At 62.9% G+C, this 56,931-nt stretch carries 51 protein-coding genes (1 of these 51 only partly in view); 35 read left to right on the plus strand and 16 right to left on the minus strand.

Annotated elements, in window-relative coordinates:
• Positions 1–96: transposase domain-containing protein (locus ACN8M7_RS24610; protein WP_143485438.1), on the plus strand; the 96-nt coding region annotated here is incomplete at its 5' end.
• Between the two features lie 178 nt (positions 97–274).
• On the opposite strand, the gene ACN8M7_RS24615 is transcribed toward ACN8M7_RS24610, so the two are convergent.
• The 5 genes from ACN8M7_RS24615 to ACN8M7_RS24635 form a co-directional block, all read right to left on the minus strand.
• Positions 275–2,821, minus strand: a complete 2,547-nt coding sequence (locus ACN8M7_RS24615; RefSeq protein ID WP_490262491.1) for an NERD domain-containing protein/DEAD/DEAH box helicase — start codon at positions 2,819–2,821, stop codon at positions 275–277.
• Positions 2,822–3,025: 204 nt separating this feature from the next.
• Positions 3,026–3,322, minus strand: coding sequence for a LasR-specific antiactivator QslA (locus tag ACN8M7_RS24620; RefSeq protein ID WP_021263682.1), 297 nt, complete (start codon positions 3,320–3,322; stop codon positions 3,026–3,028).
• Entirely contained in the window at positions 3,319–3,588 is a 270-nt protein-coding gene (locus ACN8M7_RS24625; RefSeq protein WP_490262492.1) for a hypothetical protein, read from the minus strand. Before ACN8M7_RS24625 ends, ACN8M7_RS24620 begins: the two co-directional genes overlap by 4 nt.
• Before the next feature lie 691 nt (positions 3,589–4,279).
• On the minus strand, positions 4,280–4,795 hold the full coding sequence (locus ACN8M7_RS24630) for a hypothetical protein (RefSeq protein WP_490262493.1): 516 nt from the start codon (positions 4,793–4,795) through the stop codon (positions 4,280–4,282).
• 2 nt (positions 4,796–4,797) lie between these two features.
• Positions 4,798–5,268: a hypothetical protein gene (locus ACN8M7_RS24635; RefSeq protein ID WP_490262494.1), complete on the minus strand. Its 471-nt coding sequence runs from the start codon at positions 5,266–5,268 to the stop codon at positions 4,798–4,800.
• Positions 5,269–5,449: 181 nt separating this feature from the next.
• Here ACN8M7_RS24635 and ACN8M7_RS24640 point away from each other — a divergent pair, with 181 nt between their 5' ends.
• Genes ACN8M7_RS24640 through ACN8M7_RS24650 form a run of 3 tightly spaced genes read left to right on the plus strand, consistent with a single transcriptional unit; the run spans position 5,450 to position 7,846 of the window.
• The gene (locus ACN8M7_RS24640; protein ID WP_490262495.1) at positions 5,450–6,823 is read left to right on the plus strand and encodes a multicopper oxidase family protein; all 1,374 of its coding nucleotides are present in this window, start codon (positions 5,450–5,452) and stop codon (positions 6,821–6,823) included.
• 57 nt (positions 6,824–6,880) lie between these two features.
• Complete coding sequence (gene tadA / locus ACN8M7_RS24645) at positions 6,881–7,357, plus strand: tRNA adenosine(34) deaminase TadA (protein WP_206418465.1); 477 nt, start codon at positions 6,881–6,883, stop codon at positions 7,355–7,357.
• 21 nt (positions 7,358–7,378) lie between these two features.
• Positions 7,379–7,846, plus strand: coding sequence for a hypothetical protein (locus ACN8M7_RS24650; protein ID WP_490262496.1), 468 nt, complete (start codon positions 7,379–7,381; stop codon positions 7,844–7,846).
• 4 nt (positions 7,847–7,850) lie between these two features.
• Here ACN8M7_RS24650 and mltF read toward each other — a convergent pair whose 3' ends face one another.
• Complete coding sequence (gene mltF / locus ACN8M7_RS24655; RefSeq protein ID WP_061241165.1) at positions 7,851–9,317, minus strand: membrane-bound lytic murein transglycosylase MltF; 1,467 nt, start codon at positions 9,315–9,317, stop codon at positions 7,851–7,853.
• Positions 9,318–9,484: 167 nt separating this feature from the next.
• Here mltF and purL point away from each other — a divergent pair, with 167 nt between their 5' ends.
• The 3 genes from purL to ACN8M7_RS24670 all read left to right on the plus strand — a co-directional run bounded on the left by purL (position 9,485) and on the right by ACN8M7_RS24670 (position 14,262).
• A complete protein-coding gene (gene purL / locus ACN8M7_RS24660; RefSeq protein ID WP_490262497.1) occupies positions 9,485–13,381 on the plus strand; it encodes a phosphoribosylformylglycinamidine synthase in 3,897 nt (1,298 codons plus the stop codon).
• 230 nt (positions 13,382–13,611) lie between these two features.
• Positions 13,612–13,788 carry a CDGSH iron-sulfur domain-containing protein gene (locus tag ACN8M7_RS24665; protein WP_490262530.1) on the plus strand — a complete coding sequence of 59 codons (177 nt, stop codon included), beginning with the start codon at positions 13,612–13,614 and terminating at the stop codon, positions 13,786–13,788.
• A 156-nt stretch (positions 13,789–13,944) separates the two neighbouring features.
• A complete protein-coding gene (locus ACN8M7_RS24670) occupies positions 13,945–14,262 on the plus strand; it encodes a YqfO family protein (RefSeq protein WP_061241167.1) in 318 nt (105 codons plus the stop codon).
• Positions 14,263–14,307: 45 nt separating this feature from the next.
• On the opposite strand, the gene ACN8M7_RS24675 is transcribed toward ACN8M7_RS24670, so the two are convergent.
• Complete coding sequence (locus tag ACN8M7_RS24675) at positions 14,308–14,811, minus strand: L,D-transpeptidase family protein (protein ID WP_061241168.1); 504 nt, start codon at positions 14,809–14,811, stop codon at positions 14,308–14,310.
• Between the two features lie 17 nt (positions 14,812–14,828).
• Positions 14,829–15,383: an NUDIX hydrolase gene (locus ACN8M7_RS24680; protein WP_061241169.1), complete on the minus strand. Its 555-nt coding sequence runs from the start codon at positions 15,381–15,383 to the stop codon at positions 14,829–14,831.
• A 321-nt stretch (positions 15,384–15,704) separates the two neighbouring features.
• Between ACN8M7_RS24680 and ACN8M7_RS24685 the strand changes: the two genes are divergently transcribed.
• From ACN8M7_RS24685 to ACN8M7_RS24705, 5 genes are read left to right on the plus strand one after another with little or no spacing between them, the layout of a single operon-like run.
• On the plus strand, positions 15,705–16,310 hold the full coding sequence (locus ACN8M7_RS24685) for a CoA pyrophosphatase (RefSeq protein WP_061241170.1): 606 nt from the start codon (positions 15,705–15,707) through the stop codon (positions 16,308–16,310).
• A 21-nt stretch (positions 16,311–16,331) separates the two neighbouring features.
• The gene (locus tag ACN8M7_RS24690; protein WP_490262498.1) at positions 16,332–16,859 is read left to right on the plus strand and encodes a gamma carbonic anhydrase family protein; all 528 of its coding nucleotides are present in this window, start codon (positions 16,332–16,334) and stop codon (positions 16,857–16,859) included.
• Complete coding sequence (locus ACN8M7_RS24695) at positions 16,852–17,049, plus strand: DUF1289 domain-containing protein (RefSeq protein WP_061241172.1); 198 nt, start codon at positions 16,852–16,854, stop codon at positions 17,047–17,049. Before ACN8M7_RS24690 ends, ACN8M7_RS24695 begins: the two co-directional genes overlap by 8 nt.
• A 21-nt stretch (positions 17,050–17,070) precedes the next feature.
• Positions 17,071–18,252 (plus strand): formate-dependent phosphoribosylglycinamide formyltransferase, encoded by a 1,182-nt coding sequence (purT, locus tag ACN8M7_RS24700; RefSeq protein ID WP_061241173.1) that lies wholly within the window; start codon positions 17,071–17,073, stop codon positions 18,250–18,252.
• Positions 18,249–18,983, plus strand: a complete 735-nt coding sequence (locus tag ACN8M7_RS24705) for an SGNH/GDSL hydrolase family protein (protein WP_490262499.1) — start codon at positions 18,249–18,251, stop codon at positions 18,981–18,983. Before purT ends, ACN8M7_RS24705 begins: the two co-directional genes overlap by 4 nt.
• Here ACN8M7_RS24705 and ACN8M7_RS24710 read toward each other — a convergent pair.
• Both ACN8M7_RS24710 and ACN8M7_RS24715 read right to left on the minus strand, forming a co-directional pair.
• Positions 18,955–20,241 (minus strand): HlyC/CorC family transporter, encoded by a 1,287-nt coding sequence (locus ACN8M7_RS24710; RefSeq protein WP_061241175.1) that lies wholly within the window; start codon positions 20,239–20,241, stop codon positions 18,955–18,957. The genes ACN8M7_RS24705 and ACN8M7_RS24710 overlap by 29 nt on opposite strands.
• Positions 20,242–20,251: 10 nt before the next feature.
• Entirely contained in the window at positions 20,252–21,052 is an 801-nt protein-coding gene (locus ACN8M7_RS24715; protein ID WP_061241176.1) for a cytochrome C assembly family protein, read from the minus strand.
• A gap of 157 nt (positions 21,053–21,209) precedes the next feature.
• On the opposite strand from ACN8M7_RS24715, the gene ffh reads away from it, so the two are divergent.
• The 6 genes from ffh (at position 21,210) to ACN8M7_RS24745 (ending at position 25,197) form a co-directional block, all read left to right on the plus strand.
• Positions 21,210–22,589: a signal recognition particle protein gene (ffh, locus tag ACN8M7_RS24720; protein WP_490262500.1), complete on the plus strand. Its 1,380-nt coding sequence runs from the start codon at positions 21,210–21,212 to the stop codon at positions 22,587–22,589.
• A 141-nt stretch (positions 22,590–22,730) separates the two neighbouring features.
• A complete protein-coding gene (gene rpsP / locus ACN8M7_RS24725; protein WP_021220791.1) occupies positions 22,731–22,982 on the plus strand; it encodes a 30S ribosomal protein S16 in 252 nt (83 codons plus the stop codon).
• Between the two features lie 9 nt (positions 22,983–22,991).
• Positions 22,992–23,528 (plus strand): ribosome maturation factor RimM, encoded by a 537-nt coding sequence (gene rimM / locus ACN8M7_RS24730; RefSeq protein WP_061241178.1) that lies wholly within the window; start codon positions 22,992–22,994, stop codon positions 23,526–23,528.
• 5 nt (positions 23,529–23,533) lie between these two features.
• The gene (gene trmD, locus ACN8M7_RS24735; RefSeq protein WP_490262501.1) at positions 23,534–24,277 is read left to right on the plus strand and encodes a tRNA (guanosine(37)-N1)-methyltransferase TrmD; all 744 of its coding nucleotides are present in this window, start codon (positions 23,534–23,536) and stop codon (positions 24,275–24,277) included.
• Positions 24,278–24,319: 42 nt separating this feature from the next.
• Positions 24,320–24,670 (plus strand): 50S ribosomal protein L19, encoded by a 351-nt coding sequence (gene rplS / locus ACN8M7_RS24740; protein WP_003246155.1) that lies wholly within the window; start codon positions 24,320–24,322, stop codon positions 24,668–24,670.
• Between the two features lie 113 nt (positions 24,671–24,783).
• Positions 24,784–25,197: an acyl-CoA thioesterase gene (locus ACN8M7_RS24745; protein ID WP_061241180.1), complete on the plus strand. Its 414-nt coding sequence runs from the start codon at positions 24,784–24,786 to the stop codon at positions 25,195–25,197.
• A gap of 13 nt (positions 25,198–25,210) precedes the next feature.
• Here the strand turns inward: ACN8M7_RS24745 and ACN8M7_RS24750 are convergent, their stop codons facing one another.
• The gene (locus tag ACN8M7_RS24750; protein WP_061241181.1) at positions 25,211–25,891 is read right to left on the minus strand and encodes a cyclic di-GMP-binding domain-containing protein, MshE-related; all 681 of its coding nucleotides are present in this window, start codon (positions 25,889–25,891) and stop codon (positions 25,211–25,213) included.
• A gap of 93 nt (positions 25,892–25,984) precedes the next feature.
• A complete protein-coding gene (locus tag ACN8M7_RS24755) occupies positions 25,985–27,826 on the minus strand; it encodes a cation:proton antiporter (protein ID WP_061241182.1) in 1,842 nt (613 codons plus the stop codon).
• Between the two features lie 255 nt (positions 27,827–28,081).
• On the opposite strand from ACN8M7_RS24755, the gene xerD reads away from it, so the two are divergent.
• The 4 genes from xerD (at position 28,082) to thrC (ending at position 32,673) form a co-directional block, all read left to right on the plus strand.
• A complete protein-coding gene (gene xerD, locus ACN8M7_RS24760; protein ID WP_490262502.1) occupies positions 28,082–28,978 on the plus strand; it encodes a site-specific tyrosine recombinase XerD in 897 nt (298 codons plus the stop codon).
• 92 nt (positions 28,979–29,070) lie between these two features.
• Entirely contained in the window at positions 29,071–29,799 is a 729-nt protein-coding gene (locus ACN8M7_RS24765; RefSeq protein WP_490262503.1) for a thioredoxin fold domain-containing protein, read from the plus strand.
• Positions 29,800–29,901: 102 nt separating this feature from the next.
• Entirely contained in the window at positions 29,902–31,206 is a 1,305-nt protein-coding gene (locus ACN8M7_RS24770) for a homoserine dehydrogenase (protein ID WP_061241185.1), read from the plus strand.
• A gap of 57 nt (positions 31,207–31,263) precedes the next feature.
• The gene (gene thrC / locus ACN8M7_RS24775; protein WP_490262504.1) at positions 31,264–32,673 is read left to right on the plus strand and encodes a threonine synthase; all 1,410 of its coding nucleotides are present in this window, start codon (positions 31,264–31,266) and stop codon (positions 32,671–32,673) included.
• Positions 32,674–32,730: 57 nt separating this feature from the next.
• On the opposite strand, the gene ACN8M7_RS24780 is transcribed toward thrC, so the two are convergent.
• Positions 32,731–32,982 (minus strand): hypothetical protein, encoded by a 252-nt coding sequence (locus ACN8M7_RS24780; protein ID WP_490262505.1) that lies wholly within the window; start codon positions 32,980–32,982, stop codon positions 32,731–32,733.
• Positions 32,983–33,271: 289 nt separating this feature from the next.
• Between ACN8M7_RS24780 and bacA the strand changes: the two genes are divergently transcribed.
• The 8 genes from bacA (at position 33,272) to ACN8M7_RS24820 (ending at position 46,843) form a co-directional block, all read left to right on the plus strand.
• Entirely contained in the window at positions 33,272–33,886 is a 615-nt protein-coding gene (bacA, locus tag ACN8M7_RS24785) for a biofilm formation regulator BacA (RefSeq protein ID WP_490262506.1), read from the plus strand.
• Between the two features lie 11 nt (positions 33,887–33,897).
• Complete coding sequence (locus tag ACN8M7_RS24790; protein WP_061241189.1) at positions 33,898–34,593, plus strand: PspA/IM30 family protein; 696 nt, start codon at positions 33,898–33,900, stop codon at positions 34,591–34,593.
• A 60-nt stretch (positions 34,594–34,653) separates the two neighbouring features.
• Positions 34,654–35,295: a hypothetical protein gene (locus ACN8M7_RS24795; RefSeq protein ID WP_490262507.1), complete on the plus strand. Its 642-nt coding sequence runs from the start codon at positions 34,654–34,656 to the stop codon at positions 35,293–35,295.
• Positions 35,296–35,385: 90 nt separating this feature from the next.
• Positions 35,386–37,431 (plus strand): hypothetical protein, encoded by a 2,046-nt coding sequence (locus tag ACN8M7_RS24800; RefSeq protein ID WP_490262508.1) that lies wholly within the window; start codon positions 35,386–35,388, stop codon positions 37,429–37,431.
• Positions 37,432–37,647: 216 nt separating this feature from the next.
• Complete coding sequence (locus ACN8M7_RS24805; RefSeq protein WP_490262509.1) at positions 37,648–42,885, plus strand: DNA repair ATPase; 5,238 nt, start codon at positions 37,648–37,650, stop codon at positions 42,883–42,885.
• On the plus strand, positions 42,882–43,430 hold the full coding sequence (locus tag ACN8M7_RS24810) for a rhomboid family intramembrane serine protease (protein WP_490262510.1): 549 nt from the start codon (positions 42,882–42,884) through the stop codon (positions 43,428–43,430). The genes ACN8M7_RS24805 and ACN8M7_RS24810 overlap by 4 nt, the downstream gene beginning before the upstream one ends.
• 12 nt (positions 43,431–43,442) lie before the next feature.
• Complete coding sequence (locus ACN8M7_RS24815) at positions 43,443–44,132, plus strand: phospholipase D-like domain-containing protein (RefSeq protein ID WP_490262511.1); 690 nt, start codon at positions 43,443–43,445, stop codon at positions 44,130–44,132.
• Entirely contained in the window at positions 44,132–46,843 is a 2,712-nt protein-coding gene (locus tag ACN8M7_RS24820; RefSeq protein ID WP_490262512.1) for a DEAD/DEAH box helicase, read from the plus strand. The genes ACN8M7_RS24815 and ACN8M7_RS24820 overlap by 1 nt, the downstream gene beginning before the upstream one ends.
• A 7-nt stretch (positions 46,844–46,850) precedes the next feature.
• Here the strand turns inward: ACN8M7_RS24820 and ACN8M7_RS24825 are convergent, their stop codons facing one another.
• Positions 46,851–48,581 carry a hypothetical protein gene (locus ACN8M7_RS24825; protein WP_490262513.1) on the minus strand — a complete coding sequence of 577 codons (1,731 nt, stop codon included), beginning with the start codon at positions 48,579–48,581 and terminating at the stop codon, positions 46,851–46,853.
• 244 nt (positions 48,582–48,825) lie between these two features.
• On the opposite strand from ACN8M7_RS24825, the gene gtfA reads away from it, so the two are divergent.
• The 3 genes from gtfA (at position 48,826) to recJ (ending at position 52,806) form a co-directional block, all read left to right on the plus strand.
• A complete protein-coding gene (gtfA, locus tag ACN8M7_RS24830; RefSeq protein ID WP_061241197.1) occupies positions 48,826–50,265 on the plus strand; it encodes a sucrose phosphorylase in 1,440 nt (479 codons plus the stop codon).
• Positions 50,266–50,329: 64 nt separating this feature from the next.
• Positions 50,330–50,869, plus strand: a complete 540-nt coding sequence (locus ACN8M7_RS24835) for a YaeQ family protein (RefSeq protein WP_061241198.1) — start codon at positions 50,330–50,332, stop codon at positions 50,867–50,869.
• A 227-nt stretch (positions 50,870–51,096) separates the two neighbouring features.
• The gene (recJ, locus tag ACN8M7_RS24840) at positions 51,097–52,806 is read left to right on the plus strand and encodes a single-stranded-DNA-specific exonuclease RecJ (protein WP_490262514.1); all 1,710 of its coding nucleotides are present in this window, start codon (positions 51,097–51,099) and stop codon (positions 52,804–52,806) included.
• Here recJ and dapA read toward each other — a convergent pair.
• Positions 52,803–53,672, minus strand: coding sequence for a 4-hydroxy-tetrahydrodipicolinate synthase (gene dapA, locus ACN8M7_RS24845; RefSeq protein WP_061241200.1), 870 nt, complete (start codon positions 53,670–53,672; stop codon positions 52,803–52,805). The two genes, recJ and dapA, sit on opposite strands and share 4 nt — an antisense overlap.
• A 382-nt stretch (positions 53,673–54,054) precedes the next feature.
• On the opposite strand from dapA, the gene ACN8M7_RS24850 reads away from it, so the two are divergent.
• Complete coding sequence (locus tag ACN8M7_RS24850; protein WP_490262515.1) at positions 54,055–54,795, plus strand: tellurite resistance TerB family protein; 741 nt, start codon at positions 54,055–54,057, stop codon at positions 54,793–54,795.
• A 15-nt stretch (positions 54,796–54,810) separates the two neighbouring features.
• Here the strand turns inward: ACN8M7_RS24850 and ACN8M7_RS24855 are convergent, their stop codons facing one another.
• Positions 54,811–56,583 carry a SulP family inorganic anion transporter gene (locus ACN8M7_RS24855; protein ID WP_490262516.1) on the minus strand — a complete coding sequence of 591 codons (1,773 nt, stop codon included), beginning with the start codon at positions 56,581–56,583 and terminating at the stop codon, positions 54,811–54,813.
• 178 nt (positions 56,584–56,761) lie between these two features.
• Here ACN8M7_RS24855 and ACN8M7_RS24860 point away from each other — a divergent pair, with 178 nt between their 5' ends.
• Positions 56,762–56,931 carry the start of a GMC family oxidoreductase gene (locus tag ACN8M7_RS24860; protein WP_490262517.1) on the plus strand. It continues 1,483 nt past the right edge of the window, so 170 of the gene's 1,653 nt are visible here — the first part of the coding sequence; it begins with the start codon at positions 56,762–56,764; its stop codon lies off the right edge, out of view.

A 56,931-nucleotide genomic window follows, 5' to 3' on the forward strand; every position in this document is an offset into this window, starting at 1 on the left:
CCGTATGCCTATCTCAAGGACGTGCTGACACGACTGCCGACGCAGCGGGCGAGTGAGATCGGCCAACTACTGCCGCATCAGTGGGTACCTGCCTGAATCACGCAAGGTGAGTTCGGCGGACGCTTACTACCGGGCTGAATCCGGCGCATCCGTGTTTCCTACAACCTTCTTATAGCCTGTCGCGACCGGCAATAACCGGCCAAAAGCAGCCTGTCGTAACCAGCCTGAACCAGCCGTTCTCTTGTAGTTCTGAGTTGACTGCTCAGGCTGGACTCTAAAGCTGAGCGCTACTCAAATCAGGGGAGAGATCGGGTGAGCCGAGTGAAGGGGGCGCATGGTCGTCCTCCACTGGGGAGTAAAAGCCCTTGCTGATCTTCGTCATATAGCCTTTCGAATAGAACGTGCCCATGGCACTGGCGAAAAATTTCCTCCACTCGGCTGAAGATATGGATTTGAGTTCATTGAAGCGATCATAGAGTTCATCCGCGAGGGCATTGGCCTCCATGACTGCTTCGGCTTTGGCAGTGGCGATTCTTACCTGTACGAAAATATACGCGATCAAATAGAATCTGCGCCCCTCTGGTAGTTGAACCCTGAGTACATTCGAGCGCATCTTGGTTCGCTCTGCACGAAACAGCGAGGCGGCTGCGGCAATATTGATGGGCAGATCGGGTTGCAGTTCACGAATGCGATTTTTCGCCAATCTATCTGACACTACTGCATCCATAAGCCGGATTTCATCTATGATCGACTGGTCCGGATAGGGCGTTCTAATTTCCTTGGTGTCACATAGCGCACAACTGCGCTTGCTATCGAAAGAGTGGGGTGTGAGGTCGGTGCACTCTTTGCACGCATAGAAAACTAGCGTCTTTGAAGAATACGAATATAGGGAGTCTGTAGAGTCTAGCGATGACGAATTAATCTTAGCCAGGTTCAAATACCTTTTTGAGTCTTTCACCCAATGAAAAATGGGCTGAGGCAGCTTGTGCGCCAGATAAGCGATCCACATTTCTGCTAGTGACTGTTTGTCGTCGGTTTCTATGAGCCAGGCTTTCCAAGATTCGGCCCACGAAATGTTAAGGGTGGCGAGACTCAGCGACACTCTGTCAGTAGTGCGCGCGATTCTGTTATGAATACGCAGTTTTTCCTGTTCATTCTCCAGGATTTTAAAGTTCTCAGGAACGCTTTTCAGCCGGGTTCTAAAGACCTCATCGCTGGACCAGTTGTCGTTGAGAGCGTCGTAAATGGCTATGCATTTTGACGTTGCCCGAGAGTAGGCGCTAAACAACTCAGCGGTATCAAGCAGCTCCGCGCCAAGGATCAAGACAATAGGCGCTTCCAAGCCACGAAATTTCGTGATCGATTCCCAACGTGGTTTCTCTCTTTGCAAATACTCAATGTACTGTCCTGAAAGGAACCTAGGAATCAAAATTACAATATCCTCAGGTCGCACCCCGCTATCAATCAGTTTTTGCCTGATCTGAGATATTTTCAGGCATGGATCTGCGGTAATTATCTCGACGGCAGTGTCGTGCTCCAATACCCGTGGGGTCGAATGCTGGAGGTTGGGTGGCACCGCCTCTTCGAGTATGCTCGTTACCGCCTTTGGCATCCGCATGATGATGGTGAGTGGAAACGGATCTACACCAAGCAGCTCGCTGAGGCCTTTCAACGGGATGTTGTCATGTTCGTACGGGAAGACCTGCGTCTCGTCGCAGAAAAAAGCCTTGGGCTTGTCCTGGAACCATTTTGTGAGGGTTTCGCACCAAGATGGGAGGAGGGCCTGAGACTCGTCGACAAGCAGGGCGCTGTAATCGGCCATACGCCTTTGCTCAATAGCGTCGTTCAGATCGAGCACGCATTGCTGCCTATACCATTCGTCTTCTTTGCCTGGTTCACTGGTTCGGCCCAAAGCGTTGCGCGCCTGGCCACATAGACCGTGCCAGGTCACTACATCGCAGCCTTTTGAATCAACAAGCTGGGTGCGGACATACTCCGTGAGCTTGTTGTTGAACGAAACCACCAGCACCTTTTGTTTCTGGGAGGCCAGTCGCCGCGCGGTTTCGATCACGATTAGCGTTTTACCGGTTCCGGGCCAGCCGGTCACGAGCGACGTTTGGCTCTTCAGCACCCTGGTGACAACTGTGCTCTGCTCCCCGGTTAGCTGGAGCCACTGCTTGTTGTCGAAGATGATGCGGCTGGCCCAGCCCCGCCTGCCGTCGATTTCTGGCGTGAGGTATTCAATGACGCGAGCGGCACGAGACTCCCCCAAATCCGAGTTACCCAGAGCGGCTTTCCAGTAGTCCATCAAGTCGATGACCCGCTGCGTAACGTTCGGCATCTCGCGATAGTCGATGTAGAGCGGTTGTTGGGGACCAGATGTCGTGTCGTACATGCCAGGCGCGATTGCCTTTCCTGCGAAATCGGAGTCCGGGAAAATAAATCCGTAGCCGATCAGGAGGTGCAGTGTCGGATCCGACCCCAACCATCTGGCGATCCCATGCACGTTGCTGCGAGTCTGACCGATGGGGTCTATGGAGTAATGATTCTTGAGATGCACAAACTCGTTGTTTTTGACGCCGTATTTGCCGCTCTTCACTTCCAGCACGAGCAGCCCTTTCTCCGGATGGATGATCAAGAAGTCAATCTCCCCGGTTGGTTTTGCCCGAGGGTCGACTTTCCTCACAGCGGAGGAAAGCCATGGAAGGCTATGGATGACAACGTAGTCGTCCGGTAACTCCGCTTTGAGGATGCTGTAAAGATCTCGCTCACCCTTGCTCTCGGTGCCACGGGGTCCATTGTCCGGGATCATCCTTGCCATCGATACAGCACCTTCTACAGATTAAGCTCAAAACCGCAGATGTACCTGAATGGGCGAAAAGGGGATAGATCTATTTACCGCTCCTCTGCCCGCATCTGGCCGTTCTCGGCCTGTTCCAGGACGCCCGTGTATGGGGCGTACCCAAAATTTGATGGTATGTTGCGGTTAGCGCGAGCCGGCAGGGCCGGCTCGCGAACATCCGCTTTACAGCTCCAAGGAAAGGGGGTTAGCCGACTGGCCGCAGCACCTGGGTGAGCATATGCGCTGGTGGACGCGGCTGAGGAAGCCCACTTCGAAGGCTCTCCGTTCTATCGCGCATGGCAGTAAGTCGCGCTCGGCGATCATCACTGCCCAGAGCCAGCCGCTACGGGCGTGGTCGAGCCAAGTCTGGGCCAGCTTCACGCCCTGATTGAATGCTTCCCTGCAGTCAGCAGCCCAGATGATTTCGACACCAGGGTGGCCATCATGAGGTGGCAGGCAAGTCATCACACCCTTGCTCATCTGGCACCTCCTCGCACTTCGGAGAGCGCGCGGCGATAGAGCACGACCATCTCATCGAGCAGATCCAAGGCTGAATATGCAGCGATCCGTACGCGCAGATCTGCCGGCTGCAGCCCGTCAGGTTCAGCCAGTTGATCGAGCAGATTGCCGAGCATGACACCGCGTAGTTCAGCCGCAGCTTCAGCGGGTAGGGGAGAGCGTTCGGATTCATGCAGCGGGCTTCGCTGCAGGGGGAAAGGTACAACGCAGGATTCGAACTCAGCCATGGCACACCTCCAGGTCAGAGGTGTGCAGCAGTACTAGAAGCCCAAGGCGGAGCTCTCGGGTAAAAAGGGGGTAGCGCATTTTCCTTATGCTCCTCGGTTTGATTAAGGAGCTGCCACCCACCGTTCTGACGCAGTATGGTGGCAGACCGTACGGGGGTCAGAAACCGGTAACCGAGGGAACCGGCCAGGCAAAAGCCTGCCCCGCACGGCCTGCCATAGAAAGCGATAGCAAACACTGGAGTATTTGCCGCTTCGCCATGACACAACCGCGCCCTCGATTAATCGGGTTCTGACGCCCGGTCGTGGGATTTACCACGACGGGCGCACTCTAGCCCGAGGGTTTCAGGATGGCAACCTACTGTGGCGTAGGTGAGACCGAAGACGGGTAACACCTCGGTCCCTGATTCGGCGACGGCATGTTCGGGCTCGTCTCGGGGGCGGGGGGCGGATAATATGTAGGCTGATTGATGATGGTGTCGTCAGAGCCGTCGCCCTGTGAACCGATCTATCTCCCGCGTCAGCAAAAGCTCTGCGCGATTGACGGTAGAAGTGACGGTAGGGCCCCATTGCAATCACAACGAATCCCTTTAGCCAAGCGGGCTCGGGCGGCTTGTTGATAATCGAGTGGGAGTGATCCCGCCCGTTGCATGAATAAACCGGCTCAGGCCGGTTTTTTCATGCCTGCACGTTTTCAGTGTTGCAGCACAGGCAGCGTGACGGTGAGGGCGAATAGGCTCAGGCTCAGGACGCTGATCACCAGCAGGCGTCTGTCCTTGCGAATCTGGCTGGTGAGTATTGCTTTGCGCTGGCGCCAGTCGCAGGCGATGGTGATCCATCGTTTCTCCAGCAGTTGGCGCCAATCGTCCTCGCTCAGCCAGCAGGCGACATGATGTGCCGGCAGGTCCAGCGCGGGGAACAACTCCTCGCAGGTCAACGGCCCCAAGGATATTTGAAAGCGCTGCCCATGACGCTCGCAATCCAGCTCAAGGTGGACTTGCGGTCGGCTATCCATGGCGTGAGTGTCTTCTGGGTCGGGGGTGAAGACTTCGTAGGACGTGATTTGCGCGGTGCCTGGACGTAGCAACGATCTGCGGATTTTTTCCCAGAGCAGCCGCGTGAGTTTGTAAAAGGCCCAGGCGGAGAAGGCGAGCAGTGACAAGCTGATCAGCCATAGCAGGCCTCCGAGCAGGATGAAGACCACGATCATGCTCAGAATCCTCTCAGCAGGGTCGGCGCGGCTTCCCAGATCATGTAGCCCATGATCATCAGCATGATCGCGGCGAAGGGCGATGCGGCGCTTGGGGCTTCGGGGGTGGCGTCTGCCGGAGTTGCCTTGGGAACGTAGAGCAGAAAGGTTCCTGCCTGCTTGTTGAGCTCTACATGTTCTTCGTTGAGTACGAGATGTTCCACTTCGTAGGTGCGCTGTTCGTACTCGTAGCGCAGGCGATAGACGTACTTGAGGCTGACCATTGTGGTTTTGCCTGCACTGATGCGGGCTTTGACAAGCTTCTGATCGATGATCGCCGCTTTAACGATGTCATGCGGGCGGCTTAGCCGGTAGCAGTCGGACCAGATCATTTCGCCGAATGCGGCCATGAGCCCGATCCACATCAGCAGGAGCAGGGGCGTGATCGCTGCGATCATGATCCCCAAGGGGGCGTCGAATAAAAGGCTGTCCATGTCCGGGTGAGCGCGTCCTGTTGATTGCCTGGGGATTCTATCGTGGTGAGCACCGCCTTTTCTCGGCGTTATCTCGCAGTGGCGGCCGCGGCAATTTGTCTTTCCAGGGCACTCGTCGGGCTATGCATGAAAATGAGAAGATACCGCAATTGAGTATGCCTGCAGATTGCCGAGGATGAAGATGTCGTTTACCCGTAGACAAGTGCTCGCCGGTCTGGCCAGTCTCGGAGTTGTCGGTCTGGGCGCCGGTGGCGTGCGTTACTGGCTGGGGCGCCCGGAGAATGTGGCGACCCATGATTACGAGCTGATCGCCGCGCCGGTGGATGTTGAGCTGGTGCCGGGGCATATGACGCCGGCCTGGGGTTATGGCGGGCAGGCGCCTGGTGTCGAGCTGCGCTGCCGTCAGGGCGAGCGGTTGCGGGTGCGCTTCATCAACAAGCTGGAGCAGCAGAGCACCATCCATTGGCATGGCATCAGGCTGCCGCTGGAAATGGACGGCGTGCCCTATGTGTCCCAGGCGCCGGTGTTGCCGGGCGAGTATTTCGACTACGACTTCATTTGCCACGACGCCGGCACCTTCTGGTATCACCCGCATACCACCAGCGCCGAGCAACTGGGGCGCGGCCTGGTCGGGCCGCTGATCGTCGAGGAACGCGAGCCGACAGGGTTCCTTCATGAGCGTACGCTGAGCCTGAAGACCTGGCATATCGATGAGCAGGGCGCCTTCACGCCGTTCATGGTGCCGCGCCAGGCGGCGCGCGAAGGTACCCGCGGGCGCCTGACCACCATCAATGGCGAACCCAATCCGACTATCGAACTGCCGGAAGGACAGGTGGTACGCCTGCGCCTGGTCAACCTCGACAACACCGTCACCTATCGTCTCAATCTGCCGGGCGGCGAGGCGCGTATCTATGCGCTGGACGGGAATCCGGTGCAGCCGCGGCCACTGGGCAAGGAATACTGGCTTGGCCCGGGCATGCGCATCGATCTGGCGCTCAAGGTACCGGCTGCCGGTGAGGAGCTGTCGTTGCGCAATGGGCCGTTGCGCCTGGCGACGCTCAAAGGTGCCGTCAGTACGCAGGTGGCCGGTGACTGGCCGCCGGCGCTTCCAGCCAACCCCATTGCCGAGCCGGACCTGTCACGCGCCGAGACGCTGCGCTTCAACTTCGAATGGGCAGCGGCGCTGGCTTCGCCGGCCGATGAAGCGGCTGGGCGCTACAAGTACTGGCAGATCAACGGTCAGGCGTGGGACATCAACGACAAGACCTGTGCCGACCGGCCGATTGCCACGTTGAAGAAGGATGGCCACTACATCTTCGTGCTGCGCAACATGGCGCAGTACCAGCACCCGATCCACCTGCATGGCATGACCTTCAAGGTGCTGGGCTCGGACCGGCGCAAGATCACTCCGTATTTCACCGATACCTATTTGCTGGGCAAGAACGAGACGGCGCGCATCGCCTTCGTGGCCGATAACCCCGGTGTGTGGATGTTCCACTGCCACGTCATCGACCATATGGAAACGGGGCTGATGGCGGCCATCGAAGTGGTGTAGGGTAGGCGCCGTTTTTCAGGCCGCCCAAGGTGGCGGGTTGCCCTACGGATTGATGCAATGAAACGACCGCAGATCATCGACCGCTCGCGTGACGAGCATTTCATGCGCCTGGCGCTGGCGCAGGCGTGCCTGGGTGCCGAGCAGGGTGAAGTGCCGGTTGGCGCCGTGCTGGTGCAGGACGGTGAGGTGGTCGGGCAGGGCTTCAATTGCCCGATTCTGCGGCATGACCCCAGTGCCCATGCCGAGATGGTGGCGATCCGTGCAGCGGCGGAAAGTGTGCAGAACTATCGGCTGCCCGGCAGCACCCTGTACGTCACGCTGGAGCCCTGCAGCATGTGCGCCGGGCTGATCGTGCATGCACGCATCGCCCGCGTGGTGTTCGCAGCCAGCGAGCCGCGCGCGGGGGTGGCGATCAGCCAGGGGCAGTTCTTCGATCAGGGCTTTCTCAATCACCGCGTGCGGGTTGAAGGTGGCTTGCTGGCCGAGGAGAGCGGGGCGCTGCTGAAAGATTTCTTCAAGGCTCGGCGAGGCTGAGCGTCGTCACTGGGAATGAGCATGAACAAACGGATCTTGAGTCTGCTGGCGGTTCTGGCTGCGCCAGCGTTCGCGGAGCAGCCTGAGGTGTATCTGGTCGCCAGTGTGCAGCTGGGCGGTTCCAATCTGGCGCAGAGCATTTTCCTGCACGAGCCGCAGATCACCACGCTGGAGGCGTGCCAGGAGGCTGTGCGGGTCGGTCAGCGTGATCGCGACTGGCAGCACTATCACCACATCTTCATGCGCGATCGCTTCCAGGGCTTTACCGGTCATCTGGACTACCGCTGCGTGTTCGCCACCCAGCGTTTCAGCGCCTGGAACGACCGCACCCGCTACAGCCATCCCTACCTGATCAGCATTGATGCACAGGCCAATCTGCAGGTCGAGCGGATGCCGAGTCAGGCCCAGTGCGCGACTCGACTCAAGGGCCTGGCGCAGGCACGGCAGGCGATCAGTCGCTGTGCGGTGGGCAATCAGAGTTTGCTCTGACAGCTCAGAGCGGCGGGGTTTCTTCTTCGGGCTTGCGCTTGTCGATGCCGGGCAGGTGGATACCGTTCTCGGCGACCTGCGAGCCCTCCAGCTGGGGCTGGGTTACCCAGGTGAGGATGTCGTAGTAGCGGCGGATGTTGCGTACGAAGTGCACCGGCTCACCACCACGGGCGTAGCCGTACCGGGTCTTGCTGTACCACTGCTTCTGCGCCAGGCGCGGCAGGATCTTCTGTACATCGGCCCATTTGTTCGGGTCCAGGCCTTCGGCTTCGGTCAGCTTGCGGGCATCTTCCAGGTGGCCGCCGCCGACGTTGTAGGCGGCCAGGGCGAACCAGGTGCGATCCGGCTCGGCGATACCTTCCGGCAGTTGCTGGTGCACCTGGATGAAATAGCGGGCGCCGCCGTCTATGCTCTGCTTCGGGTCCAGACGATTGGACACGCCGACCGACTGGGCGGTGCGCTGGGTCAGCATCATCAGGCCGCGTACGCCGGTCTTGGAGGTGGCGTTGGGCTGCCACAGCGATTCCTGGTAGCCCATGGCCGCCAGCAGGCGCCAGTCGATCTGGTGAGTGTGGGCGGCCTGGCGGAACATCTTTTCGTAGCGCGGCAGGCGCTTTTGCAGGTGCTGGGCGAAGGTGTAGGCGCCCACGTAGCCGAGCACGTCGACATGGCCGTAGTAGCGCTCCTTCAGGCGCTGCAGGGTGCCGTTGGCCTCGGCGCGCTTGAGGAAGGCATCGATTTCCAGCAGCAGGCTGTCATCCTCACCGGAGGCCACTGCCCAGCGCATGCTGTTGGTGTTGCCGAGGTCGAAGGCCACGCGCACGTTGGGGAAGTACACCTGGTTCATTGCCAGTTCGTTGGAGTCCACCAGGGTCAGGTCGATCTGCCCCTCGTCGACCATGCGCAGCAGGTCGACCACCTCGACCGCGTCGGAAACCTCGAACTCCAACTCGGGCAGCTCCAGCTTGAGAGCCGCCAGCTGTTCGGCGTGGCTGCTGCCGGCCAGCACCAGAATGCGTTTGCCGATCAGGTCTTCGGGTTTGGTCGGGCGGCTCTCGCCCTGGCGATAGATGACCTGCGGCGTGACTTCCAGATAAGGGATGGAGAAGCGCGCCTGACGCTGGCGCTGCGGTGTGTCCACCAGGCCTGCGGCAGCCATGACCGGACCGTTGGCGCGGCCAAGGCTGGCGAACAGGCTGTCGAGGTTGTCGGCGGTTTCGATCTTCAGTTCCAGGCCGAGATCGGCGGCAAAGCGCTTGGCCAGTTCATATTCGAAACCGGTGGCGCCGTTGCGGTCCTGGAAGTAGGTGGCGGGGCTGTTACGAGTGACCACGCGCAGCTCACCCTCCGCCTTTGCCTGCTCAAGTACGCTGGGCTTGGGTTCTTCGCCACAGCCAGCAAGCATCAGGAGGGTTCCAATCGCCAACAGCCCTTTGGCGCAACGCATGCGTATCGCAGGTCGTGCAAACATCGGCGCAGTATACGCAAAGCGCAGGCGGCGCCATATCTCGACAGCGCTTCGCTTCTCTGCTAGTGCGCGTTCGTCCTTAAAGGGCCTGGCTACAGGTGCCGCCGGCTGTCGCTTTAGGGTAGAATGCCCGGCCTCCAGCACACCCCTTCCCAGAGGCTGTTCCGACGATGTTGATTCTGCGCGGCGCTCCCGCCCTTTCCGCTTTCCGCCATGGCAAATTGCTCGAGCAACTGACCAGCAAGGTGCCGGCCGTGACCGGGCTGTACGCCGAGTTCGCGCACTTCGCCGACGTCACTGGCGTGCTCAACGCCGATGAGGAACACGTGCTGGCCCGGCTGCTCAAGTACGGCCCGAGCGTGCCGGTGCAGGAGCCCAGCGGCAAACTGTTCCTGACCATTCCGCGTTTCGGCACCATCTCGCCCTGGTCGAGCAAGGCCAGCGACATTGCCCGCAACTGCGGCCTGGCCAAGATCCAGCGTCTGGAGCGTGGTATCGCCTATTACGTCAGTGGCGAGCTGAGCGAAGCTGATAACGTCGCTGTCGCCGCTCTGTTGCACGACCGCATGACCCAGCTTGTTCTGAATGCGCTGGAGGACGCCGCCGCGCTGTTCAGTCACGCCGAGCCCAAGCCGCTGACCGCCGTGGACGTCCTTGGCGGTGGCCGCGCCGCGCTGGAGCAGGCCAACCAGGATCTGGGCCTGGCCCTGGCCGAAGACGAAATCGACTACCTGGTGAAGAGCTTCAATGACCTGGGGCGCAATCCGCACGACATCGAACTGATGATGTTCGCCCAGGCCAACTCCGAGCACTGCCGCCACAAGATCTTCAATGCCAGCTGGGACATCGACGGCCAGAGCCAGGACAAGTCGCTGTTCGGCATGATCAAGAACACCTACCAGATGCACAACGAAGGCGTGTTGTCCGCTTACAAGGACAACGCCTCGGTCATCGTCGGCCATACCGCCGGTCGCTTCTTCCCCAATCCTGAGACCCGCCAGTACGGTGCGGTGCAGGAGCCTGTACATATTCTGATGAAGGTGGAGACGCACAACCACCCGACCGCCATCGCCCCGTTCCCGGGCGCTTCCACCGGTTCCGGTGGCGAGATCCGCGACGAAGGTGCGACCGGTCGTGGTGCCAAGCCGAAGGCCGGCCTGACCGGTTTCTCGGTCTCCAACCTGAACATCCCCGATTTCCTCCAGCCCTGGGAAAAGCCCTACGGCAAACCCGAGCGCATCGTCAGCGCGCTGGACATCATGATCGAAGGCCCGCTGGGCGGCGCCGCGTTCAACAACGAATTCGGTCGTCCGGCGCTCAACGGCTACTTCCGTACCTTCGAGCAGGCGGTCAGCAGCCCGCGTGGTGAGGAAGTACGCGGCTATCACAAGCCGATCATGCTGGCCGGCGGCCTGGGCAACATCCGCGAAAACCACGTGCAGAAGGGTGAGATTTCCGTCGGCGCCAAGCTGATCGTGCTCGGTGGCCCGGCCATGCTCATCGGCCTGGGTGGCGGCGCTGCTTCGTCGATGGCCACCGGTGCCAGCTCGGCCGACCTGGACTTCGCCTCGGTACAGCGCGAGAACCCGGAAATGGAACGCCGCTGCCAGGAGGTCATCGACCGCTGCTGGCAGCTGGGCGAAGACAACCCGATCAAGTTCATCCACGACGTCGGCGCCGGCGGTATCTCCAACGCCTTGCCGGAGTTGATCAACGACGGTGGTCGTGGTGGTCGTTTCGAGCTGCGCAACGTGCCCAACGACGAGCCGGGCATGGCCCCGCACGAAATCTGGTGCAACGAGTCGCAGGAACGTTACGTCATGTCCGTCGACGCCGCCGACTTCGAGCGTTTCAAGGCCATCTGTGAGCGTGAGCGCTGCCCGTTCGCCGTGGTCGGCGAGGCCACCGCCGAGCCGCACCTGACCGTGACCGACAGCCACTTCAGCAATACCCCGGTGGATATGCCGCTGGAAGTGCTGCTGGGCAAGCCGCCGCGCATGCACCGCAGTGTCAGCCGCGAAGCCGAGCAGGGCGATGATTTCAGCGCCGCCAGCGTGAGCATCGAAGAAGCGCTGGGCCGCGTACTGCGTCACCCGGCCGTGGCCAGCAAGAGCTTCCTGATCACCATCGGCGACCGCAGCATCACCGGCCTGGTGGCGCGCGACCAGATGGTCGGCCCCTGGCAGGTACCGGTGGCCGATTGCGCCGTGACTGCCACCAGCTTCGACGTCTACAGCGGTGAAGCCATGGCCATGGGCGAGCGCACCCCGCTGGCCCTGCTCGACGCCCCGGCGTCCGGGCGCATGGCCGTCGGCGAGACCATCACCAACCTGGCTGCCGCGCGCATTGGCAAGCTGTCCGACATCAAGTTGTCGGCCAACTGGATGGCCGCCGCTGGCCACCCGGGCGAAGACGCCCGTCTGTACGATACCGTCAAGGCTGTCGGCATGGAGCTGTGCCCGGCGCTGGGTATCACCATTCCAGTGGGCAAGGACTCCATGTCCATGAAGACCCGCTGGCAGGACGAGGGCGTCGACAAGAGCGTGACTGCGCCGCTGTCGCTGGTCATCTCCGGCTTCGCCCCGGTGCAGGACATCCGCCAGACCCTGACCCCGCAACTGCGTATGGACAAGGGCGAGACAGACCTGATCCTGATCGACCTCGGTCGTGGTCAGGACCGCATGGGCGCCTCGATCCTGGCTCAGGTGTATGCGCAGATCGGCCAGCAGGTTCCGGACCTCGATGACGCCGAAGACCTCAAGGCCTTCTTCGCCGTGATCCAGGGCCTCAATGCCGACGGCCACCTGCTGGCCTACCACGACCGTTCCGACGGCGGCCTGTTGACCACCGTGCTGGAAATGGCCTTTGCCGGTCACTGCGGTCTGTCGCTGAACCTCGACGCGCTGGCCGACGACAGCTCCGAGCTGCCGGCCGTGCTGTTCAACGAAGAGTTGGGTGCGGTCATCCAGGTACGCCAGGACGCCACGCCGGAAGTGCTGGCGCAGTTCAGCGCAGCCGGCCTGGACGACTGCGTGGCGGTGATCGGTCAGCCGGTCAACAACTGCGACGTCAGCATCAGCTTCAACGGCGAGCCGGTGTTCAGCGGTGATCGTCGCCTGCTGCAGCGTCAGTGGGCCGAGACCAGCTACCGCATCCAGCGTCTGCGCGACAACGCCCAGGGCGCCGACCAGGAATTCGACCTGCTGCTGGAAGAAGACAATCCCGGCCTGTCGGTCAAGCTGGGTTTCGACGTCAACCAGGATATTGCCGCGCCTTACATCAAGAAGGGTGTGCGTCCGCAGGTGGCGATCCTGCGCGAGCAGGGCGTCAACGGTCAGGTGGAAATGGCCGCCGCGTTCGATCGCGCCGGTTTCTCCGCTATCGACGTGCACATGAGTGACATCCTCGCCGGTCGCATCAGCCTGGATGAGTTCAAGGGCCTGGTGGCTTGCGGCGGCTTCTCCTACGGTGACGTGCTCGGCGCCGGTGAAGGCTGGGCCAAGTCTGTGCTGTTCAACGCCCGTGCTCGTGAAGGCTTCCAGGCCTTCTTCGAGCGCAAGGACAGCTTCGCCCTTGGCGTGTGCAATGGCTGCCAGATGATGAGCAACCTGCATGAGCTGATTCCGGGCACCGAGTTCTGGCCGCATTTCGTGCGCAACCGCTCCGAGCAGTTCGAGGCGCGCGTGGCTATGGTCCAGGTGCAGGAGTCGGCGTCGATCTTCCTGCAGGGCATGGCCGGTTCGCGCATGCCGATCGCCATCGCTCACGGCGAAGGCCATGCCGAGTTCGAAAGCGAAGAGGCGCTGCTGGAAGCCGATCTGTCCGGTAGCGTGGCCCTGCGCTACGTCGACAACCATGGCAAGGTCACCGAAGCCTACCCGGCCAACCCCAACGGTTCGCCGCGTGGCATCACCGGCCTGACCAGTCGTGACGGTCGCGTGACCATCATGATGCCGCACCCGGAGCGGGTATTCCGCACCGTGCAGAACTCCTGGCGCCCGGACGAGTGGCAGGAAGACGGTGGCTGGATGCGCATGTTCCGCAACGCCCGCGTCTGGGTGGACTAACAGCGGCCGCGTAGCGGCCTTCTGCTGACCCTCTCCCGCTGCGGGAGAGGGGAGCAGGGCGCCGTAGCCTGGAGGCAATCCGGGACAGCGCAGCTACACCCGTCCCCGGATTTCATCCGGGCTACGCAGGCCCTGCGATGGCCGATGATTCCCAGCAGACCCTCCCCGAAGTTCGCCAGGTCAAACCCGGTGAAGTTCATCGCCTGTGCCGCTGCGGGCACTCACCCAAGATGCCGAACTGCACATCCGGCTGCGCCCAATCCCTGATTCTGTACCCCGAGCGCGAGCAGCGCCCGCTGCTTTGCCGCTGTAGCCGATCCGCGGATCTGCCCTACTGCGATGGCAGCCACAGCCCTCCCGTCAGTGGTCTTGCCGACAGATGGCGGCGCTTTTTCAGCGGCCGTTGAGAACGTCACGCCTGTCGACTGAGTCGAAAGCGGTGAAGCGTTTTAACGCTACGCTTGGATTTGTGCGGGCGGTCTCAAGACAAGTCCATGTCAAAATGCCATCATATTGGCGCCATGGATTGTCTGTTGTTCGGTTGCCCATCTGCGGAGAGTTTGATGTACAAACTGTGTTTCTACGTGCCGGAAGCCCATCTGGAACCGGTGAAAAAAGCGGTGTTTGCAGCGGGAGGCGGACGTATCGGTCTGTATGACAGTTGCTGCTGGCAGGTGCTGGGTGATGGCCAATTCCGTGCTCTGCAAGGTAGCCAGCCGTTCATTGGCCAGGTCGGCAGCGTCGAGCAGGTCGCCGAATGGAAAGTGGAAATGGTCGTCGCCGACGAGTTGATCCATGATGCCGTCAAGGCTCTGAAAAAGAGCCATCCCTACGAAACCCCGGCCTTCGATGTCTGGCGGTTGTCCGACCTGCAGTTTTGAGTCGATATTAAAAAGGCGCCGATGGCGCCTTTTTCAATGCAGGGCTCAGGGCCTGATTTCGATCAGTGTGCCGTCCTTGACCAGGCTCCACACCTCACGCATGTCGTCGTTCTTCATGGCGATGCAGCCCTCGGTCCAGTCCAGGGTATGGAAGAACCACTCCGGGTATTCCTCGTCCAGTGGTGTACCGTGGATCATGATCATGCCGCCCGCTGGCACGCCGGCAGCCTTGGCCTTGGCCAGATCACGGGCGTTGGGGTAGGAAATGTGCAGCGACAGTTGGTACTTGTCGCTCGGTTTGCGCCAGTCGATCCAGTAGAAGCCCTCCGGCGTACGCAGATCGCCTTCGCGCTGCTTGGCGCCACTGGGCTGTTTGCCCAGGGAAATGCGGTAGGACTTGATGGTCTTGCCGTGTTGCTGCAGGTGCAGTTTGCGCTCGGACTTGAGTACCAGCACCTTGTCCACGGTGCGGCTGCTGCTCACGGGCGTGGCGCTGGCCATGGCGTTGAAGCTGAGGATCAGGCAAAGCAGGGGCAACAACCAACGCATCGGGGACGTCCGCAGGGTCAACGGGGTGTGTAATGGGCACGCAGCGCTTCGAGAGGCTCGTTGCGTACCGGAAAGAGATTCTGCCGACGGTCGGCGAAGAAGCATTCTAAGGTACGGCCTATGGTCGGGAAAGCCAGCTCTGACCAGGGAATCTGCGATTCCTCAAACAGGCGTACTTCCAGGCTCTCTTCGCCGGCGGCGAAATCCAGGTCGACCAGCTCGGCGCGGAACAGCATGTACACCTGGCTGATATGTGGCAGGTCGAAAAGGGTATAGAGGCTGAGGTCGCGCACGCGGGCGCAGGCCTCTTCGAGCGTTTCACGGGTGGCGGCTTGCTCGGTGGTCTCGCCGTTCTCCATGAAGCCGGCCGGCAACGTCCAGTAGCCGCGGCGTGGCTCGATGGCGCGGCGGCACAGCAGCACTTGGTCGCGCCACACGGGCAGGCAGCCGGCAACGATGCGCGGGTTTTCATAGTGCACGGTGGCGCAGTGGCCACAGACATGGCGCATGCGGTTGTCACCAGCCGGGATCATGCGGCTGACCGGGTTGCCACACTGGCTGCAGAATTTCATGCCCGCTCCTCTTTTCTGGGGCTATCTTGGCGGCCGGCGTGCTGGCCGGCAAGCCCGCTAGCGGGCACCTCTAAAAACTGCCTGCGTTGACATCGCAGCGTAAAAAAACAGGCTGGAACGCCGGCCCGGTCAAATGCTCATTTACAGCCCGTGAACCCGAATGCGGGCCCAGTGCTTTTTCGCCTATTTTGCCTTGCGCTGGCTGCCTCGCCTGCGTTTCTAGGGCGCTCGAGTACGGCCAGCTTGTGCCGTCGTCGGGGGTTGGGCGGCCGGCCGCTTTCATGCCATGATGCCTGGCAAAACAAGACTCCGAGTATGCCCATGCTGGACGAGTTGCTCCACCGCGTGCGCGGCTACAGCCCGCGCCCTCTGGAGACCGAGCGCAGCTTCCCCGAGGCGGCGGTGCTGGTCCCAATTACCCGCAGTGATGAACCGGAACTGGTGCTGACCCTGCGCGCCAGCGGTTTGTCGACTCACGGTGGCGAGGTCGCCTTCCCTGGCGGCCGGCGTGATCCTGAGGACCGCGATCTGGTCGATACCGCGCTGCGTGAGGCCGAGGAAGAGATCGGCCTGCCGCCGGGCTTGGTCGAGGTGGTCGGGCCGCTCAGCAGTCTGGTTTCACGGCATGGCATTCAGGTCACGCCCTATGTCGGGGTGGTGCCCGATTACGTCGAGTACAAGGCCAACGATGCCGAGATCGCCTCGGTATTCTCGGTGCCGCTGGAGTTCTTTCGCTCCGATCCACGTGAGATGACCCATCGCATCGATTATCTCGGGCGCAGCTGGTACGTGCCGTCCTACACCTATGGCGAGTACCGCATCTGGGGCCTCACGGCGATCATGGTGGTGGAGCTGGTCAATCTGGTCTTCGACGATGCACAGATTGCCCTGCACCAGCCGCCCGAACACTTCATACACCTGCGCTGATAGCGCCGAGGACTGACGAGCATGAAATACCGCCTGGGAAGCTCCCGTGTCGACGCCCATCCCGATAGCTGGGTTGCGCCAAGCGCCGACCTGATCGGCAAGGTCCGCCTGGACGCGGGGGCCAGCGTCTGGTTCGGTGCGGTGCTGCGTGGCGACAACGAACTGATTCATATCGGTGAGAACAGCAATGTGCAGGACGGCAGCGTCATGCACACCGACATGGGCTTTCCCCTGACCTTGGGCAAGGGCGTGACCGTCGGCCACAACGTGATGATGCATGGCTGCACGGTGGACGATTACAGCCTGATCGGCATCAACGCGGTGATTCTCAACGGCGCCAAGATCGGCAAGTACTGCATCATCGGCGCCAACAGCCTGATTCCCGAGGGCAAGGTCATCCCCGATGGCAGCCTGGTGATGGGCAGCCCGGGCAAAGTGGTGCGCGAACTGACCGAGCAGCAGAAGCAGATGCTGGAGGCCAGTGCCGCGCATTACGTTCATAATGCGCAGCGCTATTCCCGTGAACTGGTACCTGATGACGATGAGTGACGTAGAAAAGCCCGTGCGTTCGCCCTGCGTGCATGTCTGCGCGCTGGATGAGCAGGACGTCTGCATCGGCTGTCAGCGTACCGCTGCCGAAATCACCCGTTGGGGCCGCATGGACAATGCCGAGCGCCGCGTGGTGCTGCAACGCTGCCTGGAGCGCGCCCGTGCTTCAGGCCTTTTAATGCCTTCCTGATTCACTGTTCGAGGAACCCTCATGCCCCGTATTGGAACCCCTTTGTCGTCCTCCGCGACCCGTGTACTGCTGTGTGGCTGCGGCGAGCTTGGCAAGGAAGTGGTGATCGAGTTGCAGCGCCTGGGCTGTGAAGTCATCGGCGTCGACCGTTACGCCAATGCGCCGGCCATGCAGGTGGCGCACCGAAGCCACGTCATCGACATGCTCGATGGGGCGGCTCTGCGTGCCGTGATCGAGAAGGAGCAGCCGCACTACATCGTGCCCGAGATCGAGGCCATCGCTACTGCCACGCTGGTCGAGCTGGAGGCCGAAGGGTTCAACGTGGTGCCCACTGCCCGTGCCGCGCAACTGACCATGAACCGCGAAGGCATTCGTCGCCTGGCAGCCGAAGAGCTGGGCTTGCCGACTTCGCCGTATCACTTCTCCGATACCTACGAGGACTACGCCGCAGCGGTGAAGTCGGTCGGTTATCCCTGCGTGGTCAAACCGATCATGAGCTCCTCCGGCAAGGGCCAGAGCGTGCTCAGAAGCGATGCCGACCTGCAGAAGTCCTGGGACTATGCCCAGGAAGGCGGCCGTGCCGGCAAGGGCCGGGTGATCGTCGAGGGCTTCATCGATTTCGATTACGAGATCACCCTGCTCACCGTGCGTCATGCCGGTGGCACCAGCTTCTGTGCGCCGATTGGTCATCGTCAGGAAGGCGGCGACTATCAGGAGTCCTGGCAGCCGCAGCCTATGAGTCCGAAGGCGCTGGCCGAGTCCGAGCGCGTGGCGCTGGCGGTGACCGAGGCGCTCGGTGGTCGTGGCCTGTTCGGCGTCGAGCTGTTCGTCAAGGGCGATCAGGTGTGGTTCAGCGAAGTCTCGCCGCGCCCGCACGACACGGGGCTGGTGACGCTGATCTCCCAGGAGCTGTCCGAGTTCGCCCTGCATGCCCGTGCCATTCTCGGCCTGCCGATCCCGGTGATTCGTCAGATGGGGCCGTCGGCTTCGGCGGTGATCCTGGTCGAGGGCAACTCGCAGCAGGCCAGTTTCGCCAATCTCGGCGCTGCGCTGAGCGAGGAGGACACGGCGCTGCGTCTGTTCGGCAAGCCTGAAGTCAAAGGTCAGCGCCGCATGGGCGTGGCACTGGCGCGCGATGAGTCCATCGAGGCCGCTCGTGCCAAGGCGCTGCGCAGCGCACAAGCGGTACGCGTCCAGTTGTGAGCCGGCATGCGCTGTGGTGGCTGGCGACCTTGCCATTGCTGCCACTGGCGCTGCCGTTGGCCCTGCATACCCGGCGCACCGCTCTGCGCCTGCCGGTTGCCGAGGGTGAACCCTGCGGTATCGCCGCTGCGCATTTTCCGGGGCAGCCCTTGCGCCTGTTGCTGATTGGTGAGTCGACCGTGGCGGGCGTCGGGGTCAGTCACGTCGAGCAGTCACTGGCGAGTTGCCTGGCCGCAGCCCTGGCCGAGCGCCTGCTGCGACCGGTGCGCTGGCGTGCGTGCGGCGAGAACGGCATCACCGCGTCTCAGGCCCATGAGCGCCTGCTGCCGTTGGCGTTGGCAGAGCCGGCCGACCTGGCGCTGCTGGTCTTCGGTGTCAATGACATCACTCATCTCACGCCGAGCGAGCGCTGGCAGCAGGCCCTTGCCGGCATGGCGGATGCGTTGGGCGAGCGGGGCTGTCGCGTGGTCTTCAGCGGCGTGCCGCCCCTGCAGCATTTCACTGCCTTGCCCTGGTTGCTGCGACAGTTGATGGGCTGGCGGGCCAGTCTGCTGGATGCTGAACTGCAGGGCCTGGCGCAGCGCCTTGGGGCGTTGCATTGCCGGCTGGACCTGCCGTTCGAGGCGCATTACCTGGCCGAGGATGGCTACCACCCGTCGGCATTGGGTTACCGGCAGTGGGCCAATGGCCTGGCCGAACGCCTCACTCCGTTGCTGTTGTGTCCGGCTTGACCTTTTTCACCTGCCATACGCGCACGCTCTTCACCCGGTTATCCGCTGCCTGGAGAATTTCCAGGCGATAGGGGCCAATCTTCAGGCACACGCTGCTATCAGGGATGCTCTCCAGCGCTTCGGTGATCAGGCCGTTGAGGGTCTTGGGGCCGTCGCTGGGCAGATGCCAGCCGAGCGTCTTGTTCACTTCGCGAATGTAGGCGGCGCCGTCGATGACCAGCGTGCCGTCTTCCTGCGGGTGGATGTCGGGGCTGCGCAGGCTGTCCTGATTGCTGAAATCGCCGACGATCTCTTCGAGAATGTCTTCCAGGGTGACGATGCCGATCACGTCGCCATACTCGTCGACGACGATGCCGATGCGTCGTTTCTGCTTCTGGAAGTTAATCAGCTGGGTCGCCAGGGGCGTGTTTTCCGGAATGAAATAGGGTTCGTTGCAGGCGGCCAGCAACGCTTCCTTGGTCAGCTGGTTATGCGTCAGCAGACGGGCGATCTGGCGCATGTGCACCACGCCCTCGATCTGGTTGATGTCGCCACGAAATACCGGCAGGCGTGTGTGCGGCGTGCTGCGCAACTGGCCAACGATGGTTTCCAGATCGTCTTCGAGGTCGATACCGGCCACTTCGTTGCGCGGGATCATGATGTCATCGACCGTGACGCGCTCCAGGTCGAGGATGCCCAGCAGCATGTTCTGGCGGTTCAGCGGCAGGTCCGAGCCGGACTCGCGCACCACGCTGCGCAGCTCCTCGGTGGACAGGCTGTCGCTGGCGCGTTGCGAGGGGTCGACGCCGAGCAGGCGCAGCAGGCCGTTGCTGATCGCGCCGGTCAGCCACACCACCGGATAGAGCACGCGCTGCAACAGGCTCAGCACGCGGCTGGCCGGAAAGGCCACCAGCTCAGGGCGCAGGGCAGCCAGGGTCTTGGGCGTGATTTCGCCGAAGATCAGCACGACGATGGTCAGGCCAGCCGTTGCGATGGCGATGCCGGCTTCGCCCCACATGTCCACGGCCAGCACGGTGGCGATGGAGGCCGCAAGGATGTTCACCACGTTGTTGCCAACCAGAATGGTGCCGAGCAGGCGGTCCGGGCGGTCGAGCAGGCGGGTGACGCGCTTGGCGCCGCTGTGCCCTTCCTTGGCCAGATGCTTGAGCCGATAGCGGTTGAGGCTGAGCATGCCCGTCTCGGAGCTGGAGAAGAACGCCGAGCAGAGAATCAGGAAAATCAGCAGGCCGAGCAGGTAGCTCGAATGAAGTTCGTCCACGACGTCTGCCTCAGATGTGCAGGATGAATTCGCGCACCAGCTTGCTGCCGAAATAGGCCAGCATCAGCAGGCAGAACCCGGCGAGGGTCCAGCGAATGGCCTTGTGACCGCGCCAGCCGAGCTGGTGGCGACCCCACAGCAGAACGGCGAACACCACCCAGGCGAAGCAGGAAAGGATGGTCTTGTGCGCCAGGTGCTGGGCGAACAGGTCATCGATGTACAGCGCGCCGGACAGCAGTGACAGCGACAGCAGCAGCCAGCCGGCGAAGAGGAAGCCGAACAGCAGGCTTTCCATGGTTTGCAGGGGCGGGAAGTTGCGGATCAGCCCGGACGGGTGCTTGTGCTTGAGCTGATGGTCTTGCAGCAGCAACAGAATCGACTGGAACACGGCGATGGTGAGCATGCCGTAAGCCATGATCGAGAACAGGATGTGGGCCAGGATGCCGGGGTGCTCGTCGATCGGATTGATGGTGCCGCTGGGCATGAACTCCGCCGCCAGCACCGTCAGCGTGCCGAGCGGGAAGAGCAGCAGCAGGAGGTTTTCCACCGGGATGCGCAGGCAGGCCAGCAGGATCAGGCCGATGACCGCCCAGGCGATCAGGCTGGCTGCGTTGAAGAAGTCCAGGTTGAGGCCGTGCACGTCATACAGCTGGTAGAAGAGGCTGATGCCATGCAGGCACAAGGCGAGCACGCCTAGCGACGCCAGTAGGCGTTTGTCGGGGATGCTGCGCTGCGTCAGGCGCAGACCTTGGTAAGCGGCGGCGCCGGCATAGAGGAGGGCGGCGGCGAGACTGGGCAACAGAGGGTGCATAAATCCGTGTAAGGCGAGCCCGAAAGGCGCTGAGTGTGGCACAGATGGGCGTCAGCACGAAAGACTGCCAGCGGTGTCGGCAACTCGGCGAGTTCGCTATAATCCGCCGCCTGTCGCACACCCGGCGCGCCGGGTCGCCCCTATCGAAGGAACGCGCATGTTCGAAAATCTTACCGATCGCCTGTCCCAGACGCTGCGTAACGTCACGGGCAAGGCCAAGCTGACCGAAGACAACATCAAGGATACGCTGCGCGAAGTGCGCATGGCCCTGCTCGAGGCCGACGTGGCCCTGCCAGTGGTCAAGGACTTCGTCGGCAAGGTCAAGGAGCGTGCCGTTGGTACCGAAGTCTCCAAGAGCCTGACTCCAGGCCAGGCCTTCGTGAAGATCGTTCGCGCCGAGCTGGAAGAGCTGATGGGCGCGGCCAACGAAGATCTGGCACTAAACGCCGCACCGCCTGCCGTGGTGCTGATGGCGGGTCTGCAGGGCGCGGGTAAGACCACTACCGCCGGCAAACTGGCCAAGTTCCTCAAGGAGCGCAAGAAGAAGTCGGTGTTGCTGGTGTCTGCCGACGTCTACCGGCCGGCGGCGATCAAACAGCTGGAAACGCTAGCGGGCGATCTGGGCGTCACCTTCTTCCCTTCCGATGCCAGTCAGAAGCCTGTGGATATTGCCACTGCGGCGATCCGTGAGGCCAAGCTGAAGTTCATCGATGTAGTTATCCTCGATACCGCCGGTCGCCTGGCCGTGGACGCCGAGATGATGGCCGAGATTCAGGCGCTGCACGCGGCGGTCAAGCCGGTCGAGACCCTGTTCGTGGTCGACGCCATGACCGGCCAGGATGCCGCCAACACGGCCAAGGCGTTCGGCGAGGCGCTGCCGCTGACCGGTGTGGTGCTGACCAAGGTCGATGGTGACGCCCGTGGCGGCGCCGCGCTGTCGGTGCGTCATATCACCGGCAAGCCGATCAAGTTCATCGGTATGGGCGAGAAGAGCGATGCGCTCGAGCCCTTCCATCCGGATCGTATCGCTTCGCGCATCCTCGGCATGGGCGATGTGCTCAGTCTGATCGAGCAGGCCGAGCAGACCCTCGATCGTGAAAAGGCCGAGAAACTCACCAAGAAGCTGAAGAAGGGCAAGGGCTTCGATCTCGAAGACTTCCGTGATCAGCTGCAGCAAATGAAGAGCATGGGTGGTCTCGGCGGCCTGATGGACAAACTGCCGTCCATCGGTGGCGTCAACCTGTCGCAGATGGGCAGCGCCCAGGGTGCAGCCGAGAAACAGTTCAAGCAGATGGAGGCGATCATCAACTCGATGACGCCTGCCGAGCGTCGCGACCCGGAGATCATCAGCGGCTCGCGCAAGCGCCGCATCGCTCTCGGTTCCGGCACCCAGGTGCAGGACATCGGACGGCTGATCAAGCAGCACAAGCAGATGCAGAAGATGATGAAGAAATTCACCGCCAAGGGCGGCATGGCCAAGATGATGCGCGGCATGGGTGGCATGCTTCCGGGCGGCGGCGGAATGCCGAAATTCTGAGGTCTGCGCCCCGGTCGATGGCCGGGAGGAAAAAGAGATTTGCAAACCGCCGCATAATCCTTAAAATATGCGGCCTTTCGGGCCTAGGCCCATTTTTGATGTGTGCCTCAAGTTAGCACCGACTACAGGAACGATGTTCTCATGGTAACTATTCGTCTCGCTCGCGGCGGCTCCAAAAAGCGCCCCTTCTACCACCTGACCGTGACCAACAGCCGCAATGCGCGCGACGGTCGCTTCGTAGAGCGTATCGGTTTCTTCAACCCGGTCGCTTCGGGTGCTGAAGTCAAGCTGTCCGTGAACCAAGAGCGTGCCACCTACTGGCTGAGCCAGGGTGCGCAGCCGTCTGAGCGCGTTGCTCAGCTGCTCAAGGAAGCTGCCAAGGCTGCTGCCTAAGCATCTTTTATGAGTACGACGCCGGCCGTCGCCGAGGATTTGATCGTTCTCGGCAAGATTGTTTCGGTGCACGGCGTCAAGGGCGAAGTGAAGGTGTATTCCTTTACCGATCCCATCGATAACGTGCTCGATTACCAAAGCTGGACGCTCAAGCGTGACGGTGAGGTAAAGAAAGTGGAATTGGCCAGCGGCCGCCTGCAGGGCAAGGTGCTGGTTGCCAAGTTGAAAGGTCTGGATGATCGCGAAATTGCGCGTACTTACGCCGGTTTCGAGATTTGCGTGCCGCGTAGCGAGCTGCCAGATCTGGAAGACGGCGAGTTCTACTGGTACCAGTTGCAGGGCTTGAAGGTCATCGATCAGGCGGAGCAGTTGCTCGGTGTGGTTGACCATCTGTTCGAGACCGGTGCCAATGATGTGATGGTGGTCAAACCCTGCGCGGGTAGCCTGGATGATCGCGAGCGCCTGTTGCCCTATACGGAGCAATGCGTACTTTCGATCGATCTGGCAGCCGGCGAGATGCGGGTCGACTGGGATGCGGATTTCTAAGGCTCATGCGCGTAGAAGTCATCACCCTGTTCCCGGAAATGTTTGCCGCCATCGGCGAGTACGGCATCACCAGTCGTGCGGTCAAGCAGGAGCTGCTCAAGCTCAATTGCTGGAATCCGCGGGACTACACCACGGATCGCCACCATACGGTGGATGACCGCCCTTTCGGCGGTGGCCCGGGGATGGTGATGAAGATCAAGCCTCTCGAGGACGCCCTGGCCAGTGCCAGGCAGGCCGCGGGAGAGACGGCGAAGGTGATTTACCTGTCGCCGCAGGGGCGTCGCCTGAATCAGGCAGCGGTCCGCGAGCTGGCGCAGGAGGATGCATTGATCCTGATCGCCGGTCGTTATGAAGGTATCGACGAGCGTTTCATTGAAACGCATGTCGACGAGGAATGGTCGATTGGTGACTACGTCCTGTCCGGCGGTGAGCTGCCGGCCATGGTACTGATCGATGCGGTGACGCGCCTTTTGCCTGGTGCATTGGGTCATGCCGATTCGGCCGAGGAGGATTCCTTTACGGATGGCCTGCTCGACTGCCCGCACTACACCCGCCCGGAGGTGTATGCGGATAAACGTGTTCCTGAAGTGTTGCTTAGTGGCAACCACGAACACATCCGGCGCTGGCGTTTGCAGCAGTCCCTTGGTCGGACCTGGCAACGCCGCGCTGATCTTCTGGATAGCCGCTCGCTTTCTGGAGAAGAGAAGAGGCTGCTGGAGGAATACATCCGCCAGCGGGACGATAGTTAACGTATCGATGGCAGGCCGGGAGGCTTGTCTTAGGAGCGCAGCATGACCAACAAGATTATCCAGATGCTCGAAGCTGAGCAGATGAACAAAGAAATCCCGACTTTCGCACCGGGCGACACCGTTGTCGTGCAAGTGAAAGTGAAGGAAGGCGACCGTCAGCGTCTGCAGGCCTTCGAAGGCGTCGTGATCGCCAAGCGTAACCGCGGCCTGAACAGCGCCTTCACCGTGCGCAAGATCTCCAGCGGTGTTGGTGTTGAGCGTACCTTCCAGACCTACTCGCCGCTGGTCGACAGCCTGAGCGTCAAGCGTCGCGGTGACGTGCGCAAAGCCAAGCTGTACTACCTCCGCGATCTGTCCGGCAAAGCCGCACGCATCAAGGAAAAGCTGTCCTAAGTTCGGACGCTTCTCAAGAAAAAAGCAGCCTGCGGGCTGCTTTTTTCGTTTCTGGGCCGCGTTGACCGACGGGTTTCGCGGTCAGCTCCATCCATCGAATGAGCAGTCGTGGCATGACCTTGAGAGAGCAAGAAATTCAGCGGCGCACTGCGCTGTCGGAGACCCGCGTGACCAAGGCGGTATTTCCGCCAACCACCAATCATCACAACACGTTGTTCGGCGGCACGGCGCTGGCCTGGATGGACGAGGTGTCGTTCATCGCCGCCACGCGTTTCTGTCGTTTGCCGTTGGTGACGGTGTCCAGTGATCGTATCGATTTCAAGCATGCGATACCGGCGGGCTCCATCGTCGAGTTGGTCGGCCGGGTGATCAAGGTTGGCAATACCAGCCTCAAGGTGGAGGTCGAGGTGTTCGTCGAGGGCCTGTATCAGGAGGGGCGCGAGCGGGCGATCAGTGGCAGTTTCAGCTTCGTCGCCGTCGATGACCAGCAAAAGCCCGTGCCGGTATTGCCGGGCTTCGCTCACTAGGCCGTCATCGCGGTCAGGGGCGCAGGCTGATTTTCAGGCTGGCCTGTGACAGGTCGATATTGTGCAGGCTCAGGCTGCCGAAACTCTGGCTGGTCGGGGCGTCCTTGACGCGGATGTTGTCGAAGCGCAGTTCGCCGATGGAGCTGGGCAGGTTGACGTTGAACGAGCCATCGTCGTTCAGTGTCGAGCGCAGCTTGCTGGTGTCGTAGCGCACGTCGCGCAGGCTGGTTTCAGCGTCCAGGTTGTCGAGTACCGGCATCACCAGCTTGGCCAGTTGCTTGACCGTGCCCAGGTCGTCACCGCTTTCCGCGCGCAGCAGCAAACCTTGCAGTGCTTCGTCGAGGCCTTGGGCGCTGACCGCGCTCATCTCGCTGTCGCTCAGCGACTGCATGCCGCGCGGCGTTTCATCCTGGCTGATGGTGCTGGGGGGCTGCAGTCGCTGAATGTCGGCGCTGGCCATTTGAAACGGCGTCATCAGCGCTGCCACCAGGGTGGCGGCCAGGCGCAGATTGCTCTGCTTCTTCAGTGCCTTGCTCAGTTGTTTCTGGGTCAGCAGTCCCTGCTCCACCAGAACTTCACCGAGCCGCTTGTGGCTGGTCAGTTGGGCCTTGATGGCAGCATCCAGCTGCGTGGCGCTAATCAGTCCCTTGTTGATCAGAATCTGGCCGAGTCGCGAGTTGACGTGTTGGGACATGAGAAGCTACCGGGAAGGTGATGGCATGGTGAAATCATCGTTCCGCCCGGCCTGCCTGTCACCCAACCAAAGATAGGCTGGCCGCGCGAATCGTCATGTGGCTGCGGGTTCTTGCTGCACAGTGCTCTCGGTCGTTGTTTCTTCTGTTTCGATTAGTGCCATCAGCGTCCAGCCTGTGCCGGGTGTGAAGGTCAGGGGTTGCGTGGCGATATGCAGCCAGCCATTGGGCGCGCGGGCCAGCAGCAGGGTCGCGCGTTTGCCGTACAGCGCGTTGTAGGCGTTCCAGTCGAAGGTCTCGGTGAGGGTGGTACTGCGTACTTCGTCGCCACGTGCCAGGCGGCTGGCGAACTGCGGATAGCTCAAGGCCTGGCCGCCCAGCGCCAGGCCGCGCACCTCGTCACTGCTGCGGTGCTTGTCGCTGCGTCGTCCGTCGGCGCTGGTGGGCAAGGTAAAGCGCCGGTTGCTGGGGAAGTCGTGACGGTAGTGCATGCAGGCCAATGCGTTGAGTTCTGCCGAGGGCGCCAGTGCCAGCAGGTGACCCAGGCCGACCAGGTCCAGGTGTGCTTCGGCATGCTGCGAGGTTGGATTGCCAAAGTAGGTGGGTAAGCCGGACATGCGCGCCGCGCGAATATTCTCCCAGCTGGAGTCGGTCAGCAGGACCTGGCTACCCAGGCCCTGGATGGCCTTGCCTATCGCTCGCGCGACCGGGTTGGCGCCGACGATCAGAAAGCCGCTGGGAGAGGGCTCGGCGACCTTGAGCAGGCGCGCCAGTGGGCGTGCGGTTGCGCTCTGCAGGACCACGGTGCCAATGATCACCAGAAATGTGAGCGGCACCAGCAGTTGCGCCTGCTCATTGCCCTGTTGCTCCAGGCGCAAAGCGAAGATCGCCGAGACCGCAGCGGCGACGATGCCGCGCGGTGCGATCCAGGCCAGCAGCGCGCGTTCGCGCCAGTTGAGGCTGGAGCCCAGGGTGCAGACGGCGATATTCAGTGGGCGCGCGACCAGCTGGATGACCGCGAGCAGGGCCAGCGTTGCCGGGCCCAGCGCCAGCAGCGCCTGCAGGTCGAGGCGGGCGGCGAGGATGATGAACAGGCCGGAGATCAGCAGCACGCTGAGGTTCTCCTTGAAGTGCAGGATCGGCCTGATGTCCACGCCGCGCATGTTGGCCAGCCACATGCCCATGACCGTCACGGCCAGCAGGCCGGACTCGTGCACCATCAGGTTGGCGGCGATGAATATGCCCAGTACTGCAGCGAGGGAGGCGAAGTTGTGCAGGTATTCCGGCAGCCAGCGCCGCCGCAGGACGACGCCGAAGGCCCAGCCGGCAGCCGCGCCGAGCAGGCTGCCGCAGGCGATCACCGCGGCGAAGGTGCTCAGGCTCTCGCTCAGGGCGTTGCCTTCTGCGTAGCTGACGATGAAGGCAAAGGTCACCACGGCCAGCAGGGCGCCGATGGGGTCGATGACGATGCCCTCCCAGCGCAGGATGTTCGCCACTGCCGAGGTGGGGCGCACCACGCGTAGCATCGGGGCGATCACCGTCGGGCCGGTCACCAGGGTCAGGGTGCCGAACAGCAGTGCCAGGTCCCAGGAAAACCCCAGCAGGTAATGACTGGCGATGCTGATCACCGCCCAGGTCAGCAGTGCGCCGATGGTCACCAGGCGATGCACGACCTTGCCGATCTCGCGCCACTCGGAGAGGTGCAGGGTCAGACTGCCTTCGAACAGGATCAGCGCCACGGCCAGCGAGATGAACGGAAACAGCAGTGGGCCGAACAGCTCCTGCGGATCGAGCACGCCCAGCAGGGGCCCGGCGAGAATGCCGCCGAACAGCAGGAACAGGATGGCCGGCAGGCGCAGGCGCCAGGCCAGCCATTGACTGGCCAGGGCCAGCAGGCCGATGCCGCCCAGGCTCAGCAGGATGTGTGTCTCGCTCATCGGATCTCCCTATCGAGCATTTCTGGCAACTGGCTGTGGTGCCATTGCCGCGTTGAAGGCGAGCGCCTGTATGAGTCAGATGGCATGCCCGATAAACTTCGCTTCTCGCCTGCTTGATTCGCTGGCGCTGACCCTTCGGGCGTTACTCCCGTTGGTCGTTGTGTCTTGCTCTGGCGGCCCCGTCTGCGTTTTTCAGTTGCCCTGTCGCGGTGGGGCTGTGGAACACTGGCGCTCATCTTTCTTCGTGGACTCTCGATGGCAACGTTAACTCATCCTCTGATCGAGCGCTTCCTCGAAGCCTTGTGGTTGGAGAAGGGGCTCTCCGCTCACACCCAGGCCGCCTATCGCAGTGATCTGGAGCACTTCAATGCCTGGCTCGATGTGCGCGGGCTGGAGCTGCCGCATATCGGTCGTGACGCCATCCTCGATCACCTGGCCTGGCGTCTGGAGCAGGGCTATCAGGCGCGCTCCACCGCACGTTTTCTTTCGGGGCTGCGCGGTTTCTATCGGTTTCTGCTGCGTGAAACGCTGATCGGCGAAGACCCGACCTTGCAGATCGATTTGCCACAGATAGGTAGGCCACTGCCCAAATCGCTGTCCGAGGCGGACGTCGAAGCGCTACTGCAGGCGCCGGACCTGGATGACCCCATTGGCCTGCGCGATCGCGCCATGCTCGAGGTGCTCTATGCCTGCGGTTTGCGCGTCAGTGAGCTGGTCGGGCTGACGCTGGAGCAGGTCAACCTGCGCCAGGGCGTGCTCCGGGTCTTCGGCAAGGGCAGCAAGGAGCGTCTGGTGCCGCTGGGCGAAGAGGCGATTGCCTGGATCGAGCGCTACATGCGCGAGGCGCGCCCGTTGTTGCTGGGGGGCAAGCCCAGTGATGTGCTGTTTCCCAGTCTGCGCGGCGAGCAGATGACCCGGCAGACCTTCTGGCATCGCATCAAGCACCAGGCGCAGGTCGCGGGAATCAGCAAGTCGTTGTCACCGCACACGTTGCGCCATGCCTTCGCCACCCACCTGCTCAATCACGGCGCCGACCTGCGTGTCGTGCAGATGCTGCTGGGGCATAGCGACCTTTCTACCACGCAGATCTACACCCATATCGCGCGTGCCCGATTGCAAGAGTTGCATGCCAAGCACCACCCGCGCGGCTGAGGGCGCCGTCTGGTCGTCCAGGCGCTGCCGGTCGGGTCATCTGTGGTAGGCTGTAGCGATTTTCACTGGTCCGTCGTTCGACAGGAGTGTTCATGTCCCTGCCCCGTATTTCCATTGCTCTGGCGCTCGCGCTGGGCAGTAGCGTCACCCTGGCTGCCGACCCTGATCAGGTCATTCGGCAGTCGCTCAAGTCGCTCGACGCCAACCTGCCGATCGAGGCCATTGCCGAGAGTCCGATGACGGGTATTTACCAGGTGCAGCTCGAAGGTGGTCGTCAGCTCTACACCAGCGCTGACGGTCAGTTCCTGATCCAGGGCTATCTGTTTCAGGTCAAGGACGGCAAGGCCGTCAACCTGACCGAGATCGAGGAAAGCCGTGCGGTGGCGCAGCAGATCAATGCCATTCCGGCCAAGGAAATGGTGGTGTTCGCGCCGAAGGATCCGAAGACCCACATCACCGTGTTCACCGATACCGACTGCGGCTACTGCCAGAAACTGCACAGCGAGGTGCCCGAGCTCAACCGCCTGGGCGTCGAAGTGCGTTACGTGGCCTTCCCGCGTCAGGGCATGAACAGCCCGGCAGCCAAGGAGCTGGCCAGCGTCTGGTGCAGCAAGGATCGCCAGGCGGCGATGAATCTTGCCAAGACTCGCCAGCCAGTGCCGGAAGCGACCTGCGACAACCCGGTGGCCAAGCAATACCAGCTCGGCCAGATGATCGGGGTCAACGGCACGCCGGCCATCGTCCTGGCCAACGGCAAGATGATTCCGGGCTATCAGCCGGCGCCGCAGTTGGCCAAGATTGCGCTGGAGTCGAACGACTGACGGTGGATTGACTAACAAACAGCCGCTTCGTAAGGTGCGGCTCTTTATCTGCGGCCGGAGCATGCTCCGGCCGTTTCGTGCAGTGCTGATGGGGAATTGAGTGTGAAGCCGGTCAAAGTGGGCATCTGTGGGTTGGGCACCGTCGGTGGCGGTACTTTGAATGTACTCAAGCGCAACGCCGAGGAGATTACTCGGCGTGCCGGTCGCGGCATCGAGATTGCCCAGATCGCCATTCGTTCGCCCAAGCCGCAGTACGACACCACCGGCATTGCCATGACCAGCGACGTATTCGAGCTGGTCAACAATCCCGAGATCGACATCGTCATCGAGCTGATCGGCGGCTACACCCTGGCCAAGGATCTTGTGCTCAAGGCCATCGACAATGGCAAGCACGTGGTCACCGCCAACAAGGCGCTGATCGCCGTGCACGGTAACGAGATCTTCGCCAAGGCGCGCGAGAAGGGCGTGATCGTCGCCTTCGAGGCCGCCGTAGCCGGCGGTATCCCGGTGATCAAGGCGATCCGTGAGGGACTGGCGGCCAACCGTATCAACTGGCTGGCCGGCATCATCAACGGCACCGGCAACTTCATTCTCACCGAGATGCGCGAGAAAGGTCGTGCCTTCGAGGATGTGCTCAAGGAAGCGCAGGCGCTGGGTTATGCCGAGGCCGATCCGACCTTCGACGTCGAAGGTATCGACGCCGCGCACAAGCTGACCATCCTGGCGTCCATCGCCTTCGGGATCCCGCTGCAGTTCGACAAGGCCTACACCGAGGGCATCACCAAACTGACCACGGCCGATGTGAACTACGCCGAGGCGCTGGGTTATCGCATCAAGCACCTGGGCGTGGCTTGCCGCACCGAGGCCGGTATCGAGCTGCGCGTGCACCCGACGCTGATCCCGGCCGATCGCCTGATTGCCAACGTCAATGGCGTGATGAATGCGGTGATGGTCAATGGCGATGCCGTTGGCAGCACGCTGTACTACGGTGCTGGCGCCGGCATGGAGCCGACCGCTTCGGCGGTGGTGGCCGACCTGGTGGATGTGGTGCGTGCGCTGACCACCGATCCGCACAATCGCGTGCCGCACCTGGCCTTCCAGCCTGACTCGCTGTCCGATCACCCGATCCTGCCCATCGAGGCATGCGAGAGCGCCTACTACCTGCGTATCCAGGCCAAGGACCATCCGGGTGTGCTGGCGCAGGTGGCGAGCATCCTGTCCGAGCGTGGCATCAATATCGAGTCGATCATGCAGAAGGAAGTCGAGGAGCAGGACGGCCTGGTGCCGATGATCCTCGTGACCCATCGCGTGGTCGAGGCGCGTATCATCGAAGCCATCGCCGCCATGGAAGCGCTGGATGGCGTGACCTCGCCGGTCATGCGTCTGCGCGTCGAACAGCTCAACTAATCCCGTGTCCATCCGCAGGTTTCGCCCTGCGGATGCTGCAGAACGAAGGTTTATCCCATGCGCTATATCAGTACCCGTGGCCAGGCGCCGGCCCTGAATTTCGAAGATGTGCTGCTGGCTGGCCTGGCCAGCGATGGCGGCCTCTACGTGCCGGAGAATCTGCCGCGCTTCACCGTCGAGGAAATCGCTTCCTGGGCGGGCTTGCCGTATCACGAGCTGGCCTTCCGGGTAATGCGCCCGTTCGTTGCCGGCTCCATCGCCGATGCCGATTTCAAGAAAATCCTCGAAGAAACCTACGGCGTGTTCGAGCACAACGCCGTCGCGCCGCTGCGTCAGCTAAATGGCAACGAATGGGTGCTGGAGCTGTTCCACGGCCCGACCCTGGCGTTCAAGGATTTCGCCCTGCAGCTGCTCGGTCGCCTGCTCGATCACGTGCTGGCCAAGCGCGGTGAGCGCGTGGTGATCATGGGCGCCACCTCCGGCGACACCGGCTCGGCGGCCATCGAAGGCTGCAAGGCCTGCGATAACGTCGACATCTTCATCATGCACCCGCACAACCGCGTGTCCGAGGTGCAGCGCCGGCAGATGACCACCATTCTCGGTGAGAACATCCACAACATCGCCATCGAAGGCAACTTCGACGACTGCCAGGAGATGGTCAAGGCCAGCTTCGCCGACCAGGGCTTCCTCAAGGGCACTCGCCTGGTGGCGGTCAACTCGATCAACTGGGCGCGGATCATGGCCCAGATCGTCTACTACTTCCACGCTGCGCTGCAGCTCGGCGGCCCGGCGCGTTCCATCGCCTTCTCGGTGCCGACCGGCAACTTCGGCGACATCTTCGCCGGCTACCTGGCGCGTAACATGGGCCTGCCGGTCAGCCAACTGATCGTCGCCACCAACCGCAACGACATCCTGCACCGCTTCATGAGCGGCAATCAGTACGTCAAGGAAACCCTGCATCCGACCCTGTCGCCGTCGATGGACATCATGGTCTCGTCCAATTTCGAGCGCCTGCTGTTCGACCTGCACGGTCGTAATGGCGCTGCCATCGCCAGCCTGATGGATAGCTTCAAGCAGGGTGGTGGTTTCAGTGTCGAGGAAGATCGCTGGGTCGAGGCGCGCAAGCTGTTCGATTCGCTGGCGGTGAGCGACGAGCAGACTTGCGAGACCATCACCGAGGTGTACAAGGAGTGCGGCGAGTTGCTCGATCCGCACACTGCCATCGGTGTGCGTGCCGCGCGTGAGTGCCGCCGCAGCCTGGCAACGCCGATGGTGGTGCTGGGCACCGCGCACCCGGTCAAATTCCCCGAGGCGGTGGAAAAAGCCGGTATCGATGCCGTTCCGGCGCTGCCGGCGCACCTGACCGATCTGTTCCAGCGCGAGGAGCGCTGCACGGTGCTGGCCAACGACCTGAAGGCCGTGCAGCAGTTCGTCGCTGCCCACGGTAATCGCGGCAAGCCGCTCTAAGCTGGCTGCTTCGATGAAACCGGCGCCCTAGTGGCGCCGGTTTCGTTTGGGCGTTGCTCAGAGGGCGAAGATCAGCGCCGCAAGCGCCATCAGGACGATCAGTGTCAACCAGATCAGCGCATTGAGGCGGCTGGCGCGGAGGATGGCGGCGCCGCGCAGGTGCACGGGCGGGTTCTCTTCCAGGTACTGATCGACGCGGCGCTCGGCTTCCTCCTGGTCGTTCGCCAGGTATTCGCTCAGCAGGTCGATGGCTGCCTGGCGTTGGTCGGCCTGTGCGAGTTGGCGTACTGCGGGTGGAAGTTCTTGCATGACGCTACCTCTCTCCTGGGGTTGGTCAGGGGCGCAACTGCGACCCGGTTAGCGCTTTTTTCCGTGCGCGGCGAAGGCGCCTGAGGTTTAATTCGACACTTCGCGAATGGATGCGTTTTAACCGAATCATGGATGACTTCTGCTGCCTGTCTCTTTTCTTTCCATTTCAGTCTGCTTTTCGGCCAGCCTTGCGCCGAGGATGACATCTGCGCGCTCATCTGACGAACGGCATCACATTTATCACATGTGATTACTTTACGGTTTACATGTAAGGGTCTAGGCTGCATTCATGGATAGCAAATCATCAGCCCATTACCAGCGTCTTTATCGTCAGCGCCTGCGCGAGCAGGGGTTGGTCAAGAAGGAAGTCTGGATATTGCCCGAGCACGCGCCGCTGTTGCTTGCGTTCGAGCGAAAACTGCGCCAGCCACAGTCGCTGCTGGCTTCGATGGAGAAGGAGGAGGGTATGAACATGCCTCAGGTTTGGACCGCTCAGGCGCTGCATGAAGCGCTGGCGGCAACGGAACTGTTCCAAAACGGCCAGGCCGGCATCGAGCTGCTTCAGGGGGCCGACGCCAGTCTTCACATCACCATGCACGAGTACGGCGACCTGCCGCTGTTCGTCGCCGTGTTCGGCGAGCAGATCATCGTCGAGGCACTGCTTTGGCCGGCGGCGGACGTCAAGGATGCTGCAGCCTTCAATGAAGAGGTGCTGCGTACCCACAAGCTGTTCCCGCTGTCGTCCATCGGCCTGGAAAGAACGGCTGACGGACGTGATTGCTACACCATGTTCGGCGCACTGAGTTCGTATTCGAGCCTGTCCGACGTGGTGTTCGAGATCGAGCTGCTGGCGGACAACGTGATCAAGGCCACCGAAGCCTATGAAGGCTTCCTCAAGGGTTAAGGGAGAGTGCGATGAACGTCTGGAGCAAATTGCTGACGGCGCTGCGTGGCGGTGCCAATGAAGTGGGTGAGGCTGTGGTCGATGGTCAGGCCCTGCGTATCCTCGATCAGGAAATCCGCGACGCCGATGTCGAGCTGCGCAAGTCCAAGGAAGCGCTGGCCGAGATCATGGCCAAGCACAAGCTGGCCAGCGACAAGGTGAGCAAGAGCGCGGCGAGCATCGCCGAGTACGAGCAGTACGCGCTCAAGGCGCTGGACGCCGGTAATGAGACTCTGGCCAAGGAAGTGGCCGAGAAGATCGCCAATCTGGAGCTCGAGCAGGCCAGCGAGCGTGAGCAGGCCGAGGGCTTCGCCGCCAGCGTGGCGCAACTGCGCAAGGCCGTGACCCAGGCCGAGGGCAATATCAAGCGCCTCAAGCAGCAGGTGGATACGGTCAAGGCCACCGAGAGCGTGCAGAAGGCGCAGATGGCCGTGGCCCAGCGTTACGGCGGCTCCCAGGCCAAGCTGCAGACGGCGGTCGAGTCGCTCGAGCGCATCAAGCAGAAGCAGGCCGAGCGTGCGGCGAAGATGGAGGCCTCGGCCGAACTGGCCGCCACCAGCGCGCCGGACGACTCGCTGGAGGTCAAGCTGCGTGCCGCTGGTATCAAGGCCGATAACGCCAGCGCCGACAGTGTGCTGGCGCGCCTGAAGGACAAGTCCAAGGCTTGACCCTGGTGTGAAAGATACGGGGCGCTCGCGCCCCGTTTCCCTGATTCGGGAAAGGAATAAATGGAACTCTTCCTGCAGATTTCGCTGTCGTTTCCCACTGCCATCTACAGCTTCCTGCTGTGTGTGGCGGTCATCTATTGGCTGGTGGTTGCGGCTGGTTTGATCGAAATCGACCTGCTCGACATCGAGGCCGATTCGATGATGGACGGCGGCGGCCAGACCGAGGGCCTCGCCGGCCTGCTCTACAAGTTCAAGCTCGACGGTGTGCCGGTGACCCTGGTGCTGACCCTGCTGTTCTTCATCGGCTGGTTCATCTGTTATTTCATCGAGCTGTGGCTGCTGCGTCATTTGCCGCTGGGCATTCTGCGCTACCCGCTGGGGCTGGTGGTGATCGCCGGCGCGCTGGTTGTGGCGGCGCCGCTGTGCGCGGCCATCTGCCGGCCACTGCGCCCGCTGTTTCACAAGGTCGAGGCGATCAGCAGCAAGTCGGTGCTGGGGCAGGTGGCGGTGGTGCGCAGTGGCCGCGTTACCGCCAGTCATGGCGAGGCGTTGCTGGAAGACGGTGGCGCCGGGTTGATCCTGCGCGTGCGTGCCGATGAGGCGCTGGGCTTCAAACGCGGCGACCGTGTGGTGTTGCTGGAATACCTGGCCGCCGAACACGCCTATCGCATCATCACCGAAGAAGAGTTTCGCGGCGTATAGCGTCTGCCGACAATCCGTACGTCACACAGGGCTGGCAGGGTAGGGCATCACCGAGCCGGTCTGCACAATTAGCAAAGGAGTACAGCTGTAATGGAAAACCTCATCCCCTTCATCGTCGGGGCAGGGCTGGTCGTCCTCTTCGTGATCGCCTTGATCGCTCTGTTCAAGGCCTTCTACATCAAGGTTCCACAAGGCACCGCGCTGATCGTCAACGACATGAGCTCGACGCCCAAGGTGCACTTCACTGGCTCCCTCGTGTACCCGGTGATCCACCTCAAGGAGTTCATGAAGATCTCCCTGATCACCCTGGAAGTCGACCGCCGCGCCAAGGACGGGTTGATCTGCCGCGACAACATGCGCGCCGACATCACCGTGGCCTTCTACCTGCGCGTCAACGAGACCCAGGAAGACGTGCTCAAGGTGGCCAAGGCCATCGGCGTGGACCGCGCCTCCGATCGCGCAGCAGTGAACGAGCTGTTCAACGCCAAGTTCTCCGAAGCACTGAAGACCGTCGGCAAGCAGTTCGATTTCGTCCAGCTGTTCGAGAATCGTCAGGACTTCCGTGACCGCATCGTCGAAGTCATCGGCAACGACCTCAATGGTTACGTGCTGGAAGACGTGGCCATCGATTATCTGGAGCAGACAGCCAAGCATTCGCTGGACCCGAGCAACATTCTCGATGCCGAAGGTATCCGCAAGATCACCGAGCTGACTGCCGCACAGAACGTCATCACCAACGAGCTGGAGCGTAACGAAGAGCTGGCGATCAAGAAGAAGAACGTCGAGACCCGCGAGGCGACCCTGTCGCTGGAGCGCCAGCAGGCCGATGCCGAGGCCCGTCAGAAGCGCGAGATCGAGACCATCCAGGCCCGTGAGGAAGCGGAAACCCTCAAGGTGCGCGAGGAGGAGCGTCTGAAGGCCGAACAGGCACGTATCCAGACCCAGCAGGAACTGGACATTCGCGCCGAGAATCACCAGCGCGAAGTGGAAGTGGCGCAGCAGAACCGCCAGCGTGCCGTGGTCATCGAGGTGGAGAAGGTCACCCGCGCCAAGGATCTGGAAGTGGTCTCGCGCGAGCGCGAGGTCGAGCTGCAGCGCATCGAGAAGGAAAAGGCGCTGGAAGAAGAGCGCAAGAACATCGCCGCCGTGGTGCGCGAGCGCGTCGCGGTGGAGAAGACCGTGGCCCAGGAAGAAGAGCGCATCAAGGAAGTCCGTGAGATCTCCGAGGCCGAGCGCATGAAGCAGGTCACCGTGCTCAATGCCCAGGCCGAAGCCGAGCAGGAGCTGGTGCGTCAGGTCAAGCAGGCCGAAGCCGACGAGACCCGCTCCAAGCACAAGGCGGTGGAAATCAACAACCTCGCCCAGGCCGAGTTGGAAGCGGCGGCCAAGAGCGCCGAGGCCAAGAAGAAACTGGCCGAAGGTATCGAAGCCGAGCGCGCCGCGCCTGGCCTGGCCGATGCGCGTGTGCGTGAAGTCACTGCCGCGGCCAAGGAGAAGGAAGGTCTGGCCGAGGCCCGCGTGCAGGCTGAGCGTCTGATCGCCGAAGCCAAGGGCGAGCAGGAGAAGGGGCTGGCCCAGGCGCGTGTCACCGAAGCGCAAGCGGCGGCCAAGGAAAAAGACGGCTTGGCCGATGCCAAGGTGTTGGAAGAGAAACTCGGCGCCCAGGCGCGTGGCGAAGAACAGCTCGGCACTGCCAAGGCCAAGGCCACCCAGGACCTGGGTATGGCCGAGGCGCAGGTCTTGCTGGAGCGTCTCAACGCCGAGGCAGAAGGCCTGGGCAAGAAGTTCGGCGCCCTGGATGCGCTCAGCGACAACGCGCGTCAGCACGAAGAGTTCCGCATGCAACTGGAAAAGAGCTTCGAGGAGGCCATGGCCGCCATCGCGGCGAACAAGGAAATCGCCAAGGATCAGGCCGAGGTGCTGGCCACCGCGCTGGCCAAGGCGAAGATCGAGATCGTCGGCGGCGAGGGCGACTTCTTCAATTCCTTCGCCAAGTCGCTGTCGGTGGGTAAGGCCATCGAAGGCGTGGTGGGCAAGAGCCCGGTGGTACAGGACGTGCTTTCCCGTCTGCTGGCGGGCAAGGCAGCGCCAGCCGCGCCGGTGGCCGCACCGAACACCGGTTCGGAGCAGGCCTGAGTCAGGCCTGAAAAGTGTAGGGTGGACAACGCGAAGCTTGTCCACTGCTCTAGGCGTCGCCAATGGTGGACAAAAAGAGCGTTGTCCACCCTACCGGCCACAGCATGCCGAGCCTTGTGGGAGGGGCTTTAGCCGCGAGCCTCCCACGCTTTTTCCAGACCCCTTGCCTGCTGAACGGGCGAGGGTGCTCGATGCCGCATATCCAGGAAGAACACGATGTCGGACGCACAAACACAGGACGTATTGGACAAGGCCGTCGCCGAGGGTGGCGCCTACGAGGTGCTGCACAAGCGCCTGCAGGAGCAGGGCCAGCGCCTGCGCAGTTTGACCGAGACGCTCAATGGCCAGCGTCTGGCCGAGTTCGGCAGCAGCCACATGGAGGCTGTCGGTCGGGTGCGTATCCGCACCGAGAACAACTGCATCGCCCGCGACATCGTCCAGGTCGGCGACTGCCTGCTGTTTGGCTACAACGTGTTCATCGGGCTGAAGAAGGAAACCGGCGTTTCCGACGTGTTCTCCCTCTACCGCCTGGTGGAGAACGCCGAAGGTTACGAGGCCGAGCCGGTGCCGCTGGAAGGCAGCTTCCTGGCGCAGTCCAGTTTCGTCGCCGACTTCAACGAGCTGTACACCTACTACAAGAACACCCGTCTACTGCAGTTGGCCATTCGCGATGGCAAGCTGCTGGCGAGTTTCCAGATCGGCGAACGGATCACCGATATCCGCGTGTTCCGCTGGTCGATCTCGGTCGATGGGCGCGAAGTGCGCTACATCGACAACCGCGGCGAGCGCGATATTGCGCTGCCGGCGCCGTTCGACTTCGAATGGCAGAAGACTTCCCGCGAGATGGTGGTCATGGGCCGCCATCCGCACATGAACATCCTCGACACCGTATTCGTCGAGACCGTGGGTGGCGACCTGACCATCAAGGTCGAGAACAACACCCAGGACGGCCTGGGCATCTACCGTGAGCCGGTGGTGGACAAGACCCAGTCGCTCGATGATGCGCAGATCGAATACGCCCGCCTGGGCAGCCTGATCCTGCTCAAGGTGCTGCCGTACCGCGAGGAGCAGTGGCGCTATCTGGTGTTCAACAGCCTGACCAATCAGGTCGAGCGCATCGATGCCATCGGCCTCGCCTGCGTACAGCTGCCGGAAGACCACGGCATTATCTTCCCCGGTGGTTACTACCTGCAGAGCGGCGAGTACAAGACCTTCGAGCAGCCCATGGGCGGCATGCGCTTCAAGCGCTCGGTGCGCTCGCCCAACGGCGAGGACGTGCAGTACATCTTCTATCACCCGGAAGAAGGCCGCGCGGCGCTGTTCACCTACAACATGATCAACCGCCAGCTGCATAACCCGATCTTCGGCCACGGTTATGCGCGCCTGGAAGACGGGCGCATGGTGATCTTCTCCGCCGAGGGCAGCGAGCCGACCCGTATCCACCCGATGCAGATCTGGCAGACGCCGTTCGAGAGCGACGACCACGCCGCCCGCCAGCCGGCGCGCAGCGGATTCTTCGGGCGTATCGGCAACGCCGAGCTGGTGCGCGGCGTGTCCGACCTGTTGGGCCTGAGTCGCGAGATCGACAGCCGCGAAGTGTCGGTGGCGCGTTACACCCAGCTGTGCCAGAACACCCGCCGTCTGTTCGATGTATACCACTGGCTGGGTGACGCTCAATGCGCCGAGCTGGCGCCGCTGCTGCGTGAGGTGGCGGCCACCTCCGAGCTGGTGCTCGATGAGTTCGAGAAGGTCGAGAGCATCCGTCAGCAATCGGCCCGCGCCATGGCCGAGGCCGAGACGCAGCACAAGAGCCTGCTTTCCGGCCTGCTGGTCGACAGCTGGGACGAGGTGCAGCACTTCGTCGAGGCGCTGGGTGCCATCAACGCGCAACGCGGCCAACTGCTGACCATCCGCGATTATCGCTATATCGATGTGGCGCGCATCGACGCCATGGAAGCCGAGCTGCTGCAAGCTCAGGAGCGGGTGGCCACGGCCACCTCCGCCTTCCTCGCCAGCGACGCCGCACTGCAACCCTACGTGCAGCGCCTGGGGGAACTGGATGGCCTGGCGCAGAAGGCCGAGACCGTCACCCAGTTGAACGAGCCGCTGGCCGAGATGCAGGTCATGGCCGGCAACCTCGACATGCTGTCGAGCCTGATGGCCTCGCTGAAGATCGACGATGCCACTCAGCGCACCGCGATCGTCGAGTCGATTTCCGAGGTCTACGCCCACCTCAACCAGGCCAAGGCGCGTGCCGAACAGCGGCGCAAAGGCCTGGGCTCGGCCGAGACCGTGGCGCAGTTCGGTGCCCAGTTCAAACTGTTCAGCCAGGGCATTACCAACGCCCTGGCGCTGGCCCAGGATCCGGAGAAGTGCGACGAGCAGCTGTCGCGCCTGCTGGTGCAGCTCGAAGAGCTGGAAAGCCAGTTCGGCGACCACGAACAGTTCCTCAGCGATATTCTCGGCAAGCGTGAAGAACTGCTGGAGACCTTCGAGTCGCACAAGCAGAGCCTGCTCGACGACCGCCAGCGCCGCGCCCAGGGCGTGCTCGACGCCGCTCAGCGCATCCTCGATAGCCTGGGCCGACGCACCGCGCGCCTGAGCCAGATGGAGGAACTCAACGCCTTCTTCGCCGCCGACCCGCTGATCCTCAAGCTGCGCGAGATGGCCGAGCGCCTGCGCGAGCTCAAGGACAGCGTCAAGGCCGATGACGTCGAGGCGCGCCTCAAGGCCGCCCGCGACCAGGCGGTGCGCGCCCTGCGCGACAAGAGCGAGCTGTTCGAAGAGGGCGGCAACGTCATCAAGCTCGGCCCGCGTCACCGCTTCAGTGTCAACACCCAGGAACTCGACCTGACCCTGATGCCGCGCGGCGATGCGCTGTACCTGCACCTGACTGGCACCGATTTCCTCGAACCGCTGCGCGACGAGACCCTCGAAGGCCTGCGTGACTACTGGCAGGTATCGCTGGAGTCCGAATCGCCCTCGCTGTACCGCGCCGAATACCTCGCCGGCCTGGTGCTCGATGCCGCCGTGGCGGGCCGGGAAGGCCTGACCCTGGATCTGCTCAAGACCCACCTGGCGCAGCCGGAAACTCTGACCCGGTTGATCCGCGACTTCGCCGCGCCGCGTTACAAGGATGCCTACGAGAAGGGCATTCACGACCATGACGCGGCGCTGATCCTCGCCCAGTTGCTGCCGCTGCGCGAAAGCGCCGGCCTGCTGCGTTACGCGCCGAAGGCGCGGGGCTTTGCCGCGCTGTTCTGGAATCGCTGGGGGCAGGATATCGAGGCCGAGCTGTGGCCGGAGCGGGCGCGCAGCAGCCTGCACCTGCGCCAGTTGTTCGGCAGCGAGGACGGCGTGCAGCGCCTGCGCGAAGAGATCGACGCGGCCATGCTGCGCTTCCTGGGCCAGCATCCGCTGCCTGTGGATACTGCGCAGCGCCAGGCGGCAGCGGCCTATCTGGTCGAGGAACTGGCGGCCAAGCCCATCGAATTCAGCTTCAGCAAGTACGCCCGGCAACTGCTCGACACCCTGCAGCAGCGCATGCAGGCCAGCCATGTCTGGGACGATTACCGCGCCGCGCTGGACAACCTGCGTGGCCGCCCGCTGCAGCGCTGGTCGCTGGCGCAGACCTGGCTCGACGGCCTGTGTGCGCAGGACGCCGCCATGGCCGAGCTGGCCGACTACGTGCCCGAAGCGATCGCCGTCAGCCTGCTGGATGACGAGTTCGCGCGGCGCTTCACCGAGGTCGACCTGCGCTTTACCGTCAGCGGCCTGCTCGGCGATCACCCGCGCTTGCACGAGGGACGTCTGTCCCTGGCCATCGACGACTACTTCGCCCGCCTGCAGCAGCATCTGCACGACTTCGTGCCGCAGTTGCAGCGTTACCAGGCGCTGCGCCAGGAGGTCATCAACCGCGAACGCGAGGCGCTGCGCCTGAGCGAGTTCAAGCCACGGCCGCTGTCGTCGTTCGTGCGTAACAAGCTGATCAATGACGTCTACCTGGGCTTTATCGGCGACAACCTGGCCAAGCAGATGGGCACCGCCGGCGAGAACAAGCGCACCGACCTGATGGGCCTGTTGATGCTGATCTCGCCGCCCGGCTACGGCAAGACCACTCTGATGGAGTACGTCGCGCACCGCCTGGGCCTGATCTTCATGAAGGTCAACGGTCCGGCGCTGGGCCACGAGGTGCGCTCCATCGACCCGGCGCAGGCGCCGGACGCCACCTCGCGCCAGGAGCTGGAAAAGCTCAACCTGGCGCTGGAAATGGGCAACAACGTGATGCTCTATGTCGACGACATCCAGCACACCCACCCCGAGTTCCTGCAGAAATTCATCTCGCTGTGCGATGGCACACGGCGCATCGAAGGCGTGTGGAAGGGCAAGACCAAGACCTACGACATGCGCGGCAAGAAATTCTGCGTGGTGATGAGCGGCAACCCGTACACCGAGTCCGGCGACGTGTTCAAGATCCCCGACATGCTCGCCAACCGCGCCGACATCTACAACCTCGGCGACACCCTGGGCGGCATGCAGGAGGCCTTCGCGCTGTCCTACATCGAGAACAGCCTGACCTCCAACCCGGTGCTGGCGCCGCTGGCCACCCGCGACATGGCGGACGTCTACCGCTTCGTCGCCAAGGCCGAGGGCAAGCCGTTCTCCGCCAACGAGCTGAGCCACACCTACGGCGCTGCCGAGATCAACGAGATCAGCTCCACCCTGCAGCGTCTGATGCAGGTGCGCGACGTGGTCGGCCGGGTCAACCAGCAGTACATCGTCAGCGCCGCGCAGGCCGACAGCTACCGCACCGAGCCGCCGTTCAAGCTGCAGGGCAGCTACCGCAACATGAACAAGATGGCCGAGAAGATCAGCTCGGTGATGAACGATGCCGAGCTGCTGCAACTGATCGCCGACCACTACCAGGGCGAGTCGCAACTGCTCACCACCGGCGCCGAGGAGAACCTGCTCAAGCTCGCCGAGCTGCGTGGCAATCAGACCCCCGAGCAAGCCGAGCGCTGGGCGCAGATCAAGCGCGACTTCATGCGCAACAAGGCCATGGGCGGCAGCGATAGCGACGTCGGTGGCCGCGTGGTGGCGCAACTCAACGACCTGGTGGAAAGCGTGCGTGGCCTGGGTGCCGGCAAGCCGGCCAGCGAGGCGGCGAGCATTCCCTGGGCGCAATTGCTGGCCGGGTTGGACAACCTCGGCAAGCTGCATCCGCAGGTGGAGGTGATCGCACCGCCGCAGCCGGGCACGCAGAAATTGCTGGAAAGCCTGGCCGATAGTCTGGAAAACAGCTTCCTGCCGCTGATCAAGTCGATGGACAAGAAGATCGACATCGACTTGCGTACCCACAATCGCATGCTGGAAATCTCCACCCAACTGCGTGACCTCGGCACGCTGCTGGGCCAGAAGCGACGCAGCGACCCAGCCGATAACGAGGCGCCGTGAGACGAGGGTGGCTGATCGAGCTGCGCCCGCTGCTGCTGATCAGCGGCGTGATGCTGCTGGTGCAACTGGTCAATGGTGCCCTTGGCGGTGCCTTGAATGTCTGGGGCCTGCTGCCCCGGCATATCGAGGCGCTGCCCGGGATTCTCTTCGCGCCCTGGTTGCATGGCAGTTGGGCGCATCTGCTGAGTAACCTCAGCGGTCTATTGGTGCTCGGCAGCCTGGTGCTGCTGCGCTCGCGCCGCGATTTCTTCCTCGCCAGCGCCTTCATCATCATCGGCAGTGGGGTGCTGGTCTGGCTGTTCGGTCGCACCGGCCTGCATGTCGGCGCCAGTGGCTGGCTGTTCGGCTTCTGGGGACTGTTGTTGGCGCGCGCCTGGTTCGAGCGCAGCCTGCTCGATCTGCTGCTCGCCGTGCTGGTGTTCTTCCTCTACGGCGGCTGGTTCTTCGGCCTGCTGCCGCGTGCCGGCGTTTCTTTCGAATACCATTTGGCGGGGGCTTTTTGTGGCGTGCTTTACGCTGCCTTGAGTCGCCGTAATCATCGATAAAAGGGATTTTCCATGGACTTCAATCGCCTCGACCAGCAATTGCGCGACAGCCTCGCCGACCTGCGCCTGAGCAATGAGGAGCGCGACGAGCTGCGCCAGCTGGGCAGCGAGTTGAGCAGCGATCAGGTGCGCTTCATGCGCAACCGCGCTTTTGCCCTGGCCCGTGAGCTGATGCGCGAGCCGGGCAATGTCGAACCGGTGCTGAAATGGCTGGAGCAGGTGGTCAAGACGCTCGACAGCGTTGGCAGCGCGCCGCGCGTGGAACATGCCACGGCGCACTTCAGTCCCGGCGAGAGCTGCCGGCGCAAGATCCGCGAGTTGTGCCGGCAGGCGCGCAAGAGCGTGGAGATCTGCGTCTACACCATTTCCGATGATCAGCTCAGTGAAGAGGTGTTGGCGTGCCATGAGCGGGGTATCGCCGTGCGCGTGATCACCGACAACGAAAAACAGTTCGACGTTGGCAGCGATATCCAGTGGCTGCGCGACAAGGGCGTGCCGCTGCGCATCGACGCCGGGCCTTATCACATGCACCACAAGTTCGCCTTGTTCGACGGTCGCCTGCTGCTCAACGGCAGCTTCAACTGGACGCGCAGTGCCAGCACCAGCAACGAGGAAAACCTGCTGGTGATCGACCACCCGCAACTGGTGGCGGCTTACAGCCGTGAATTCGAGTCGCTCTGGGCGCGTTACGAAGGTAACTGATGAGTCAGCCTCACGCCCGCCAGCTCCTCGGCTTTTATCGCAGCTGCTACCTGGCCGACAGCCGTGATCTGGATCTGGATAACCTAGCCAAGCTGCCCGCCAAGCGCTGGGCCTGGCTCGATGGACGTGAGGAACTGGCCAGCGGTGGCGTGCCGCTGTTGCCATTGTCGGCTGAACTGGGCCAGGCCCTGGCCGAGGCGCAGGCGCTCTATCAGCGTGAGCTGCAACTGGTTTACGGCGTATTGCCGATCTGTGGCCGTCTGCAACTGGAAACCGGTGCCTCGCAGGCGATCTGTGGTCCGCTGTTCTATTACGAGGCCAGCCTGCAAGCGACGGCGGATGGCCAGAGTCAGCTGCTCGCCATCGACGTGCAGCGTGCGCATGGCAACTGGCGCCTGTTGCGCCGCCTGTTCGAGGAGCACGGCAACGAGAGCCTCGATGCTCTGCCGCTTCCGACAGGCGCGTTGGATGCCGCCTCACTGGGGCAATTGCTGGGCTGGGTAGAGCGCAACACGCAGGTGCGTGAGGTCAGCGAAGCCGCAGGTTTTCCGCAGCTGGCCGGTGACGAGGTGTTGGCCAAGGCCCTGCGTCGGCGCAGCCTGTCGCTGCAGCCCGGCGCCTTCGTCGCGCTGGTGCCGCGTGGCAGCGGTAGCCGCGGTATCGCCCATGAGCTGCAGCTGCTGCAGGAAGCCGAGCAACTGTCGCCTGCCTTGCTGCAACTGCTCGGTGAAACGCCAGCCGTGCAGGCGCCGGGCTCGATCAGCACGCCGCAGCGCTTGCCGGCGCAGCTCAGCGCGGCCCAATGCCGGGCGCTGGCCAATGCCGCACGTTATCCGCTGAGCCAGATATCCGGCCCGCCCGGCACCGGCAAGAGCTACAGCCTGGCCGCACTGGCACTGGATCGTTACCTGCAGGGCGAGAGCGTGCTGCTGGTCAGCCGCAGCGCCCAGGCGGTGCGGGTCATCGCGCACAAGCTACGCGAGGATTTCGGCCTGCGCGACGGCGTGCTCGAAGGCGATGGCCAGAGCCTGCGTCAGGCTCTGCGCGAACGCCTGGAACGCATGCTGCAGGGTGAGATTTCCGATGTCTCCGAGCAGCTCGAGGCGCGTCAGCGCAGCGAACTGGAAGTGCTGACCCAGGCCGAGCGGCGCCTCTACGCGGATTTCCGCCAGCGCTGCGAACAGGCCGTGCGCTGGAGCCGCCTGCTGCTACGCGCCCAGCGCGGCAGCCTGGCCTTCTGGCAGCGCTGGCTGCAGGTACCCTGGGTGCGCAAGCGGGTTGGTAGCAGCGTACGTCCCTGGGCCTTGCTGGACGAATTGCGCGACAGCCAGCAGCGCCGCCAGTTGCTCAGTCGCGAGCACCTCAACAGCCATCGCAGCCTGGCGCTCAAGCGCCTGCTGCTGGCTGACCGTGGGTTGTTCGTGCGCTACAACCAGGCCATTCGCGCGCGCAATTCGCAGCGCCAGCTGGCCCTGTTCGAGGATATCGACCCGGCGCGTCTGCTGGCGGCCTTCCCGATCTGGGTGGTGACGCTGGACGAGCTGCACCGCCTGCTGCCGCTGCGCCCGCAGCTGTTCGACGTGATGGTGATGGACGAGGCGACCCAGTGCGACATCGCCTCGGCGCTGCCGGCGTTCCAGCGCTGCAAGCGTGCGGTGGTGACCGGCGATGCGCGGCAGTTGCGGCACATTTCCTTCCTCTCCCGTGTGCGCGAGACGCAGCTGTTGCAACGCGCCGGCCTGCAGGCCGAGGCGCGTGAGGCCTGGAGCTACCGCGACAATAGCGTACTGGATCTGGTCGGCCTGCAACTGGCCAGCCAGGAGGCGGTGGTGTTTCTCGACGAGCACTTTCGCAGCCGCCCGGCGCTGATCCGCTTCAGCAACGAGCTGTTTTATGACCAGCGCCTGCGGGTGATGAAGGAGCGGCCGGGCGGTGAGGCTTGCGACAGCCTGCAGTTGCTGCGCATTCAAGGCCAGCGCGGGCGCAATGGCGTCAATGAGGCAGAAGTGGAACGGGTGCTGGCGCTGATCACCGCGCACCTGGCCGAGTACGGCGGCAGCCCGATCAAGCCCAGCATCGGCGTGTTGTCGCCGTTTCGCGATCAGGTCGAGCGCATCCGTCTGCGCATCGGCGAAACCCTGCCGCTGGAGCGACTGCGCGAGTTCCGTCTGCTGGTGGATACGCCCTACGGCTTTCAGGGCGAGGAGCGCGACCTGATGATCCTCAGCTTCGCCATCGACCGGGAATCGAGCCAGGCGGCGGCCTACCTGAATCGTGCTGACCTGTTCAACGTCGCCATCACCCGCGCCCGCGAGCGCCAGGTATTGCTGTTCAGCGGCGACGAGCGCCAGCTGCCGGCCACGCACCTGTTGCGCCGCTATCTGGAGTACCTGGAGAAGCCCAGCGCGGTCTGGCAGCCCGGCGCCACCGAGGCGGCGCGGCAGACGCTGTGCGCCGCGTTGCAGGCCCAGGGCGTCAGCGTCTGGAACCACTACCCGCTGGCCGGGCAGGTGCTGGACCTGTTCTGCCGGCGTGGCGACAAATGCCTGGCCATCGACCTGATCGGTTTTCCGGGGGAGGGCGAGAGCTTCCTCGAACTGGAACGCTACCTGGTGCTGATACGCGCCGGCCTGGAAACCCTGCCGCTGAGCTACGGCCTCTGGCACGAGGCGCCGGAGCAGGCGCTGCAAGCGGTGCTGGCGCGGCTCTGAGTGGTATTCAGCCAGCACCCTGGATGTCAACTTGCCCCCAGCTGCGCCAGGACTGGTCGTCGTTCAGACGCTCATGCAGTTGCGTTTTCAGGCGCTGATAGCGTTGCGCATCCGCCTCCTTCATCGCCGCGATGGAGTGGTGCAGGCGCTGCAGGTTGGAGGTGCCACAGCTACCGATAAGGGTGTGCAGGTCGATGCAGGCGAGCGCTTCCTCCAGCAGACCGGCATCGAGATAAGCCGTCATCAGCGGCTGCTTCATGCCGTTATCGGCACGCTCGCGAGTCAACATGTCCCTGGCTTGCTCGAGTTCGCCCATGTCGATCAGAGCCTGCGCGATTTCGTTGTAGTGATAGCGCGCATCTTCTGGCTCGATATCCTCTCCTGCCTCCAGTTGCTGGCGCAGCTGCTGCAGTAGATCCCTGGCCGCCTCGGGTTGACCCAGTTTATCCAGTAGCTGGCTGTAGAGGATGCGCTCGCTCAGGCTGTCTTCGGGGGCGAGTTCGGCGTGCAGCCGTTCGGCCTCTTCTAGGAAGTTGCGCAACGACCAGGTGTCGCGCTGAGCAGGCGTGCGGCCGGCCTGTTCACGTAGCAGGTGCTGCAGGTGATAAAGGCGCATGCCTGGCCATGAGGCCTTGCCTTGTTCGCCGACGAGCAGGCGCTCGGCCTGGCGCCGCAGGCTGGTCGCCCATGACGCGTTGCTCTGGGCATGCTCCTCGGCCAGGCTCAACACCAGCCAGTGCTGCACCGAGGCATCCAGGCGCTGCATTTCTCGATCCAGTAGTTGCTGGGCCTGGGTGATGTCGCCACGCCGTGCATGCCAGCTGACATGGCACTGCAGCAGTTGCGACGTCAGACCGTCCTTCTGCGTTGCAAGCAGGCGCTGCAGGAGCTCGGGACGCTGGGCCTCGATGAAATGCTCGAAGAGCTGCGGCGCGTCGATCATGTAGGTTTTCGAGGCATCCGTAGCTGCCAGCAGTTGCAGTGCCTGGTCATATCGTCCGTGGGCCGCCAGAAGCTCCACGATGCTGTATCCGGGCAGATCGCTGCGCTGGGCAAGTTGCAGCAGCTGTGGAAAGCGTTGCAGATCGGCCAGTGTTTGCAGCAGCGGGCGCCAGCTGAAATCGGGTTCGTTATTGCTGTCGAGCTGCGCCTCGACCCTGGCCAGAGCCGCATCGGCCAGCTCTGGCTGGTCGCACGCCTGTCGCAGGCGAGCGAGTTCCAGCAGTTGCCCTTCACCGATCTGCTGATTCAGGTCCAGGGCGTCCAGTGCTTTGCGAGCTTCTTGTGTTTTGCCCTCGGCCAATAACAGCGTGCCGTGCGTTAGTGGTGAGTTGGAGCAGGTGACGTCGAAACGGTTCTGCAATTGGAGAGCCTTGCCGGTATCGCCTCGGTTCACCAACTCCTGCAGCGTCGTTTGCAGGGCCTGCTCGCGGTAAGCGGAGTCAAGTTTCCAGAGCAGCTCCAGAGCCTCTTCTTCGCGATCCAGCAGCATCAGTCTTGAGCAGAGTGAGACGTGGGCGAGCTGCCAGGCGTCGCCCCAAAGCTGTGCGGCCAACTGCAGGGCGAGGTCGGGGGCGCTGCCTTGCAGCACGAATAGGCGGTTGAGTTGAGTCGCCTCGCTGGGGGTGAGGCGAGCGGTGCCGCCCTGCAGCTCTAGTCTGGGCTCTTCAGGTGCATTGGACAGGTGAAGAACGAACAGAACAACGACGACAGCGATGACCCCAACGAACAGCTCCACGACGACTTCCTTATCAGCTAACGATCCCTGGCCAGCCTTTTGCTCATGTTTCGGCCGAGGCGTTTTATACGGATTGCCAGGCGGGCTTACAACCGCGTTGCACAGCATTTGCCAACCGGTTTGAAGGTGAGGCGCATGTTCCCGGCAGCGGGGCGCGTGGCAAGCTAATCTCGCGGGGTGGCTTGACGAACGAAACGAGGGTGACCTAGGTCTTCTGACAGACCATCTAGATGCCGGGGGGCTCATGACATTGCGTAACGCTGTTCAGCTGATCACCTATCCCGACCGCCTGGGGCGCAACCTGGGGGAACTCTACCAATTCCTGGATCGGCACCTGGGCGATGCCCTGGGCGGCGTGCATATCCTGCCGCTGTATCCGTCCAATGCCGATGGCGGCTTCTCGCCGCTCACGCACATGGAGGTGGACCCGCGCTACGGCGACTGGACGGATGTCGAACATATCTCCGCACGTTTCGACCTGTGCGTCGATCTGGTGATCAGCCATATCGCCGATGAGTCGCCGGAGTTTCTCGACTTCGTCGCCAAGGGTCAGGACTCGGCCTACGCTGATCTCTTCGTGCAGGTCGATGGTCTCGGCGAGATCAGCCATGACGACCTGGCCAAGATCCATATCCGCAAGGAAAAGGAGCCATTTCGCGAGGTGCGTCTGGCCAATGGCGAGACCTGTCGGGTCTGGTGCACCTTCACCGAACGGCAGATCGACCTCAACTACGACTCGCCGCAGACCTACCAGTTGATGGAGCAGTACATGGCCTTTCTCGCCGCGCGCGGGGTCAAGTTGTTCCGTCTGGATGCCTTCGGCTACACCACCAAGCGCATCGGCACCAGTTGCTTCCTGGTCGAGCCGAACGTCTACCGCATCCTCGAGTGGTTCCGCGAAACCGGGGCCAAGTACGATGCCGAGATGATGCCGGAGGTACACGACCACATCAGCTACCAGTACGCCATCTCGCGGCGGCAGATGCGCCCTTACGGCTTCGCCCTGCCGCCGTTGGTGCTGCATGCCCTGCTCAGCGGCAGCAGCCGCTACCTGAAGAACTGGCTGCGCATGTGCCCGCGCAACCAGGTCACCGTGCTCGATACCCATGACGGCATCTGCATCCCGGATGTCGAAGGCATGCTGCCCGAGGCGCAGATCCAGTACCTGATCGATGAAGTCTCGACCCGCAGTGCTGACCCCATCCTGCGGCGTTCGGCGGTGAACGTGCACAGCGTTGGCGCCATCTATCAGCTGACCTGCACCTTCTACGAAGCCTTGATGCGCAATGACGAGGCCTATATCGCCGCGCGTGCCATCCAGTTCTTCGTGCCCGGTATCCCGCAGGTGTACTACGTCGGCCTGCTGGCTGGCTGCAACGACTTCGATCTGCTCGAGCAGACCGGCGAGGCGCGTGACGTCAACCGCCATTACTACAGTCTGGAGGAGGCCGAGCAGGCCTTGCAGCAGCCGCTGGTCCAGCGCCTGTTGGCGCTGATGCGCTTTCGTTGCCAGCACCCGGCTTTCGAGGGGCGCTTCGAGCTGAATTATTCGACGGACGATCAACTGCTGCTGGCCTGGCGCCATGGCGAGCATTACTGCCGCCTGCACCTGGATCTGAGCAGCCTGCAGGCGATCATCGACTACACCGATGAGCAGTTGCGGATCACCCGAATGACCTGCTGAAGGTCGGCGGGGGCCATGCTTTCGCGGTAGACTGGCGCTCTTTCGACCAGTCAAGAAGCCCGCCATGGCCCTGCCATCAACCACCTACAAGATCGACCTGAACCTCACCGACATGGATCGCAGTGTTTATGAAAACCTGCGTTTCACCGTCGCGCGCCATCCTTCGGAAACCGAGGAGCGCCTGGCCGCACGGTTGATTGCCTACGCGCTGTTCTACCACGAGCAACTGGCGTTCGGCCGTGGCCTGTCGGATGTCGACGAGCCGGCGCTGTGGGAGAAGAGCCTGGACGATCGTGTGCTGCACTGGATCGAAGTCGGCCAGCCGGACAGCGAGCGCATCACCTGGTGCTCGCGGCGTACCGAGAAGTTCAGCCTGGTGGCCTACGGCAATCTGCGCGTGTGGCAGGGCAAATGCCTCGACCCGGTGCGCAGCCTGAAGAACATCAATGTGGTCGCCCTCGGTCAGGAGGCATTGGCTGACCTGGCGCTGGACATGCCGCGCTCGCTGTCCTGGAGCGTGATGATCAGCGATGGCGAGCTGTTCGTCACCGACGAGCGTGGTCAGCACGAAATCCCGATGGAGTGGCTGGCTGGCGAACGTTGAGCCAGATGCGTGGCGTAGGGCGGACGACGCTTTTTTCGTCCGCCATAGTGAGCGCCCATGATGGACGGATGAAGCGTCGTCCACCCTACGAAACCTGATGCTTCAAGGCGGGGGCAACCCGCCAGGCCGTAGCCCGGATGCAATCCGGACTAAGGTGCAGTTCCCTCTCCCGCAAGTGTGAGAGGGGAGACAACCCCCGTCCCATCTGAACAAGTGACACCCTGCCCATGCGTATCGAAGCCCGTCCCTTGCCCGCTCAGTTGCCTGATCTGGGCAACCTGCCGCCCCTGCTCACACGCCTCTACGCCGCCCGTGGCGTGCAGTGTGCCGAAGAGCTGGACAAGGGCCTGGCGCGGCTGATTCCGTATCAGCAGCTCAAGGGCATCGATGCCGCAGTCGAGCTGCTGGTCGCGGCGCTGGAGCAGCGTCAGCGCATCCTCATCGTCGGCGACTTCGATGCCGATGGCGCCACCGCCAGCACGGTCGGCGTGCTCGGCCTGCGCTTGCTCGGCGCGGCGCATGTCGATTATCTGGTGCCCAATCGCTTCGAATACGGCTACGGCCTGACCCCGGAAATCGTCGCCGTGGCGCTGCAGCGCCAGCCCGACCTGCTACTGACCGTGGACAACGGCATTTCCAGCGTCGATGGCGTAGCCGCAGCCAAGGCCGCCGGGCTCAAGGTGCTGGTCACCGACCACCACCTGCCGGGGCCGGAGCTGCCGGCCGCCGATGCCATCGTCAACCCCAACCAGCCGGGCTGCGAGTTCCCGAGCAAGGCCATGGCCGGGGTTGGGGTGATGTTCTACGTGCTGCTGGCGCTGCGCGCACGCCTGCGCGAGAGCGGCTGGTTCGCCAGCCATGCGGAGCCGAATCTGGGCGAGCTGCTCGATCTGGTGGCGCTCGGTAGCGTGGCCGATGTGGTGCCGCTCGATGCCAACAACCGCATCCTGGTGCACCAGGGCCTGGCGCGGATTCGTGCCGGGCGTGCGCGGCCGGGGTTGCGGGCGATTCTCGAAGTGGCCGGGCGCGACCATCGGCGTATCACCTCCACCGACCTGGGTTTCATCCTCGGCCCACGGCTGAACGCGGCAGGGCGCCTGGACGATATGAGCTTGGGGATAGAGTGCCTGCTCTGCGATGACGAGGCCCTGGCCCGCGACATGGCAGTGCAGCTCGATCAGCTCAATCAGGACCGCAAGGCCATCGAGCAGGGCATGCAGCGCGAGGCGCTGGCCCAGCTCAAGGATCTGTCACTGGACGACATGCCGTTCGGCCTGTGCCTATTCGAGCCAGACTGGCACCAGGGCGTGATCGGCATTCTCGCCTCGCGCCTGAAGGAGCGTTATCACCGCCCGGCCATCGCCTTCGCCGATGCCGGTGATGGGCTGCTCAAGGGCTCTGCACGCTCGGTGCCGGGGCTGCATATCCGCGATGCGCTGGATGCGGTTGCAGCCAAGCATCCGGGGCTGATCAGCAAGTTCGGCGGGCATGCCATGGCCGCCGGACTGTCACTGCCGCAGGCCAATTTCGGCGCCTTCGCCGCCGCCTTCGATGCCGAGGTGCGCCGCCAGCTCTGCGAGGACGACCTGACCGGTCGCCTGCTGTCCGACGGCCAGCTCGATGCCACCGAATTCCACCTGGAGCTGGCGCGTGCCCTGCGCAATGCCGGGCCCTGGGGCCAGCACTTCCCCGAGCCGCTGTTCCACGGGGTGTTTCAGATCGTCAATCAGCGCATCGTCGGCGAACGTCATCTGAAGCTGGTGCTCAAGACCGAATGCGGCAGCGTGCAGCTCGATGGCATCGCTTTCAACATCGACCGCGACGTCTGGCCCAACCCCACGCTGCGCTGGGCCGAACTGGCCTACAAGCTCGACCTCAACGAGTTTCGCGGCAACGAGAGCGTGCAGTTGATGGTGGCGCATATCGCCCCACGCTAACGCGCGAGGCTGGCCAGCACCTCTTGCAGGTGTTCACGCGTCGCGGTGGTGCAGGGCAGCAGTGGCGCTCGCGGGGCTGCATCGTCGATCACGCCTTCAAGCGCAAGCGCAGCTTTGATCGCCGCCGGGTTGGCTTCGCTGAAGGCGGCCTGCATCCAGGGCAGCAGGCGGTAGTGCAACTGCCGTGCGCCCTGCAGATCGCCTTGCGCCACGCGCTGCTGCATGGTCACGAATAGATCGGCGCGAATGTGCGCCGAAGCGCAGATAGCCCCCGCGCCGCCCAGGCACAGGGTATTGAAAATCTGCACGTCTTCACCGGTCAGCACCTGCACCTGAGCATCGGCGATCAGCGCCATGGTGGTTTCGGCATCGCCCCCGCAGTCCTTGATCGCCTGGATATTGGGGTGGCGGACGATGCGTCGCAACGTTTCGCGCTCGATGCGCACGCCGCTGCGGTAGGGTACGTCATACAGCACCAGCGGCACTTCGGCGGCGTCGGCCAGGGTGGTGAAGAAGTGCTCCAGACCCGCCTGGGACGGACGGATGTAGTAGGGCGCTGGCACCAGCAGGCCGGCCAGTGGGCGGCGCTGGATTTGCCGCTGCAGGTCGAGCAGGGCGCTCAACTGGTTACCGGCTAGCCCCATGATCACGCGCTGGGCGGGTACGCGCTGGAGCACGGCATCGAGCACCGCCAGTTGTTCGCTCTGGCTCAGCGCCGCAGCTTCGCCGGTGGTGCCGCAGACCACCAGGCCTGCGACGCCATCTTCCATGAGGGTGCCGACCAAGCGGTCGAGACTGGCGAAATCGATCTCGCCGTTGCGAAAAGGGGTGACCAGCGCCACCCAGATACCGTTGAAGCCTGACATGCGAAAAACTCCTTGCGACTGACCGTCTGGGTCGCCGTCAGGGAGGGTGCGGGTTACGAGCGGGAGGGGAGATGCAACCTGGCGCTTGTCCTGTCAGCCCATCTGACGGGACAGCACGCCCCGGTCAAATGAGCGACTGTTTCTTGGATTTCTTGGCAACGACGACGCACGCGCACTGGCAGGCAGTGAAGCCTGGGAGCAGTGGCAGAGTGTCGAAGGTGGCGTACATGGAAGGCCCGTTGCCTGAATCGTTCGGCGATGTTGCTTGGCCGCGCGCACGGCTGTCAAGCGGGCGCACGGTAATATCTGGAAGCATTCCGCTGGCTGCCGGGCAAATCGCCGAGGCCTACACTCGGGCGGGATTTCCTTTGGAGGATGCTCGATGAATACCCGTGGCTTGCTCGATCAACTGCTCAAATCCGGTCAGGACATGCTGCAACAGAAGGGCGCTGGTGGCGCTTCTTCCGGGCTGGGTGGTGCGCTCGGTGGTCTGCTCGGTGGTGGCGCAGGCAAGGCCAAGGGCGGCGGCAGCGATCTCGGCTCCATGCTCAAGGGCGCCGGTGGCGGCGCGGCGCTGGCCATGCTCCTGGGCAACAAGCGGGTGCGCAAGGTGGGGGGCAAGGTGGCGGTCTATGGTGGTCTGGCTGCGCTCGGCGTGCTGGCCTACAAGGCATACGGCAACTGGCAAGCGCAGCAGGCCCAGCAGGGCGGGGCGCAGCCGGTAGAACCGCAGACCCTGGATCGCCTGCCGGCGCCGCAGGTCGAGCAACACAGCCATGCGATTCTCAAGGCGCTGGTGGCGGCGGCCAAGGCCGATGGCCATGTCGATGATCGTGAGCGTCAGTTGATCGAGGACGAACTGGGCAAGCTGGCGCAGGATGCCGAGCTTCAGGCCTGGCTGCATACCGAGCTGAACAAGCCGCTGGACCCGGCCGATGTGGCGCGCGCCGCCTCGACCCCGGAAATGGCCGCCGAAATGTACCTGGCCAGCGTGCTGATGGTGGACGAGGAACATTTCATGGAGCGTGCCTACCTCGAGGAGCTGGCGCGTCAGCTACAGCTTCCTGCGGCGCTCAAATCCGAGCTCGAAGCTCAGGTCCTGGCGCTGCCGGCCGGCGTCTGACGCACGCTCTTCACCTCAGTCCGCATGCCAGGTCTGGCCTGGCATTGCCTCTGCTCCGTGGTCGCTCAGGTAGGCATCGACGGCCGCGCCTACCGTGGGCTGATGATGTCGCTCGAGTGCTTCAGGCAGCAGACCGAAGCGGCGCAGCTTATCCTTGACCGGCCCTTTGACCTCGGCGAAGTGCAGCTCTATGCCGGCGTCCGTCAGCATCTGTTGCAGTTCGCCCAGCATGTCGGCGGAGGTCACGTCGATACTGGTTACCGGTTCGGCGGCGACCACCACACGGCGTACCGGGGCGGGTGATTGTGCGATCGCCTGCAACAGGCACTGCTGGAACAATTCGGCATTGGCGAAGAACAGCGGGGCGTCCCAGCGAAACAGCAAAAGGCCGGGGATCTGCCGGGCATCGGGATGTCGCTCGATGTCGTGGAAACCACGGATACCGTCGACGCGGCCTAGAACGGCGTAGTGCGGGCGCCAGCCATCCCAGAGAAATTCGATCACTGCCAGCGCCACGGCGATACCGATGCCGGGGATGACGCCGAAGGCCACCACGCCAGCGAAACAGGCCATCGATAGCCAGAACTCCCACTGTTGCACGCGGAAAATGCGCTGCAGATCGGTGATGACGAACAGGCCGATGACGGCGGCGATCACGACTGCGGCCAGTGCGCTGCTGGGCAGGTGCTGCATCAGGTTGGGGGCGACGACCAGCAGCAGGGTGACACTCAAGGCACCGACCACGCCGGTGAGCTGCGTCTTCGCACCTGCTGCTTCGGCAACGGGCGTGCGTGACGCGCTGCTGCTGATGGGAAAGCCCTGGAACAAGCCGCCCGCCAGGTTGGCTGCGCCGAGGGCGACCAGCTCCTGATTGGGGTCCACCGGACGCCCGGTGTGGGCAGCATAGGTGCGCGACAGCACGCTGGTGTCGGCGAAGGCCACCAGGGCGACGGCGATGCCACCCAGCACCACACTGGCGAGATCGATACCGCTGAGCCACGGCAGCGTGAAATCAGGCAAGCCTTGCGGCAGTTCGCCGAGTACCTGGACGCCCTGTGCATCGAGATCCAGCAGGGCGACCGCGAGTGTTGCCAGGGTCACGGCGATGAGAATGCCGGGCAGTTGCTTGAAGCGGCTCAGCAGCAGAATCAGCGCCAGCGTGCCGCCGCCCACGGCCAGACTGTAACCGTTGACCTGGCCAGCCAGCACCGCGTTGATGATTGCCCGGGTGTCGCTGATCGGGCCCTGGCTGTCGATGGAAAAGCCCAGCAGTTTGGGCGTCTGGCTGATCAGAACGCTGAGGGCGATACCGTTCATGTAGCCGTAGCGGATGGGCTTGGACAGCAGCTCGGTGATGAAGCCCAGGCGCAGGAGCCCGGCGATCACGCAGGTCAGGCCGGCCACCACGGCCATCATGCTGGCCAGGGTTACCGCGCGCATCGGATCGCCGCCGGAGAGTGGCAGCACCACTGCGAGAATCAGCGCCGCCAGGGCCGAGTCCGGGCCCAGTACGAGAATGCGGCTGGGGCCGAACAATGCGTAAGCCAGCAACGGCACGATGGTCGCGTACAACCCGTAGATACCCGGTACGCCGGAGGCTTCGGCGTAGGCGATGCCCACCGGGACCAGCATGCTGGTCAGTACCAGGCCGGCGGCGATATCCCTGGGCAGCCACGCCAGGCGATAGTCCTTGAGCACCCGCAGACCGGGAAGCCAGCGTTGCCAGCCGCTCTGTTTGGGGACGACGGGCAAGGGTTTGCGCGTGGGGCTCGATGGGCTTGGCGGCATCGCGGCGGGGCTCGGACGGAAACAACTGCAAGTAAAGCGCAGAGCGCCGCTGTTTCACCACAGGTATTGCCGGGGCATGGGCGAACATTCATCCCGGGCATCAGACCAAAAGATCATTCTGCCTGGCTTGCGGGCAGGCTAGTCTCCAGGTTCCGATTCGCAGGTCGCGAGGACGCTCATGACGCAGTTGCTCCAGGACACTTATGACTACCTGATCGTCGGCGCCGGACCGGCCGGTTGCCTGCTGGCCAATCGGCTCTCCGCCGACCCTGGCGTCAGCGTGTTGCTGATCGAAGCCGGTGGTCGTGACAACTATCCCTGGATCCATATTCCAGTCGGTTATCTCTA

The organism is Pseudomonas spartinae (assembly GCF_965197125.1).
GTDB lineage: Bacteria > Pseudomonadota > Gammaproteobacteria > Pseudomonadales > Pseudomonadaceae > Aquipseudomonas > Aquipseudomonas composti_A.

Bases quoted from the DNA above. Each gene is read 5' to 3' on its own strand.
- ACN8M7_RS24680 (WP_061241169.1), bottom strand. From the start codon at position 15,383: ATGAAATTCTGCAGCCAGTGTGGCAACCCGGTCAGCCGCATGATCCCG.
- ffh (WP_490262500.1), top strand. From the start codon at position 21,210: ATGTTCGAAAATCTTACCGATCGCCTGTCCCAGACGCTGCGTAACGTC.
- ACN8M7_RS24615 (WP_490262491.1), bottom strand. From the start codon at position 2,821: ATGGCAAGGATGATCCCGGACAATGGACCCCGTGGCACCGAGAGCAAG.
- rplS (WP_003246155.1), top strand. From the start codon at position 24,320: ATGACCAACAAGATTATCCAGATGCTCGAAGCTGAGCAGATGAACAAA.
- ACN8M7_RS24630 (WP_490262493.1), bottom strand. From the start codon at position 4,795: ATGATCGTGGTCTTCATCCTGCTCGGAGGCCTGCTATGGCTGATCAGC.
- ACN8M7_RS24800 (WP_490262508.1), top strand. From the start codon at position 35,386: ATGGAAAACCTCATCCCCTTCATCGTCGGGGCAGGGCTGGTCGTCCTC.
- ACN8M7_RS24805 (WP_490262509.1), top strand. From the start codon at position 37,648: ATGTCGGACGCACAAACACAGGACGTATTGGACAAGGCCGTCGCCGAG.
- ACN8M7_RS24670 (WP_061241167.1), top strand. From the start codon at position 13,945: ATGTACAAACTGTGTTTCTACGTGCCGGAAGCCCATCTGGAACCGGTG.
- ACN8M7_RS24765 (WP_490262503.1), top strand. From the start codon at position 29,071: ATGTCCCTGCCCCGTATTTCCATTGCTCTGGCGCTCGCGCTGGGCAGT.
- ACN8M7_RS24620 (WP_021263682.1), bottom strand. From the start codon at position 3,322: ATGAGCAAGGGTGTGATGACTTGCCTGCCACCTCATGATGGCCACCCT.
- rimM (WP_061241178.1), top strand. From the start codon at position 22,992: ATGAGTACGACGCCGGCCGTCGCCGAGGATTTGATCGTTCTCGGCAAG.
- ACN8M7_RS24795 (WP_490262507.1), top strand. From the start codon at position 34,654: ATGGAACTCTTCCTGCAGATTTCGCTGTCGTTTCCCACTGCCATCTAC.
- ACN8M7_RS24650 (WP_490262496.1), top strand. From the start codon at position 7,379: ATGAACAAACGGATCTTGAGTCTGCTGGCGGTTCTGGCTGCGCCAGCG.
- ACN8M7_RS24780 (WP_490262505.1), bottom strand. From the start codon at position 32,982: ATGCAAGAACTTCCACCCGCAGTACGCCAACTCGCACAGGCCGACCAA.
- mltF (WP_061241165.1), bottom strand. From the start codon at position 9,317: ATGTTTGCACGACCTGCGATACGCATGCGTTGCGCCAAAGGGCTGTTG.
- ACN8M7_RS24625 (WP_490262492.1), bottom strand. From the start codon at position 3,588: ATGGCTGAGTTCGAATCCTGCGTTGTACCTTTCCCCCTGCAGCGAAGC.
- ACN8M7_RS24685 (WP_061241170.1), top strand. From the start codon at position 15,705: ATGCTGGACGAGTTGCTCCACCGCGTGCGCGGCTACAGCCCGCGCCCT.
- ACN8M7_RS24635 (WP_490262494.1), bottom strand. From the start codon at position 5,268: ATGGACAGCCTTTTATTCGACGCCCCCTTGGGGATCATGATCGCAGCG.
- ACN8M7_RS24695 (WP_061241172.1), top strand. From the start codon at position 16,852: ATGAGTGACGTAGAAAAGCCCGTGCGTTCGCCCTGCGTGCATGTCTGC.
- ACN8M7_RS24815 (WP_490262511.1), top strand. From the start codon at position 43,443: ATGGACTTCAATCGCCTCGACCAGCAATTGCGCGACAGCCTCGCCGAC.
- ACN8M7_RS24835 (WP_061241198.1), top strand. From the start codon at position 50,330: ATGGCCCTGCCATCAACCACCTACAAGATCGACCTGAACCTCACCGAC.
- ACN8M7_RS24820 (WP_490262512.1), top strand. From the start codon at position 44,132: ATGAGTCAGCCTCACGCCCGCCAGCTCCTCGGCTTTTATCGCAGCTGC.
- ACN8M7_RS24690 (WP_490262498.1), top strand. From the start codon at position 16,332: ATGAAATACCGCCTGGGAAGCTCCCGTGTCGACGCCCATCCCGATAGC.
- ACN8M7_RS24850 (WP_490262515.1), top strand. From the start codon at position 54,055: ATGAATACCCGTGGCTTGCTCGATCAACTGCTCAAATCCGGTCAGGAC.
- ACN8M7_RS24790 (WP_061241189.1), top strand. From the start codon at position 33,898: ATGAACGTCTGGAGCAAATTGCTGACGGCGCTGCGTGGCGGTGCCAAT.
- recJ (WP_490262514.1), top strand. From the start codon at position 51,097: ATGCGTATCGAAGCCCGTCCCTTGCCCGCTCAGTTGCCTGATCTGGGC.
- ACN8M7_RS24750 (WP_061241181.1), bottom strand. From the start codon at position 25,891: ATGTCCCAACACGTCAACTCGCGACTCGGCCAGATTCTGATCAACAAG.
- xerD (WP_490262502.1), top strand. From the start codon at position 28,082: ATGGCAACGTTAACTCATCCTCTGATCGAGCGCTTCCTCGAAGCCTTG.
- dapA (WP_061241200.1), bottom strand. From the start codon at position 53,672: ATGTCAGGCTTCAACGGTATCTGGGTGGCGCTGGTCACCCCTTTTCGC.
- purT (WP_061241173.1), top strand. From the start codon at position 17,071: ATGCCCCGTATTGGAACCCCTTTGTCGTCCTCCGCGACCCGTGTACTG.
- bacA (WP_490262506.1), top strand. From the start codon at position 33,272: ATGGATAGCAAATCATCAGCCCATTACCAGCGTCTTTATCGTCAGCGC.
- trmD (WP_490262501.1), top strand. From the start codon at position 23,534: ATGCGCGTAGAAGTCATCACCCTGTTCCCGGAAATGTTTGCCGCCATC.
- ACN8M7_RS24640 (WP_490262495.1), top strand. From the start codon at position 5,450: ATGTCGTTTACCCGTAGACAAGTGCTCGCCGGTCTGGCCAGTCTCGGA.
- tadA (WP_206418465.1), top strand. From the start codon at position 6,881: ATGAAACGACCGCAGATCATCGACCGCTCGCGTGACGAGCATTTCATG.
- ACN8M7_RS24855 (WP_490262516.1), bottom strand. From the start codon at position 56,583: ATGCCGCCAAGCCCATCGAGCCCCACGCGCAAACCCTTGCCCGTCGTC.
- purL (WP_490262497.1), top strand. From the start codon at position 9,485: ATGTTGATTCTGCGCGGCGCTCCCGCCCTTTCCGCTTTCCGCCATGGC.
- ACN8M7_RS24675 (WP_061241168.1), bottom strand. From the start codon at position 14,811: ATGCGTTGGTTGTTGCCCCTGCTTTGCCTGATCCTCAGCTTCAACGCC.
- rpsP (WP_021220791.1), top strand. From the start codon at position 22,731: ATGGTAACTATTCGTCTCGCTCGCGGCGGCTCCAAAAAGCGCCCCTTC.
- ACN8M7_RS24665 (WP_490262530.1), top strand. From the start codon at position 13,612: ATGCCGAACTGCACATCCGGCTGCGCCCAATCCCTGATTCTGTACCCC.
- ACN8M7_RS24755 (WP_061241182.1), bottom strand. From the start codon at position 27,826: ATGAGCGAGACACACATCCTGCTGAGCCTGGGCGGCATCGGCCTGCTG.
- thrC (WP_490262504.1), top strand. From the start codon at position 31,264: ATGCGCTATATCAGTACCCGTGGCCAGGCGCCGGCCCTGAATTTCGAA.
- ACN8M7_RS24715 (WP_061241176.1), bottom strand. From the start codon at position 21,052: ATGCACCCTCTGTTGCCCAGTCTCGCCGCCGCCCTCCTCTATGCCGGC.
- ACN8M7_RS24745 (WP_061241180.1), top strand. From the start codon at position 24,784: ATGACCTTGAGAGAGCAAGAAATTCAGCGGCGCACTGCGCTGTCGGAG.
- gtfA (WP_061241197.1), top strand. From the start codon at position 48,826: ATGACATTGCGTAACGCTGTTCAGCTGATCACCTATCCCGACCGCCTG.